The 56,194-nt window shown below is 68.4% G+C and carries 52 protein-coding genes and 1 tRNA gene (2 of these 53 cut by a window edge); 29 read left to right on the plus strand and 24 right to left on the minus strand.

What is annotated here, in order from left to right:
• Both PBN85_RS09990 and PBN85_RS09995 read right to left on the minus strand, forming a co-directional pair.
• Positions 1-145, minus strand: the start of a protein-coding gene (locus tag PBN85_RS09990; RefSeq protein WP_271298855.1) for a histidine kinase. The gene continues 314 nt to the left of window position 1, outside the view; 145 of the gene's 459 nt are visible here — the first part of the coding sequence; the start codon lies at positions 143-145; its stop codon lies beyond the left edge, outside the window.
• Positions 146-201: 56 nt separating this feature from the next.
• Positions 202-852, minus strand: a complete 651-nt coding sequence (locus tag PBN85_RS09995) for a squalene/phytoene synthase family protein (protein WP_271298856.1) — start codon at positions 850-852, stop codon at positions 202-204.
• A 111-nt stretch (positions 853-963) separates the two neighbouring features.
• Here PBN85_RS09995 and PBN85_RS10000 point away from each other — a divergent pair, with 111 nt between their 5' ends.
• Genes PBN85_RS10000 through PBN85_RS10010 form a run of 3 tightly spaced genes read left to right on the plus strand, consistent with a single transcriptional unit; the run spans position 964 to position 4,135 of the window.
• Positions 964-2,826 carry a TadE/TadG family type IV pilus assembly protein gene (locus tag PBN85_RS10000; RefSeq protein WP_271298857.1) on the plus strand — a complete coding sequence of 621 codons (1,863 nt, stop codon included), beginning with the start codon at positions 964-966 and terminating at the stop codon, positions 2,824-2,826.
• Positions 2,823-3,419, plus strand: a complete 597-nt coding sequence (locus PBN85_RS10005; RefSeq protein WP_271298858.1) for a TadE/TadG family type IV pilus assembly protein — start codon at positions 2,823-2,825, stop codon at positions 3,417-3,419. The genes PBN85_RS10000 and PBN85_RS10005 overlap by 4 nt, the downstream gene beginning before the upstream one ends.
• A complete protein-coding gene (locus tag PBN85_RS10010; RefSeq protein ID WP_271298859.1) occupies positions 3,416-4,135 on the plus strand; it encodes a TadE/TadG family type IV pilus assembly protein in 720 nt (239 codons plus the stop codon). The genes PBN85_RS10005 and PBN85_RS10010 overlap by 4 nt, the downstream gene beginning before the upstream one ends.
• 360 nt (positions 4,136-4,495) lie before the next feature.
• Here the strand turns inward: PBN85_RS10010 and PBN85_RS10015 are convergent, their stop codons facing one another.
• The 4 genes from PBN85_RS10015 to PBN85_RS10030 are packed head-to-tail and all read right to left on the minus strand — an operon-like array spanning position 4,496 to position 9,163.
• Positions 4,496-5,917 carry a pyruvate dehydrogenase complex E1 component subunit beta gene (locus PBN85_RS10015; RefSeq protein ID WP_271298860.1) on the minus strand — a complete coding sequence of 474 codons (1,422 nt, stop codon included), beginning with the start codon at positions 5,915-5,917 and terminating at the stop codon, positions 4,496-4,498.
• Between the two features lies 1 nt (position 5,918).
• Entirely contained in the window at positions 5,919-6,959 is a 1,041-nt protein-coding gene (gene pdhA / locus PBN85_RS10020; protein ID WP_037536253.1) for a pyruvate dehydrogenase (acetyl-transferring) E1 component subunit alpha, read from the minus strand.
• Positions 6,960-6,994: 35 nt separating this feature from the next.
• The gene (locus PBN85_RS10025) at positions 6,995-7,450 is read right to left on the minus strand and encodes a MerR family transcriptional regulator (RefSeq protein WP_051583669.1); all 456 of its coding nucleotides are present in this window, start codon (positions 7,448-7,450) and stop codon (positions 6,995-6,997) included.
• Between the two features lie 12 nt (positions 7,451-7,462).
• Positions 7,463-9,163: a long-chain-fatty-acid--CoA ligase gene (locus tag PBN85_RS10030; protein WP_271298861.1), complete on the minus strand. Its 1,701-nt coding sequence runs from the start codon at positions 9,161-9,163 to the stop codon at positions 7,463-7,465.
• A gap of 122 nt (positions 9,164-9,285) precedes the next feature.
• On the opposite strand from PBN85_RS10030, the gene PBN85_RS10035 reads away from it, so the two are divergent.
• The 7 genes from PBN85_RS10035 to paoC all read left to right on the plus strand — a co-directional run bounded on the left by PBN85_RS10035 (position 9,286) and on the right by paoC (position 19,004).
• Positions 9,286-10,422 (plus strand): thiolase family protein, encoded by a 1,137-nt coding sequence (locus PBN85_RS10035; protein ID WP_271298862.1) that lies wholly within the window; start codon positions 9,286-9,288, stop codon positions 10,420-10,422.
• Positions 10,422-12,740 carry a 3-hydroxyacyl-CoA dehydrogenase/enoyl-CoA hydratase family protein gene (locus PBN85_RS10040; protein ID WP_271298863.1) on the plus strand — a complete coding sequence of 773 codons (2,319 nt, stop codon included), beginning with the start codon at positions 10,422-10,424 and terminating at the stop codon, positions 12,738-12,740. Before PBN85_RS10035 ends, PBN85_RS10040 begins: the two co-directional genes overlap by 1 nt.
• 552 nt (positions 12,741-13,292) lie before the next feature.
• Positions 13,293-13,703, plus strand: a complete 411-nt coding sequence (locus PBN85_RS10045; protein ID WP_037536467.1) for a DUF2147 domain-containing protein — start codon at positions 13,293-13,295, stop codon at positions 13,701-13,703.
• A 65-nt stretch (positions 13,704-13,768) separates the two neighbouring features.
• Positions 13,769-15,064, plus strand: a complete 1,296-nt coding sequence (locus PBN85_RS10050) for an OmpP1/FadL family transporter (RefSeq protein WP_271298864.1) — start codon at positions 13,769-13,771, stop codon at positions 15,062-15,064.
• Between the two features lie 135 nt (positions 15,065-15,199).
• Complete coding sequence (gene paoA, locus PBN85_RS10055) at positions 15,200-15,835, plus strand: aldehyde dehydrogenase iron-sulfur subunit PaoA (protein WP_271298865.1); 636 nt, start codon at positions 15,200-15,202, stop codon at positions 15,833-15,835.
• Positions 15,832-16,788, plus strand: coding sequence for an FAD binding domain-containing protein (locus PBN85_RS10060; RefSeq protein ID WP_271298866.1), 957 nt, complete (start codon positions 15,832-15,834; stop codon positions 16,786-16,788). The genes paoA and PBN85_RS10060 overlap by 4 nt, the downstream gene beginning before the upstream one ends.
• Positions 16,785-19,004 carry an aldehyde oxidoreductase molybdenum-binding subunit PaoC gene (paoC, locus tag PBN85_RS10065; protein ID WP_037536242.1) on the plus strand — a complete coding sequence of 740 codons (2,220 nt, stop codon included), beginning with the start codon at positions 16,785-16,787 and terminating at the stop codon, positions 19,002-19,004. Before PBN85_RS10060 ends, paoC begins: the two co-directional genes overlap by 4 nt.
• A gap of 57 nt (positions 19,005-19,061) precedes the next feature.
• Here paoC and PBN85_RS10070 read toward each other — a convergent pair whose 3' ends face one another.
• Positions 19,062-19,481, minus strand: coding sequence for a hypothetical protein (locus tag PBN85_RS10070; RefSeq protein ID WP_271298867.1), 420 nt, complete (start codon positions 19,479-19,481; stop codon positions 19,062-19,064).
• A gap of 140 nt (positions 19,482-19,621) precedes the next feature.
• Here PBN85_RS10070 and PBN85_RS10075 point away from each other — a divergent pair, with 140 nt between their 5' ends.
• Positions 19,622-20,980: a cryptochrome/photolyase family protein gene (locus tag PBN85_RS10075; protein WP_271298868.1), complete on the plus strand. Its 1,359-nt coding sequence runs from the start codon at positions 19,622-19,624 to the stop codon at positions 20,978-20,980.
• A 194-nt stretch (positions 20,981-21,174) separates the two neighbouring features.
• On the opposite strand, the gene PBN85_RS10080 is transcribed toward PBN85_RS10075, so the two are convergent.
• Entirely contained in the window at positions 21,175-21,801 is a 627-nt protein-coding gene (locus PBN85_RS10080; RefSeq protein ID WP_037536237.1) for an SOS response-associated peptidase family protein, read from the minus strand.
• A 205-nt stretch (positions 21,802-22,006) separates the two neighbouring features.
• Between PBN85_RS10080 and PBN85_RS10085 the strand changes: the two genes are divergently transcribed.
• Positions 22,007-23,548: an MFS transporter gene (locus PBN85_RS10085; protein WP_271298869.1), complete on the plus strand. Its 1,542-nt coding sequence runs from the start codon at positions 22,007-22,009 to the stop codon at positions 23,546-23,548.
• Between the two features lie 73 nt (positions 23,549-23,621).
• Here PBN85_RS10085 and PBN85_RS10090 read toward each other — a convergent pair whose 3' ends face one another.
• Both PBN85_RS10090 and PBN85_RS10095 read right to left on the minus strand, forming a co-directional pair.
• Complete coding sequence (locus PBN85_RS10090; protein WP_037536236.1) at positions 23,622-23,837, minus strand: hypothetical protein; 216 nt, start codon at positions 23,835-23,837, stop codon at positions 23,622-23,624.
• Between the two features lie 81 nt (positions 23,838-23,918).
• Positions 23,919-24,818: a LysR family transcriptional regulator gene (locus PBN85_RS10095; RefSeq protein WP_271298870.1), complete on the minus strand. Its 900-nt coding sequence runs from the start codon at positions 24,816-24,818 to the stop codon at positions 23,919-23,921.
• Positions 24,819-24,907: 89 nt separating this feature from the next.
• Here PBN85_RS10095 and PBN85_RS10100 point away from each other — a divergent pair, with 89 nt between their 5' ends.
• Positions 24,908-26,980 carry a malate synthase G gene (locus PBN85_RS10100; protein WP_271298871.1) on the plus strand — a complete coding sequence of 691 codons (2,073 nt, stop codon included), beginning with the start codon at positions 24,908-24,910 and terminating at the stop codon, positions 26,978-26,980.
• A gap of 327 nt (positions 26,981-27,307) precedes the next feature.
• Here PBN85_RS10100 and PBN85_RS10105 read toward each other — a convergent pair whose 3' ends face one another.
• Together PBN85_RS10105 and PBN85_RS10110 are read right to left on the minus strand one after the other, a co-directional pair.
• The gene (locus PBN85_RS10105; RefSeq protein ID WP_037536228.1) at positions 27,308-28,006 is read right to left on the minus strand and encodes a pirin family protein; all 699 of its coding nucleotides are present in this window, start codon (positions 28,004-28,006) and stop codon (positions 27,308-27,310) included.
• Positions 28,007-28,124: 118 nt separating this feature from the next.
• The gene (locus tag PBN85_RS10110; RefSeq protein ID WP_271298872.1) at positions 28,125-29,126 is read right to left on the minus strand and encodes an NAD-dependent epimerase/dehydratase family protein; all 1,002 of its coding nucleotides are present in this window, start codon (positions 29,124-29,126) and stop codon (positions 28,125-28,127) included.
• A 232-nt stretch (positions 29,127-29,358) separates the two neighbouring features.
• Here PBN85_RS10110 and PBN85_RS10115 point away from each other — a divergent pair, with 232 nt between their 5' ends.
• Positions 29,359-29,934 (plus strand): alpha/beta hydrolase, encoded by a 576-nt coding sequence (locus PBN85_RS10115; RefSeq protein ID WP_051583668.1) that lies wholly within the window; start codon positions 29,359-29,361, stop codon positions 29,932-29,934.
• 68 nt (positions 29,935-30,002) lie between these two features.
• Entirely contained in the window at positions 30,003-30,341 is a 339-nt protein-coding gene (locus tag PBN85_RS10120; protein ID WP_271298873.1) for a hypothetical protein, read from the plus strand.
• A gap of 43 nt (positions 30,342-30,384) precedes the next feature.
• Here the strand turns inward: PBN85_RS10120 and PBN85_RS10125 are convergent, their stop codons facing one another.
• Positions 30,385-32,970 carry a M1 family metallopeptidase gene (locus PBN85_RS10125; RefSeq protein ID WP_271298874.1) on the minus strand — a complete coding sequence of 862 codons (2,586 nt, stop codon included), beginning with the start codon at positions 32,968-32,970 and terminating at the stop codon, positions 30,385-30,387.
• A gap of 123 nt (positions 32,971-33,093) precedes the next feature.
• On the opposite strand from PBN85_RS10125, the gene PBN85_RS10130 reads away from it, so the two are divergent.
• On the plus strand, positions 33,094-34,050 hold the full coding sequence (locus PBN85_RS10130; protein WP_037536223.1) for an NAD(P)H-dependent flavin oxidoreductase: 957 nt from the start codon (positions 33,094-33,096) through the stop codon (positions 34,048-34,050).
• Positions 34,051-34,198: 148 nt separating this feature from the next.
• On the opposite strand, the gene PBN85_RS10135 is transcribed toward PBN85_RS10130, so the two are convergent.
• Both PBN85_RS10135 and PBN85_RS10140 read right to left on the minus strand, forming a co-directional pair.
• A complete protein-coding gene (locus PBN85_RS10135; protein WP_037536221.1) occupies positions 34,199-34,657 on the minus strand; it encodes a DUF1465 family protein in 459 nt (152 codons plus the stop codon).
• Between the two features lie 90 nt (positions 34,658-34,747).
• Positions 34,748-34,945 carry a DUF465 domain-containing protein gene (locus tag PBN85_RS10140; RefSeq protein ID WP_037536220.1) on the minus strand — a complete coding sequence of 66 codons (198 nt, stop codon included), beginning with the start codon at positions 34,943-34,945 and terminating at the stop codon, positions 34,748-34,750.
• Positions 34,946-35,114: 169 nt separating this feature from the next.
• On the opposite strand from PBN85_RS10140, the gene PBN85_RS10145 reads away from it, so the two are divergent.
• Positions 35,115-35,270, plus strand: coding sequence for a DUF465 domain-containing protein (locus PBN85_RS10145; protein ID WP_081793187.1), 156 nt, complete (start codon positions 35,115-35,117; stop codon positions 35,268-35,270).
• 68 nt (positions 35,271-35,338) lie between these two features.
• On the opposite strand, the gene PBN85_RS10150 is transcribed toward PBN85_RS10145, so the two are convergent.
• Positions 35,339-35,677, minus strand: coding sequence for a PilZ domain-containing protein (locus tag PBN85_RS10150; RefSeq protein ID WP_051583666.1), 339 nt, complete (start codon positions 35,675-35,677; stop codon positions 35,339-35,341).
• 79 nt (positions 35,678-35,756) lie between these two features.
• Positions 35,757-36,185, minus strand: a complete 429-nt coding sequence (gene dksA / locus PBN85_RS10155; protein WP_373276471.1) for an RNA polymerase-binding protein DksA — start codon at positions 36,183-36,185, stop codon at positions 35,757-35,759.
• Positions 36,186-36,674: 489 nt separating this feature from the next.
• On the opposite strand from dksA, the gene PBN85_RS10160 reads away from it, so the two are divergent.
• On the plus strand, positions 36,675-37,604 hold the full coding sequence (locus PBN85_RS10160) for a hypothetical protein (protein ID WP_271298875.1): 930 nt from the start codon (positions 36,675-36,677) through the stop codon (positions 37,602-37,604).
• A gap of 74 nt (positions 37,605-37,678) precedes the next feature.
• Here PBN85_RS10160 and PBN85_RS10165 read toward each other — a convergent pair whose 3' ends face one another.
• On the minus strand, positions 37,679-38,110 hold the full coding sequence (locus tag PBN85_RS10165; RefSeq protein WP_271298876.1) for a host attachment family protein: 432 nt from the start codon (positions 38,108-38,110) through the stop codon (positions 37,679-37,681).
• Positions 38,111-38,212: 102 nt separating this feature from the next.
• On the opposite strand from PBN85_RS10165, the gene serS reads away from it, so the two are divergent.
• The 4 genes from serS to PBN85_RS10185 all read left to right on the plus strand — a co-directional run bounded on the left by serS (position 38,213) and on the right by PBN85_RS10185 (position 42,353).
• A complete protein-coding gene (gene serS, locus PBN85_RS10170; protein WP_271298877.1) occupies positions 38,213-39,493 on the plus strand; it encodes a serine--tRNA ligase in 1,281 nt (426 codons plus the stop codon).
• Between the two features lie 102 nt (positions 39,494-39,595).
• Entirely contained in the window at positions 39,596-40,720 is a 1,125-nt protein-coding gene (locus tag PBN85_RS10175; protein ID WP_271298878.1) for a LysM peptidoglycan-binding domain-containing M23 family metallopeptidase, read from the plus strand.
• A gap of 20 nt (positions 40,721-40,740) precedes the next feature.
• Positions 40,741-41,970, plus strand: coding sequence for a tyrosine--tRNA ligase (tyrS, locus tag PBN85_RS10180; RefSeq protein WP_037534289.1), 1,230 nt, complete (start codon positions 40,741-40,743; stop codon positions 41,968-41,970).
• Positions 41,971-42,041: 71 nt separating this feature from the next.
• On the plus strand, positions 42,042-42,353 hold the full coding sequence (locus PBN85_RS10185) for a PilZ domain-containing protein (protein ID WP_037534291.1): 312 nt from the start codon (positions 42,042-42,044) through the stop codon (positions 42,351-42,353).
• Between the two features lie 31 nt (positions 42,354-42,384).
• Here the strand turns inward: PBN85_RS10185 and recG are convergent, their stop codons facing one another.
• Positions 42,385-44,442 carry an ATP-dependent DNA helicase RecG gene (recG, locus tag PBN85_RS10190; protein ID WP_271298879.1) on the minus strand — a complete coding sequence of 686 codons (2,058 nt, stop codon included), beginning with the start codon at positions 44,440-44,442 and terminating at the stop codon, positions 42,385-42,387.
• Between the two features lie 72 nt (positions 44,443-44,514).
• On the opposite strand from recG, the gene PBN85_RS10195 reads away from it, so the two are divergent.
• Together PBN85_RS10195 and mfd are read left to right on the plus strand one after the other, a co-directional pair.
• On the plus strand, positions 44,515-44,781 hold the full coding sequence (locus PBN85_RS10195; RefSeq protein ID WP_271298880.1) for an FAD assembly factor SdhE: 267 nt from the start codon (positions 44,515-44,517) through the stop codon (positions 44,779-44,781).
• Between the two features lie 170 nt (positions 44,782-44,951).
• A complete protein-coding gene (gene mfd, locus PBN85_RS10200) occupies positions 44,952-48,434 on the plus strand; it encodes a transcription-repair coupling factor (protein ID WP_271298881.1) in 3,483 nt (1,160 codons plus the stop codon).
• Positions 48,435-48,554: 120 nt separating this feature from the next.
• On the opposite strand, the gene PBN85_RS10205 is transcribed toward mfd, so the two are convergent.
• Both PBN85_RS10205 and PBN85_RS10210 read right to left on the minus strand, forming a co-directional pair.
• Complete coding sequence (locus PBN85_RS10205; RefSeq protein WP_271298882.1) at positions 48,555-48,968, minus strand: YybH family protein; 414 nt, start codon at positions 48,966-48,968, stop codon at positions 48,555-48,557.
• Positions 48,965-50,599, minus strand: coding sequence for an EAL domain-containing protein (locus PBN85_RS10210; protein WP_271298883.1), 1,635 nt, complete (start codon positions 50,597-50,599; stop codon positions 48,965-48,967). Before PBN85_RS10210 ends, PBN85_RS10205 begins: the two co-directional genes overlap by 4 nt.
• Before the next feature lie 98 nt (positions 50,600-50,697).
• Here PBN85_RS10210 and moaA point away from each other — a divergent pair, with 98 nt between their 5' ends.
• The 4 genes from moaA to PBN85_RS10230 all read left to right on the plus strand — a co-directional run bounded on the left by moaA (position 50,698) and on the right by PBN85_RS10230 (position 53,375).
• Complete coding sequence (gene moaA / locus PBN85_RS10215; protein WP_443026738.1) at positions 50,698-51,708, plus strand: GTP 3',8-cyclase MoaA; 1,011 nt, start codon at positions 50,698-50,700, stop codon at positions 51,706-51,708.
• Positions 51,705-52,481 (plus strand): NAD kinase, encoded by a 777-nt coding sequence (locus tag PBN85_RS10220; protein WP_271298885.1) that lies wholly within the window; start codon positions 51,705-51,707, stop codon positions 52,479-52,481. The genes moaA and PBN85_RS10220 overlap by 4 nt, the downstream gene beginning before the upstream one ends.
• Positions 52,482-52,795: 314 nt before the next feature.
• Positions 52,796-52,870: transfer RNA gene (locus tag PBN85_RS10225), tRNA-Asn, on the plus strand.
• A gap of 307 nt (positions 52,871-53,177) precedes the next feature.
• Entirely contained in the window at positions 53,178-53,375 is a 198-nt protein-coding gene (locus tag PBN85_RS10230) for a hypothetical protein (RefSeq protein ID WP_037534301.1), read from the plus strand.
• Between the two features lie 155 nt (positions 53,376-53,530).
• Here the strand turns inward: PBN85_RS10230 and PBN85_RS10235 are convergent, their stop codons facing one another.
• The 3 genes from PBN85_RS10235 to PBN85_RS10245 form a co-directional block, all read right to left on the minus strand.
• Positions 53,531-54,553 (minus strand): YncE family protein, encoded by a 1,023-nt coding sequence (locus tag PBN85_RS10235; RefSeq protein WP_271298886.1) that lies wholly within the window; start codon positions 54,551-54,553, stop codon positions 53,531-53,533.
• A gap of 61 nt (positions 54,554-54,614) precedes the next feature.
• A complete protein-coding gene (locus PBN85_RS10240; RefSeq protein ID WP_037534302.1) occupies positions 54,615-55,046 on the minus strand; it encodes a MarR family winged helix-turn-helix transcriptional regulator in 432 nt (143 codons plus the stop codon).
• A gap of 83 nt (positions 55,047-55,129) precedes the next feature.
• Entirely contained in the window at positions 55,130-56,002 is an 873-nt protein-coding gene (locus PBN85_RS10245) for a hypothetical protein (protein ID WP_271298887.1), read from the minus strand.
• Between the two features lie 131 nt (positions 56,003-56,133).
• On the opposite strand from PBN85_RS10245, the gene PBN85_RS10250 reads away from it, so the two are divergent.
• Positions 56,134-56,194: the start of a DUF2231 domain-containing protein gene (locus PBN85_RS10250; protein WP_271298888.1), read on the plus strand. 395 nt of this gene lie beyond the right edge of the window; only the first 61 of its 456 coding nucleotides appear in the window; the start codon lies at positions 56,134-56,136; its stop codon lies beyond the right edge, outside the window.

The following is a 56,194-nucleotide window of genomic DNA, read 5'->3' on the forward strand; positions in this document are numbered from 1 at the left end:
CCGGCTCAGCCGCCGGGGCCGGCGCCTCGCTCGCCTGCGCCGTCGGGGCCGCGGGCAGAGCCGCCGGCGTATGGCGGTGGAGCAGCAACGCACCACCACCCGCCGCTGCCAGAACTGCCGCACCCGCCGCCAGATATCGCCACATCGCCGAGCCCTCCTGCGATAGGAGAGCCTAGCAGCGGCGGGGCGACGATCAAGTCTTCACCGGCCAGTCATCCGAAAAGCCCAGACCTTCAATGCTTTGACGATAGGCGCAAGATCGGAGCGATCGAGCTTGGCAATTAGGGCCGATAGACCGACCGGACGCAACGTTCTTGGCCAAGTGCCTGAGAACGCATCGGCAAGTGCTTCGCCCGCCGAGTCTGCCGCCCGCGTCGCGCTGTCGCGGTCGGACAGATGCGCCGCGAGATCGGCCAGCGCCCACCCCCGCCCCGCCGGCGCGAGCAGCGGCGAGTCGCCGCCGAGCAGCCTGCCCGCGGCGGCGAACAGCCCCTCCCCCCGCGCCCGCGCATGCGTGTCGAGCGCCGCGGCATCGATCGGGTCGGCGACGATCAGCGCCTCCCAGCCGTCGATCATCGTCGCCAGCAGGGCGCCGGATACGCCCTGGGGCAGCAACAGCCGTTGCAGCTCGCGGAGCAGCGGTTCGGCGGGTGCGGGCGCATCGTCGAGCCGGGTCAGCGCGTCGTGCCACCAGGTCAGCCGCATCTGCCCGACCAGCGGCTCCCGCGTGGTGCGGACGATATCGGCGAGCCGCGCGTCGAGCGCGAACAGCGCGGCCATCGCCGGCCGCATCGCCCTCGACACGGCGAGCAGCGCCAATGCGGTTCCATCCGGATCGGATTTGTTAACCATGCCGTTTGAGAGTGATTTCATACCAGGGGGTTAACCGGGACTATCCTAGTAAACAAACGTGAGCCGTGTTTGGCGATGCGCATCTTTCGCAATCGGTCTCGATCAGGATTTTTGTCCCGGCTGCGGCGCGACCGGGCCGGCAATACGCTGGCGATCATGGCGGCGGCGATGATTCCGCTGATCGGTTTCGCCGGCTCGGCGGTCGATATGGCACGGCTGTACGTCGTCAAGGTGCGGCTGCAACAGGCGTGTGACGCCGGCGTGCTCGCCGGGCGCAAGGCGATGACCGACACGCAGATGTCGACGCCGGTCGATGACGCCGCGAGCAAACAGGCCTCCGCCTTCTTCTACAACAATTTCCGCCCCGGCTGGTACCAGAACCGCAACATCAGCTTCACCACCAGCAAGGCATCGGTCAACACCACCCCCGGCGTCGCCAATGCGATGGGCGGCGTCGCGCAGACGACGGTGCCGATGGCGCTGATGGGATTCTTCGGCATCGGCGCGCAGACGCTGACGGTCAATTGCCAGGCGATCTTCGACGTCGGCGATGCCGACGTGATGTTCGTGCTCGACGTGACCGGGTCGATGACCTGCTATCCCTACGATTCGACGACCTGCAACAACGGCACGGAAAAACCCGCCACCACCTCCAACGGCACGACGACTTATTCGAAGATCGAATCGCTGCGCCAGTCGGTGCTGCTGTTCGACAAGACGATGCGGACGAGCGCCGATCCCTCGACGCATATCCGCTACGGGTTCGTACCTTACGCGTCGTCGGTCAACGTCGGCCGGCTGATCCCGTCGCAATATATGCAGGGCAGCTGGACCTATCAGAGCCGGCATCTGTCGCCGCTCACCGGTACCGGCGGGGTGCTGGCCGGCGACTATGCGTCCGGCGATACGAAAGCGGTCTCGCTGACTGGCGTGCCGAAGGCGATGTGCGTCGATCAACGTTATCCAAGCAGCGGCTTCAGCAAGACCGGTCCGGACTGGAGCACCAGCTATCCGCAGGCGATGAAATATTACAACACGAGCTGGTCCTCCTCCTCCGGCGGAACCTGCTCGGGTCGCGAACAACCCTTGCGCCCCTATTGGCGGTTCGAGCCGGTGCAATGGGACGTCTCCTCCTATCTGACGACGCTCACCGGCGGCACCGTCGCCGATCCGACCCGGTTCGACGGGTCGACCAGCGCCTGGTCGGGGTGTATCGAGGAACTCAACACCTCGACCGCGAGCAGCTTCGACGTCAACAATCTCCCCGACGACCTCAACCCGGACAGCATTCCCAGCCTGTCGACCAACAAGTGGCGGCCGATGTGGCCGGACGTCGAATGGTGGCGCGGGGCGAACCGGACCTACGTCGACGTCGCCGACGAGAGCATCAACGAAAACACCGTCAATTACCGCGCCGGGACCACGCTCGCCAACAACGCTTATGCCGCCTGCGTGCCGAAGGCGCAGCGTCTGGCGGTGATGACGGCGCAGCAGGTCAACGATTACGTCTACGACAGCAGCTTCAAGGCGTTCGGCGGCACCTACCACGACACCGGCATGATCTGGGGCGTGCGGCTGCTCGCGCCGAAGGGCGTCTTTGCGGCGGATACCGCGGCGTGGCCCGGGCGGCCGGCGCCGTCGCGCAACATCGTCTTCATGACCGACGGGACGATGTCGCCGAACGGCCAAATCTACGGCCAATATGGTGTCGAGGATATGGACAACCGGACCGGCTCGGCGAGCAACGACTCGCGCGATTATGCGACCCACACCGCACGTTTCCGCATCGAGTGCGATGCGGCGAAGAAGCGCGGGATCAGCATCTTCGTCGTCGCGCTCGGCACGTCGATCACCAGCGACCTGACGTATTGCGCGTCACCGGGACAGGCGTTCCAGGCGAGCAGCACCGATGCGCTGAAGAGCGCGTTCCAGACGATCGCCCAGCGGCTGGCGATGCTGCGGATCAGCCAGTGAAGTCGCCCCGCCCCACCCTCGCCGCGGATCGGCGCGGCGCGACTTTGGTCGAATTCGCCTTCGTCGTCCCGGTCATGCTGCTGCTCATCATGGGGCTCGGTGACCTCGCCTATTTCGCCTATATGCAGGCGACGCTGACCGGCGCGGTGCAGAAGGCCGGACGCGACGGCACGATCCAGACCAACGCCTCGACCGACGCGGGAACGACGCTCGACCAGCGGGTGATGAGCCAGGTCAACCGCATCGCCAAGAACGCGACCGGGACCTCGTCGCGCAAGAGCTTCAGCCAGTTCGGCTATATCGCGCCCGAACCCTTCTCCGACGACAATCAGAACGGCGTCTACGATGCCGCGACCGAATGTTTCACCGACGTCAATGGCAACGGCTTCCGCGACATCGATCCCGGTATCACCGGCCAGGGTGGTGCGAATGACGCCGTCGTCTATACGATGACGGTCCAGTTCAACCGCATCTTCCCGATCGCCAGCCTGATCGGCTGGCCGAAGCGCGCGACGATCAGCGCGTCGACGATCCTCAAGAACCAGCCTTATGCCTCGCAGGCCGGCACCACTGTGCAGCAGGTGTGCCCGTGACGCGCCGGCGGGCGCGAGACCTGCTCCGCGCGACCCGCGGCGTCGCGCTGATCGAGTTCGCGCTGACCATGCCGCTGGTGCTCGGCGTCGGCGCGTGGGGGACGGAGATGGCGTGGCTGGCGATCACGCATCTGCGCGTCAGCCAGGTCGCGCTCAACCTCGCCGATACCGCGTCGCGGGTCGGGCTGCTCGGCGCTTCGAACATCACCCAGTTGCGCGAGGCGGATATCGCCGACGTACTGACCTCGGCGCGGTTGCAGGGCGCGGCGCTCGATCTGACCAATCGCGGACGGATCACGATATCGAGCCTCGAACAGCAGACGGCGGGCTCGCAATATCTCCACTGGCAGCGCTGCCTCGGCATGCGCAGCGGCACCGGCTATGATTCGAACTACGACCGCAGCAACGGGACGATGGATCGCGGCGACGGCGTCGGCACCTCCCCCTCCAGCGCCGGCGTCGCGATGCCGAACGGCATGGGCGACACCGCCGCGACGCGGGTCAGCGCGCCGGTCGGATCGGGCGTGATGTATATCGAGGTGAGCTACGATTATAAGCCGGTGTTCAGCACCTATTGGGTGCCGGGCGGCGCCTCGGCGACGCGCATTCGCTACACTGCATCCTATGTGGTGCGCGACCGCCGCGACTTTAGCCAGATCTACAATCCGAGCCCGGCGGCGACGCAGTATTTCTGCGACCTATATACGGCGAGTTGATCGGATTTGATGGTGAGGCGTAGGTAAGACCATTGGCATCATCATCCCGCGACGCAGACCCGCAGCCGGGGTGACCCATCATTCGAAGCGGTTAGATCAGGCCGGACTTGTTCCGGCATCCACCCGTCCGCACGGGCATGAGCCGGTAATTTAGCGGTACGGTGGACATCGGAACAGGTCCGGGGTGACGGCGTGTCGGGCGACGGTGAGGCTTGAGCAACGGCTCACGCAACCGGACACGTTACCGTCCGAGTGATCCAACGGCTTTTGCCACCAACGCCCTACTTCTCAGGCGAAAGCATCGGCGAGCCGCCCCCGCCGGAAAACGCCCCCTCCCGCAAGGGAGAGGGGGCGCCTGTCTCAGACGATCTTCTTCACCGTGGCGACGACGCGCCGGGCGTCGATCAGCGCCTTTTTCTCGAGATTGGCGGCATAAGGCAGCGGCACGTCCTCGTTGGTGACGCGCAGCACCGGCGCGTCGAGATCGTCGAACGCCTCTTCCATCACGATCGCGGTGATCTCCGACGCGATCGAGCAGGTCGGCCAGCCTTCCTCGACCACCACCAGGCGATTGGTCTTGGCGAGGCTGTTCAGCACCGTCTGCTTGTCGAGCGGGCGCAGCGTGCGCAGGTCGATGACCTCCGCCTCGATCCCCTCGCCCGCCAGCGTCTCGGCGGCTTCGAGCGCGAGGCCGACGCCGATCGAATAGCTGACCAGGGTGACGTGCTTGCCCTCGCGCATGATCCGCGCCTTGCCGATCGGCAGGACGAAATCGTCGAGCTTGGGGACTTCGAACGAGCGGCCGTACATCAGCTCGTTCTCGAGGAAGACGACCGGATCTTCCGACCGGATCGCCGCCTTGAGCAGGCCCTTGGCGTCCGCCGCGTCATAGGGCGCGATGACGATCAGGCCGGGGACGCTGGCATACCAGGGCGCATAATTCTGGCTGTGCTGCGCGCCGACGCGGCTCGCCGCACCGTTGGGGCCGCGGAAGACGATCGGGCAGCGCATCTGGCCGCCCGACATATAGTTGGTCTTGGCCGCCGAATTGATGATGTGATCGATCGCCTGCATGGCGAAGTTGAACGTCATGAACTCGATGATCGGCTTGAGCCCGCCCATCGCCGCACCGGTGCCGACGCCGGCAAAGCCATATTCGGTGATCGGCGTGTCGATGACGCGGCGGTCGCCGAATTCATCGAGCAGGCCCTGCGTCACCTTGTACGCACCCTGATATTGCGCGACCTCCTCGCCCATCACGAAGACGCGGTCGTCCTTGCGCATCTCTTCCGCCATCGCGTCGCGCAGCGCTTCGCGGACGGTGGTGCGGACCATTTCGGTGCCGGCGGGGATCTCGGGATCGCGCCTGCCGTCGTTGCTCGCCGCATCGAACAGCTGGCGCGCGCCCGTCTCGACCTTCTCCTGCGCCGGGTGCGCCGAATCCTCGACCTTATCGGCCGGCTTCTGCTCGTCCGCCTGGGCGTCGCCCTTGGCGCTGTCGTCCTTGGTGGCGGGGGCGGCGACCGAATCGGCGCTCTCGCCCTCTTCGAGCAGCAAGGCGATGACGTCGCCGACCTTCACATTGTCGGTGCCTTCGGCGATGACGATCTTGCCGATCGTCCCTTCGTCGACCGCCTCGAACTCCATCGTCGCCTTGTCGGTCTCGATCTCGGCCATGATGTCGCCGGACTTGACGCTGTCACCCTCTTTCACGAGCCATTTGGCGAGCGTGCCTTCCTCCATCGTCGGAGAGAGCGCGGGCATCTTGATCTCGATCGCCATCTCAGTACGTCTCCACCAGCACGTCGGTATAGAGTTCGGCCTCATCGGGCTCGGGCGTGCTCTCGGCGAAATCGGCGGCTTCGTTCACGGTCTTGCGAATCTCTTGTTCGATGGTCTTGAGGTCGGCCTCGCCCACCCCTTGCGCTTCGAGCAGCTTCTTGACGTGCTCGATCGGATCGGACTTGTCGCGCACCCCCTGCACCTCCTCGCGGCTGCGGTATTTGGCGGGGTCGGACATGGAATGGCCGCGATAGCGATAGGTCTTCATCTCGAGGATGACCGGCCCCTTGCCCGCGCGCACCCAGGCGAGCGCCTCCTCGGCGGCCCCGCGGCAGGCGAGCACGTCCATGCCGTCGACCTGGATGCCGGGGATGCGGAAGCTCTCGCCGCGGCGATACAGCTGGTCCTCGGCCGAGGCGCGGTTGACGCTCGTGCCCATCGCATACTGGTTGTTCTCGATCACGAAGATGATCGGCAGCTTCCACAGCTCGGCCATGTTGAAGCTCTCGTACACCTGGCCCTGGTTGGCCGCACCGTCGCCGAAATAGGCAAGGCAGACGCCGCCGTCGTTGCTGTACTTGTGGCCGAAGGCGAGGCCGGTGCCGAGGCTGACCTGCGCGCCGACGATGCCGTGGCCGCCGTAGAACTTATGTTCGGTCGAGAACATGTGCATCGAACCGCCCTTGCCGCGGCTGATGCCGGCGGCACGGCCGGTCAGCTCGGCCATGATCACCTTGGGGTCGATGCCGTAGGCGAGCATATGGCCGTGATCGCGATAGCCGGTGATCACCGAATCCTTCTCGCCGTCGAGCGCCGACTGGAGGCCGACCGCAACCGCTTCCTGGCCGATGTAGAGGTGGCAGAAACCGCCGATGAAGCCGAGACCATAAAGCTGGCCCGCCTTCTCCTCGAACCGGCGGATCAGCAGCATGTGCTTGTAGAAGTCGAGCAATTGCTCCTTCGTCGCCTCGAACGGCTTGGGATCGGCGGGGCGCTCGCGATTGGTGAGCGGTACGGCGGGAGGAGCAGGCGATTTGGCCACGGATTACCTCAACGGTCCTGGGGATGTGGCGCTGCCTATAGGCCTCCTTCCGCCCGAACATCAATTCCCTGGGTCGCGATGGTGCGTGACGAAAGCTTGCCGCCCGGATCATGGGCATGGACGCGGGCGAGCGCCTCGCCTTCCAGCTTGGCGAGATCGGCGAGCGTCTGGTCGAGCGTGTCGCGCTGCTGCTCCAGCTCGGTGATCCGCTGGCGGACGCGTTCGGCCAGCGCGCGCATCTGTTCGAGATGCTGCGGGTCGGCATCGTAGAGGTCGAGGAATTCGGCGATGTCGGTCAGCGAAAAGCCGAGCCGCTTGCCGCGCAGGATCAGCTGCATCCGCGCGACCTCGCGGCGGCGATAGACGCGCGTCGTCCCGATGCGGGACGGTTCGATCAATCCCTTGTCCTCGTAGAAGCGCAGGGTGCGCGGGGTGACGCCAAGCATGTCGGCCACCTCCTGGATCCCCTGCAGCTCGCCGCCGTCGTGCATAGACTCCCCCAATCAGCCGGCGTGCTGTGCCGCCTTGGCCTCTTCCTCGGCGACGAGCTCCTTTTTGGATAGCTTGCCGATCAAGGTCTTTGGCAGAGTGTCGCGGATTTCCACCTCGCGGGGAAGCTCGATCTTGCTGATCTTGTCGCGCAGGAAATCGCGCAAGGCCGCGCCGGTGACGGCGGGATCGCTGACCACGACGAACGCCTTGGGGCTCTGGCCGCGATGCGGATCGGCGACGCCGATCACCACCGCCTCGACCACCGCGGGATGTTCGTAGAGCGCCTCCTCGATGACTCGCGGATAGACGTTGTAGCCGCCGCACAGGATCATGTCCTTGATCCGGTCGACGATGAACAGATAGCCGTCGGCGTCGAGATAGCCGACGTCGCCGGTGCGCAGGCTGCCGTCGGCGAAGGCGGCCTGCGTCTCGGCGGGCTTGTGCCAATAGCCGCTCATCACCTGCGGGCCGCGCGCGCAGATCTCGCCCTTCTCGCCCGCCGGCATGATCCGCGTCGGATCCTCGCGGTCGCGAATCTCGATCGTCGTGCCCGGAAAGGGCAGACCGGCCGAGCCTTCCTTGTTGACGCCCACGAACGGATTGCAGGTTATGATCGGCGAGGCTTCGGACAGGCCATATCCCTCGACCAGCTTGGCGCCGGTATGCGCCTCGAACGCATGGCGCACCTCGACCGGCAGCGGCGCACCGCCCGAGATGCAGACCTTGATCGCCGACAGATCGGGCCGCTCGCCGGCGGGCAGGTTGGCGAGTGCGTTGTAGATCGTCGGCACCGCCGGAAAATAGGTCGGCCGGGTACGCTTGAGCGTCGCCAGCAGCTGCTTGAGCTCGAAGCGCGGCAACAGGATCATCTCCGCCGCGACCAGCGTCGAGAAGGTCAGCACGTTGGTCAGCGCGAAGACGTGGAACAGCGGCAGCACGCCGAGCACGCGGTCCTGCTCGGGCACCTCGCCGCCGCAATGGACCAGCATTGCGTCGGTGTTGGCGACGATATTGGCGTGGCTGAGCATCGCCGCCTTGGGCACGCCGGTGGTGCCGCCGGTATATTGCAGCACCGCCACCTCATGCGGATCGACCGCGACGGCGCGTGGCCTACCGCCCTTCGCCATGAAGGCGCGGTAATAGAGATGCTGCGCGCTCGCCGGGGCGTGGCCGATCTCCTTGCGCTTGACCAGTCTGTAGCCGAACCGCTTGAGCCCGGGCAGCACGTCGGCGATCGGGCAGGTGATGACGTGGCGGAGGCCGGTCTCGCCGGCGACCTTGAGGACGCGCGCCTGGATTTCGGCGATGTCGCAGGTGACGATGATCTCCGCGCCGGAATCCTCGATCAGATGGGTGAGCTCGCGCTCGACGTAGAGCGGGTTGACGTTGACGACGATGCCGCCCGCCTTGAGCGTCGCGAAGAAGAACACCGGATAATAGGGCGTGTTGGGCAGGCACAGCGCGACCCGCGTCCCCTTGACGACGCCGAGCGCCTGCAGCGCCGCCGCGGCCCGCTCGACATCGGCGCCGAGCGCGCCCCAGCTGGTGATCCGCCCCATGAAGTCGACCGCGGGCCGACCGGGGAAGCGCTGCACTGACCGGTCGAGCAGGTCGCCGAGCAGGCGGGGTTGGGCGGTGAGCGGCGCGCCATGGCGGATCGCCAGCGAAGGGGTCTGCGATGCGCTCGACTCTCGGCTCGCGGTGTCGCTCATCCGTCTATCCTCTCATCTTCTGTCCCGAGCATATTGTCCGCTCGCGTCACTTGACGTAATGGGAAGGTATCGCACCTATACGGCATCCCGCAAGTCTCGGATGCCTGCAAAGAGAGGATTCCATGACCAACGTCGTCATCGCCGGTTATGCGCGCTCGCCCTTCCACCTCGCCGGCAAGGGCGCGCTCGCCCGCGTCCGCCCCGACGATCTCGCCGCGCAGACGATTCGCGGGCTGATCGAGAAGACCGGCGTCGATGCGGCGGCGATCGAGGACATCATCCTCGGCTGCGCCTTTCCGGAGGGCGAACAGGGCCTCAACGTCGCGCGGCTGATCGGCCTGCTCGCCGATCTGCCGCTGTCGGTCGGCGGCATGACGGTCAACCGCTTTTGCGGATCGTCGATGAGCGCGATCCATATCGCCATGGGCCAGATCCAGATCGGCGCGGGCGAGGCGTTCATCTGCGCCGGCCTCGAATCGATGAGCCGCATTCCGATGGGCGGCTACAACCCCCTGCCCAACCCGGCGCTCGCCAAGGCCAAGCCCGGCGCGTATATGGGTATGGGCGAGACCGCGGAGAACGTCGCGACCAAATATCAGATCACCCGCGGCGAGCAGGATGCCTTTGCGGTGAAGAGCCAGCAGAAGGCCGCCGCGGCGCGCACCGACGGCCGCCTTGCCGACGAGATCGTGCCGATCACCACCAAGGCGGGCACGGTCAGCGAGGACGGCACGATCCGCCCCGACACCAATGTCGCGGCGCTCGGCGCGCTCAAGCCCGCGTTCAGCCAGGATGGATCGGTGACCGCCGGCACCTCGTCGCCGCTGACCGACGGCGCCTCGGCCGTGCTCGTCACGTCGGAGGACTTTGCGGTCAAGCACGGCCTCAAGATCCTCGCCCGGATCAAGGCGGTCGGCGTATCGGGGATCGAGCCCGAGACGATGGGCCTCGGCCCGATCAGCGCCTCGCGCAAGGCGCTGGAGCGGGCGGGCGTCACCGTCGCCGACCTTGACGTGGTCGAGATCAACGAGGCCTTCGCCAGCCAGGCGATCGCCTGCATCCGCGACCTCGGCCTCAAGGACGAGACGATCAACAAGGACGGCGGGGCGATTGCGATCGGCCATCCGCTCGGCGCGACCGGTGCGCGCATCGTCGGCAAGGCGGCGGCGCTGCTCGAGCGCGAGGGCGGCCGCTATGCGCTCGCCACCCAATGTATCGGTGGCGGCCAGGGCATCGCCACGGTGCTGGAGCGCGCATGATGACTGACGCCATTCGCAAAGTGTGCGTAATCGGCGCCGGCGTGATGGGCGCCGGCATCGCCGCGCAGGTCGCCAATGCCGGCGTGCCGGTGCTGCTGCTCGACATTCCGGCCAGGGACGGCGACGATCGCGACGCGGTCGCCAAGGGCGCGGTGGCGAAGATGCTCAAGACCGACCCCGCGCCGTTCATGTCGAATGCCGCGGCGAAGCTGGTCGAGACGGGCAATATCGACGACCACCTCGCCCGCGTCGCCGAATGCGACTGGATCGTCGAGGCGATCGTCGAGCGGCTCGACATCAAGCAGTCGCTCTACGCCAAGCTGGAAACGCTCAAGCGCCCCGGCACCGCCGTCTCGTCGAACACCTCGACCATTCCGCTCGGCGCGCTGGTCGACGGGCGCTCGGACCAGTTCAAGGCCGATTTCCTCATCACCCACTTCTTCAATCCGCCGCGCTACATGCGGCTGATCGAGATCGTCCGCGGCGCGCAGACCGATGCGACGGTGGCGGGACGGGTTGAGGATTTCGTCGATCGCTTCATGGGCAAGCGCATCGTCCGCGCCAAGGACACGCCGGGCTTCATCGCCAACCGCATCGGCACCTATTGGCTCGCCGTCGCGATCAATGCGGCGATGGATCAGGGCCTGACCGTCGAAGAGGCCGACCAGATCGGCGGCCGGCCGATGGGCGTACCCAAGACCGGCATCTTCGGGCTGGTCGATCTGGTCGGCGTCGACCTGATGCCGTTGCTGTCGAAGAGCCTGTCGTCGACGCTGCCGCAGGGCGACCCCTATTTCGAGACGGTGCGACCGATGCCGCTGGTCGACAGGATGATCGCCGAGGGCTTCACCGGCCGCAAGGGCAAGGGCGGCTTCTACCGCTTCGACAAGGCGACGCGCACCAAGCTCGCGCTCGACCTTGCCACCGGTGACTATCGCGAGGGGATCAAGCCCGCCGCCTTGCCGCCCAAGGCCGAGAAGGATCTCGCCGCGCTGATCGCGACGCCCGGCAAGGTCGGCGACTATGCCTGGGAGGTGCTCGGCAAGACGCTCGCTTATGCGGCGATGCTCGTCGGGGAGGCTGCCGACGATATCGTCGCGATCGATGATGCGATGAAACTCGGCTACAATTGGAAGTTCGGGCCGTTCGAGCTGATCGACCGGATCGGCGCCGCGCCCTTTGCCGCGCGGCTGCGCGACGCGGGCCGCGACGTGCCGGCGATCCTCGACGTCGCGGGCGAGCGCAGCTTCTACCGCGTCGTCGACGGCAAGCGCCAGTTCCTCACCCGCGACGGCGACTATGCCGATGTGGTGCGCGGCGACGGCGTGATGCTGCTCGAGGATATCAAGCTCGGCGCCGAACCGGTGCTGCGCAATGCCTCGGCCGCGCTGTGGGATATCGGCGACGGCGTCGCGGCGCTCGAATTCACCACCAAGATGAACGCGCTCGACGGCGAGATCATGGCGCTGATCCAGCAGGCGATTCCGATCGTCGCAGAGCGGTTCAAGGCGCTGGTGATCTACAACGAAGGCTCGAACTTCTCGGCGGGCGCCAATCTCGGCATGGCGATGTTTGCGGTCGCCGCCGGCATGTGGGGCGAGATCGAAAAGCTCGTCGCCGGCGGTCAGCAGGCGATGAAGGCGCTGAAATACGCGCCCTTCCCCGTCGTCGCCGCGCCCGCGGGTATGGCGCTCGGCGGCGGCTGCGAGGTGGTGCTCCACGCCGATGCGGTGCAGGCGCATGCCGAAAGCTATATCGGCCTGGTCGAATGCGGCGTCGGCCTGTTGCCCGGCTGGGGCGGCAATGGCGAATTGCTCGATCGGCTCGCGCATGCGCCGATGCTGCCCAAGGGGCCGATGCCCGCGGTCGCCAAGGCGTTCGAGACGATCTCGACCGCGCAGGTCTCCAAATCGGCGGCGCTCGCCAAGGAGATGCTGCTGCTGCGGCCGAACGACGGCATCACGATGAACCGCGACCGGCTCCTCGCCGACGCCAAGGCCAAGGCGCTGTCGCTGGTCGCGGGCTATGCGCCGCCCGAGCAGCCGACCTTCCGCCTGCCCGGCGAAAGCGGTCAGGTCGGCATCGCCGGCGTGGTCGACGGCTTCCACAAGAAGGGCGTGGCGACCGACTATGACGTCGTCGTCTCGGCCCGGCTGGCGCGCGTCCTGACCGGCGGCGACGCCGATCTGGTCGATGTCGTTGGCGAGGATGACCTGCTCGCGCTCGAGCGCGAGGGGTTCATGGAGGCGGTGCGCGATCCCCGGACGCAGGCGCGCATCCAGCAGATGCTGACGACGGGGAAGCCGCTGCGCAACTGAGCCGTCGCGCTGTCGTGGTTCGGCGGTCCTGATGATCGGTCGGGGCTTCCGCAAACCAACCGACCGTCCTGCTGGGGACGGTCGGGCGACCGCGTCGTCGCGAGGCTTGCTCCAGCCGGCTCCTGGCCTGCGTGAATCGGTGCGCCAGCCCCACGGTGCCCCGGCGCAGGCGGCGCCCGGTTTTCTCGTCGCAACCGGCCGCCGGCCTGCTTGGCCGCTGGGTTCGAGCCCGCGCGGGAAGACTGGCGTCTCGCGGATGGCCCCCTTTGCGGACGCCCCATCACCCCCGAGTCGCAGGCCGCGACGCCGCGATTCGGCCATTCGTGGCACCGCTGCCGCACCCGCCGGACAATCGGCGTGGCGGCGCTTGACTTGCCCCGGCAGCGGGTTAACCGGGCCGCAGCTTGCCGTATACGGCATCTGCTTAGCCATTAGGTCATCGTTCATCTTTACGCGGTGATGATGACGGGGCGACCGTACGGATACGGCGTCCGACCAGTGCAAGACCGATGTGCGCGGTGGACCGCGGGCATCATGGAGAGGAGAATGACCATGTCCCTGCTGTTGCTCGGTGCCCTGCTCGCCGCGGCGCCAGACCCCGGCGCGGAGGCCGCGATCGGCCGCTGGAAGACCGAGACGCGCGGCGGCATCGTCGAGATCCAGCGCTGCGGCGCATCGATCTGCGGCCGCATCGTCACGTCGGAGCTGCTGCGTACCCAGCCCGACCTCAAGGACAGCAAGAACCCCGATCCGGCGCAGCGTAACCGCCCGCTCAAGGGCCTGCTGATCCTCAGCGGCTTCACCGCCAGCGGCAACGCCTGGACCGGCGGATCGATCTACAAGGCCGACGACGGCAAGACCTATAAGGCGACGGTGACGCCGCTCACCGCCGACACGCTCAAGGTGCGCGGCTGCGTCTTCGTGCCGCTCTGCAAGACGCAGACCTGGACGCGCATCCGCTGATCCGGCGCCGCCCGCCGCATCCCTCGCACCAGCCCCCTTCCCATCCCTTTCAGAGGAACCCCGCCATGACCTTCCGCAAAACCTCCCTGCTCGCCACCGCGGTGCTCGGCTCGTTCGGCTTCGCTACCGTCGCCCACGCGCAGGCCTTCTACCTTCAGGAACAGTCGGCACGCGGCGCCGGCCGCGCCTTCTCGGGCGAGGTCGCCGACACCGGGCCGCAGTCGCTGTGGTGGAACCCCGCCGCGATCGCCGGGATGGATCATGGCGAGGCGGCGATCAACGCGTCGGGCATCCTGCCGCGCGGCAAGGTCGTCAACAACGGCACGCTGGTGCAGCGCACGCCGGCGGGTCAGTTCGCCGCGGTCGGCGGCGACCAAGTCGCGCGCAACCCGATTGACAACGGCCTGCTGCCGTCGGGCGCCGTCGCCGTGCCGTTCGGACCGGTGGCGATCGGCCTTGCCGTGACCTCGCCGTACAGCTTCACCACCGATTATGATTCGACGAGCTGGACGCGCTACAGCGCCACCCGCACCAAGCTCCAGACGATCGACATCCAGCCATCGATCGCGGTCGCGCTGACCGACTGGCTGCGGGTCGGCGGCGGCGCCAATGTCGAACATGTCTATGCCAGCCTCGGCAACGCGCTGCCCAACCTCACCACGACGACGGACGGCCGCCAGAAGCTCGAAGGCGACGGCTGGGATGTGGGCTGGACCGCCGGCGCGCAGATGCACAACGACTGGGCGACGGTCGGCGTCAGCTACAAGTCGCGGATCGAGCATACGCTGAAGGGCGACCTGCTGGTTGAAGGCCTGACCGGGCCGCTCGCCACCCGCAACACGACGATCTCGGGGGTCGAGGCGCGCTTCTACACCCCCGCGCAGGTGATCATCGGCGCCCGCATCCGCGCCACGCCGGCGCTGACGCTCAACGGCCAGGCGGTGCGCTACAATTGGAGCAAGTTCGACGCGATCCGCCTCGGCGCGCCGCTCAATACCGCGCTGCCGGAGAATTATCGCGACAGCTACAGCCTCGCCGGTGGTGTCGATTATGAGATCTCGCCGCGGGTGACGCTGCGCGCCGGTGTCCAGCACGCCACCACGCCGACGCAGAACGGTCTGCGCGACGCGCGCGTACCCGATGCCAACCGCTGGAATTATGGCGCCGGCGGCACCTTCCAGCTGACCCCCAAGTTCGGCATCGATCTCGCCGCCAATTACGTCGACTTCAAGAATGCGTCGATCGATCGCGCGACGCAGGCCTATTCCGGCACGATCGCGCAGACCACCGTACTGACCAACGGCACGTTGCAGGATGCGCATGCCGTCGTCCTGTCGGCCGGAGCCCATATCGGCTTCTGATGGGAATTCAGGGGTTTCGCCGTCCCGGCGGCGGAACCCCGGCCCTCTTCCGGCGTAGTGAGTCCACGCGATTTTCCGTAGCTAGGCAGGGCCGTCCGGCCCTATGACGATCTGCGACAGCATCCGGGGGCCTCGATGAGCCAGAACGAAATTACCATGTCCCGCCGCGGCGTGATCGCGGGCGGGGCCGTCGGCGTCGCCGCGTCCGCGCTGCCGGCCGAAGCACAGACGCCGCCGCTCGACCAGCGCGCCGCGCCGCCGACGATGCCGGTGACGCTCAAGGTCAATGGATCGACCCACCGGCTCGATCTCGACACGCGCACCACCCTGCTCGATGCGCTGCGCGAGCATTGGAAGCTGACCGGCACCAAGAAGGGTTGCGACCACGGCCAGTGCGGCGCGTGCACGGTGCTGGTCGACGGCCGCCGGATCAACTCCTGCCTCAGCCTCGCGGTGATGCACGACGGCGATTCGATCACGACGATCGAGGGCTTGGGCAAGCCCGACGATCTCCATCCGATGCAGGCCGCCTTCATCAAGCATGACGGCTATCAGTGCGGCTATTGCACGCCCGGCCAGATCTGTTCGGCGGTGGCGGTGCTCGACGAGATCAAACGCGGCGTGCCGAGCCACGTCCAGGCCGATATCGCCACCGCGCCGGCCGTGACCGAGATGGAGATCCGCGAGCGGATGAGCGGCAACATCTGCCGCTGCGGCGCCTATTCCAACATCATCGAAGCGATGCGCGACTTCGCGGGAGCCAAGGCATGAAGGCCTTCACCTATGAGCGCGCGACCAGCCCCGCCGCCGCCGCCGCCGCGGTCGCGGCGCGTCCCGGCGCCAAGTTCATCGCCGGCGGCACCAACCTGCTCGACCTGATGAAGCTGGAGATCGAGGCGCCGGTCCATCTGGTCGACGTCAACACGCTGTCGCTCGACAAGATCGAACCGACTGACAGCGGCGGACTGCGCATCGGCGCCCTGGTCCGTAACACCGACCTCGCCGCCGACCCGCGCGTGCGCCGCGATTACGGCGTGCTGACCCGGGCGATCGTCGCGGGGGCGAGCGGCCAGTTGCGCAACAAGGCGACCACCGCGGGCAATCTGCTCCAGCGCACCCGCTGCCCCTATTTCTACGACACCAACCAGCCGTGCAACAAGCGCAAGCCCGGATCGGGCTGCGCGGCGATCGGCGGCTACAGCCGTCAGCTCGGCATCATCGGCACCAGCGACGCCTGTATCGCCACCTATCCCGGCGACATGGCGGTGGCGATGCGCGTGCTCGACGCGACAGTCGAGACGGTGCAGCCGTCGGGCGCGACACGGCGCATCCCGATCGCCGATTTCCATCGGCTGTGGGGCGATACGCCGCATATCGACACCAACCTGCAACCGGGCGAGCTGATCACCGCGGTGACCCTTCCCAAGCCGGTCGGCGGCACGCACATCTACCACAAGGTGCGCGACCGTGCCTCCTACGCCTATGCGCTCGTCTCGGTCGCCGCGATCGTCCAGCGCGACGGCAGCGGCCATGTCGCGATCGGCGGTATCGCGCCCAAGCCGTGGCGGGTCGAGGCGGCGGAAGCAGCGCTGCCGCAGGGAGCCAAGGCGGTGACGCCGCGACTGCTCGCCGGCGCACGGCCGACCAAGGACAATAGCTTCAAGGTGCCGCTGGTCGAGCGGACGCTCGCCGCGGTGCTGGCGCAAGCGAAGGACGCAGCATGAAGTTCGATACGCCCGCCGGGCAGAATCCGATCGATCAGCTCAAGGTGGTCGGCAAGCCGACCGACCGGATCGACGGCAAGTTCAAGACGACCGGCACCGCCCCCTATGCCTATGAACGCCACGACGTCGCCCCCGATGCGGCCTATGGCTATGTCGTCGGCGCCGGCATCGCCAAGGGCCGGATCGCCGGCATGGACCTCGCCGCCGCCAAGGCCGCGCCGGGCGTGCTGACGATCGTCACCGCGGACACCGCCGGCACGCTCGGCAAGGGTGACATGAACACCGCGAAGCTGCTCGGCGGCCCGGCGGTCGATCATTACCACCAGGCGATCGCTCTCGTCGTCGCCGAGACGTTCGAACAGGCGCGCGCCGCCGCGGCGCTGATCCGCGTCGATTATGCGCGCGGACAAGGCCGGTTCGACCTCGACGAGGCGCTCAAGACCGCGCCGCTCAAGGGAGACAGCAGCGGCGAGGGCAGCTCCGCCCCGCCGGTCGACCGCGTCGGCAAGTTCGAACAGGCGTTCGCCGCCGCGCCGGTGCAACTCGACGCGGTCTATGAAACGCCCGACCAGAGCCATGCGATGATGGAACCGCATGCCAGCATCGCCCGCTGGCAGGGCGACGAGCTGACGCTGTGGACCTCGAACCAGATGATCAATTGGGGCAAGGGCGACGTCGCCAAGACGCTCGGCATCCCCAAGGAGAAGGTGCGGCTGATCTCGCCCTATATCGGTGGCGGTTTCGGTGGAAAGCTGTTCGTGCGCGCCGATGCGGTGCTCGCGGCGCTCGGCGCGCGGCAGGCGGGCCGGCCGGTCAAGGTGACGCTGCAACGCCCGCTGATGATCAATAACACCACGCACCGTCCGGCGACGCGCCAGCGCATCCGGCTCGGCGCGGGGAAGGACGGCAAGCTCGTCGCCATCGCGCATGAGAGCGGTTCGGGCGATCTGCCCGGCGGCGGGCCGGAGACGGCGGTGTCGCAGACCAAATTGCTCTACGCCGGCGCCAACCGGCTGACCTCAATGCGGCTCGCCGTGCTGGACCTGCCCGAGGGCAATGCGATGCGCGCACCGGGCGAGGCGCCCGGGTTGATGGCGCTCGAAGTCGCGATGGACGAGATGGCGGAGAAGCTGGGCATGGACCCGGTGCAGTTCCGCATCATCAACGACACGCAGGTCGATCCCGAGAAGCCCAACCGCAAATTCTCGCAGCGGCAGCTGGTCGAGTGTCTGCGCCTGGGCGCCGACAAATTCGGCTGGGCGCAGCGCAGCGCGACGCCGCGGGCGAAGCGCGACGGCGCGTGGCTGGTCGGCATGGGTGTCGCCTCCGGCTTCCGCAACAACATCACGATGAAATCGGGCGCGCGGGTCGGCATCGACCGCAAGGGCCAGGTCACCGTGGCCACCGACATGACCGACATTGGCACCGGCAGCTATACGATCATCGCGCAGACCGCCGCCGAGATGATGGGCGTGCCGCTCGACAAGGTGACGGTGCTGCTTGGCGACAGCAGCTTCCCGACTGCCGCCGGATCGGGCGGCCAATGGGGCGCCAACAGCTCGACCGCCGGCGTCTATGCTGCGTGCATGAAGCTGCGCGAGGCGGTGGCGCAAAAGCTCGGCTTCAACTCGAACGACGTCAGCTTCGCCGACGGCAAGGTCCGCTCAGGGAATCGCAGCGTGCCACTGGCGCAGGCGGCGGGCACGTCGGGCCTGTCGGCGGAAGACAGTATCGAGTTCGGTGACCTGGCGAAGAAGGAACAGCAATCCACCTTCGCCGGCCATTTCGTCGAGGTCGGCGTCCACGCCTATACCGGCGAGATCCGCATCCGCCGCATGCTCGCGGTCTGCGCGGCCGGACGCATCCTCAATCCGAAGTCGGCGCGCAGCCAGGTGATCGGGGCGATGACGATGGGCGTCGGTGCGGCGCTGATGGAGGAGCTGGCGGTCGACAAGCGCTTCGGCTTCTTCGTAAACCACGATCTGGCAAGCTATGAGGTGCCGGTTCATGCCGACATCCCGCATCAGGAGGTGATCTTCCTCGACGAGGTCGATCCGATGTCGTCGCCGATGAAGGCCAAGGGTGTCGGCGAACTCGGCCTGTGCGGCGTCGGCGCGGCGATCGCCAATGCGGTGTACAATGCCAGCGGCGTGCGCGTGCGTGAATATCCGGTCACGCTCGACAAGGTGATCGCCGGCAGCGCGATGATCGCCTGAATCCGGTTCGGGGGCGGACGGCGACTGATCGCCGCCGCTCCCGACGCCGGCGGGCCCTTATCGGTCGCCGTGCGTCACCCGCACCCCGGCGACGTGCAGGGGATAGTCGCGATCGTCCTCCGCCATCCAGGTCTTGCCGGCGCGATCGGTGAGATAGAAGCGGCAATAGATGCTGCGATCGTCGGCGAAGCGCAGGCAGACGCGGTCGGGGGTGATCCGATAGCGGCCGGCGGAATCGGGCTTGTCGTTATAGCGCAACTCATAGCCATCGCCGGTCGCGGCGAAATGCTCGACCGGCGGCACCGCGCCGTCTCGCGTCTGGACGCTGCCGCGCACCAGCCGTTCGAGCGCCGCGCCGCGCACCAGCGTCATCTGTTCGGCGCCACGGATCGGCACCGGCAGCCGCGGCGGCGCCGGGTCGGGCGCGGACGGGGCGCAGGCGGCGAGCAGCAGCGCGAGGATCGATATCCGCTTCATCCCTCCCCTGTGCCCGACCGCCTGCCCGAGCACAATCGGGCCGCTGCCCCGCTCTTCGGCTCGTGCTTACCCATGATAGAGTTGCCCATCAGGCCGATGCGGCGCGGAACCCGTCTCGCCGCTAAAACGCTTGACCGCCGATGACCGATATCTCCCTGCTCTGGCTGCGCCAGGACCTGCGCCTGCACGATCAACCCGCGCTCGTCGCCGCGACGCAGGCGGGGGCGGTGATCCCGGTCTATATCCTCGATGACGATGCCGCGGGTGAATGGGCGATCGGTGGGGCGCAACGCTGGTGGCTGCACCACAGCCTTGCCGCGCTCGGCGATGCGCTGGACGCCAAGCACAGCCGGCTGATCCTGCGTCGCGGGGATTCGGTGACGATCCTGCGCGACCTGATGCAGGAGACGGGCGCGGCGCGCATCCATGCGCTGCGCCACTATGAGCCGTGGTGGCGCAAGGCGGAGGCGGCGCTGGGCGACGCGATCACCTTGTACGACGGCAATCACCTCGCGCGGATCGAGGACATCACCACCGGCAGCGGCGCGCCGTTCCGCATCTTCTCGTCCTTCTGGAAGGCCTTGCAGACGCAATTGCCCCCCGATGCGCCGGTCGCCGCGCCACGCACGTGTCCTGCGCCCGATCACTGGCCGAAAAGCGACGCGCTTGCCGACTGGGCGTTGCTGCCGAGCAAGCCCGACTGGTCGGGCGGTTTCGCCGACTGGAAACCGGGCGAGACCGAGGCGCTGGCCAAGGCGAAGCGCTTCGCCAAACAGGCCGACGATTATGAAACGCAGCGCAACCTGCCCGCGGCGGACGGCACGTCCCGGTTGTCGCCGCACCTCCATCACGGCGAGATCTCGCCGCGGCAGGTGATCCACGCGCTCGGGGACCATGCCGACGACGGCTTCGTGCGGGAGATCGCCTGGCGCGACTTCACCTCGGGCGTGCTGCTCGCCTTGCCGGATTACGGCACGGTCAATGGCCGCGCCAAGTTCGACGCCTTGCCGTGGCGCGACGATGCCGCCGCCAAGCGCGACCTCAAGGCGTGGCAGCGCGGGCGGACCGGCTATCCGATCGTCGACGCCGGCATGCGGCAATTGTGGCAATCGGGTTGGATGCACAATCGGGTGCGGATGATCACCGCGAGCTTCCTCGTCAAACATCTGCTGATCGACTGGCGTGCGGGCGAGCGCTGGTTCTGGGATTGTCTGGTCGACGCCGATTACGGCAACAACTCGGTCAATTGGCAATGGATCGCCGGCACCGGCGTCGATGCCAACATGTTCAGCCGGATCATGGCGCCGCTCGGCCAGTCGGAGAAGTTCGACGCCGGCGACTATATCCGCCGCTGGGTGCCCGAGCTCGCCGACGTTCCCGACGACGCCATCCACGATCCCGACGAGCATGGCGTCCGCCCCGAATCCTATCCGGCGAAGATCATCGGCCATCGCGAAGCACGTGAGCGCGCCTTGGCCGCGCAGAAGGCGATGGAGTGAGTCCGACGCGCCAGTATTGATGAACAACGGCGCCGTAACCTGAGGCCGATCGAGCCGGGATCAGGAAATCCTGGACGGATTATACCGCATCACTGCCCGATGATAGTGCTACGCCGGCGATGTCGATGCCGCGCAGCTGCGCGCGTGGCGGCAGGCCAATTGATTGATCGATGCCGGGCGCGCGCCGCCCGGCATCACCCCTGCCGGGTCGGGAACAGCGGCCCACGCACCGTCATGCGCGCGGCATCATAGGGGCGTTGCAGCGCGACGATCTCCGCATAGCTGCCGCGCAGCCAGAGATCGACGTCATCGGCGGCGAGGATGGTGATCATCGCCTTGGGGTGGATCGGCGCGACCAGCGCATTGGGGTCGCAGGTGACCATCGCAAAGCCCTTGCCGGCCGCGGTCTGCTGCCAGAAACCGGCGACGGCGAAGCGCGGCTGGTCGGTGACCGCGAACCACATCTCGCCTTTGAGCGGCGGCTTGCCGTCGCCGAGATCGTGCCGCTCGGGGGTGAACTCACAGAATTCGGTGAGCGGCACGACGCAGCGGTTGGCGGGCCGTTCCGCCAGCCGCCGCCACTGCGCGAGCCCGAGGTTGCGCACGTTGGTCATCGGATAGGCCGCCTGCCCGCCGAGCACGTCCCAGCCCATCACGTCCCAGCCGCGCGTGCCGTCCGCCTCGCGGATGACATAGCTGCGGTTGCGCGGGCGCAGTTCCTGCGGGTCGAAGCGATTGTCGCGCGGGCGCTCGTCGAACAGCGCCGCGCTCGCGCCCCATAAGGTTTCGGGTTCGCTCGACAGGCGGGCGCGGTTACACATCAGGCGGCGGTCCGGATCATCCGCGCGATCATGCCCGCGACCCTCGGCAGCGGCAATAACCATGGCGCTGCCGGGGGATCGGCGTAGACGGCAACTTCAATCCCGGCGTCACCGTTCCTATATTGTCGGCAGCGCGAGCCGAGCCGTCCGAGCCGGTCGCGACCGTCGGAGAGGTCCGTTCCAGCGAGAAAGCTTCGTCCGTCGCATGCACCTCCACCTTCCCGCCAAGCTCGATCCGCGTCTCTATCTGAGGCCGCGTCGGCGCGGGATCGCCTCGGTCAATGCCGAGGTGCGCGACGGTATAGTGCCGGCGGGCGACGGCATCGCGCAGACCGCGGATCATCACGGCGGCGCCGAGCCGACGCGCAATTACCGCACCGTCGCGCTGATCATCGCCACCGCGATGTTCATGGAGAATCTCGACGCGACCGTGCTCGCCACCGCGCTGCCGACGATGGCCCGCGATTTCGCGGTGCGCGCGCCCGAGATGAGCATTGCGCTCACCTCCTACCTGCTTGCGCTGGCGATGTTCATCCCTGCCTCGGGAACGATGGCCGACCGGTTCGGCGCGCGCCGCGTGTTCCGCGCCGCGATCGGCCTGTTCGTCGCGGGCAGCCTTGCCTGCGGCCTCGCCCCGAACCTGGAGGCGATGGTCGCGGCGCGGTTCGTCCAGGGGATCGGCGGCGCGATGATGATGCCGGTCGGGCGGCTGGTGCTGCTCCGCTCGGTCGCCAAGCGCGACATGGTGTCGGCGATGTCGTGGCTGATCATGCCGGCGCTGATCGGGCCGATCGTCGGGCCGCCGGTCGGCGGTCTGATCGTCACCTATCTCGACTGGCGGTGGATCTTCTGGCTCAACCTGCCGATCGGCATCGCCGGCATCGTGCTGGTCGGCCATTTCATCGCCGACGTGCGCGAGGACCATCCGGCGCGCTTCGATCCGGCCGGCTTCCTGCTGTCGGGTGCGGCGCTCGGCTGCCTCCTGTTCGGCTTCGAAATGGCGAGCCGCCCCGGCGAGGGAGGGCTGGCGGCGACGCTGATCGCGATCGGCGCGGCGTTCGGCCTCGGCTATTGGCGGCATACGCGGCGGACCGAGCATCCGATCCTCGACCTGTCGCTGATGCGTGTGCCGACCTTCCGCCTGTCGGTGCTCGGCGGATCGCTGGCCCGGATCACGCAGGGTGCGCAGCCCTTCCTGCTGCCGCTGATGATGCAGCTCGCCTTCGGCCTGTCAGCGGCGCAGAGCGGCGCGATGACGGTCGCCTCGGCGATCGGCTCGTTCGGGATGAAGGGCGTGGCGCGGCGCATCCTCAAGCGCTTCGGCTTCCGCAACGCTTTGGTGGTAATGGGACTGGCCGGGACCGCGGGCTATGCCTGCTGCGGGCTGTTCGGGCCGGCCTGGCCGCTGCCGGCGGTGTTCGCGGTGCTGGTCGTGTCGGGCTTCCTGATGTCGTTCCAGTTCACCGCCTATAACACCATCGCCTATGACGAGATCGCCAAGGACCGGATGAGCGCGGCGACGAGCTTCTATTCGACCTTCCAGCAATTGATGCTGTCGCTCGGCATCTGCATCGGCGCGACCGCGCTGCATGTCTCGATGCTGTGGCGGGGCAGCGTGAACACCGGCTTCGCCGACTTCCGCTTCGCCTTCTGGACGGTGACGGCGATCTCGCTGACCGCGGTATTCGTCAATGCACGCTTCGACCCGAAGGCGGGCGAGGAGCTCAGCGGCCGCGCGACGGGCTGACCGCCATATAACAAGACCCGGAGACGGCGACGGCCGCTCCGGGTCTCCACCCTGATACGCCGGGTGATCGGGGTCAGCGCTTCGCGGCGGCCTTTTGCGCGCGCGCCTGCTTGGCATAATGGTGGTGCATCGCGATGCAGCCCGCCGCCGCGCCCATCACGGCATGGCCCTTGCCGACATAATGACCGGCGACGCCGCCCGCGGCGGCACCGCGGATGCAGCCCTTCGCCAGCGCCGGCTGCGCGCCGATCACGGCGGTGGCGGCGGCGAGGATCATGAGCGTCTTCATGGCATTCTCCTGTATCGAACCGTTCCCGACCAAAGCCGTGACGCCAGCGTCATGTTCCATGAATTCGGTGTCATCCCGCGGTCAGGCCTCCGCCTCCCAGACGGCGGGGTCGATCGTTTCGCGCAGGAAGTCGACGAAGGCGGCGACCGCGGCGGGGGTCGCCGGGCGGCGCAGATGCACCGCGTGGATCGCCACCGCCGCCGATCCGTGCCAGTCCGGCAGCACCCGCACCAATTCCCCGCTGCGGATCGCCGCACCGACATCCCACCAGGATCGCAGCGCGACTCCCACACCGGCGACCGCCAGCTCGCGCACCATTTCGCTCGAATTGGTGCGAACGTGGCTCGGCCGCTCGATCGTCACCGCCCTGCCCGCCGTCGCGAGCTGCCACGGCATCTGCCCATCGGCAGCGATCAGGCGATGCGCGTCGAGTGCCTCGATCGTCGCCGGCGTGCCATGCTCGGCGAGATAGCCGGGCGCGGCGCAGAGGATACGGCGGCTCGGCGCCAGCCGATGCCCGACGAGCGGCGGCGGAATATCGCGGGCGATGCGGATCGCGCAGTCGACGCGGGCCGTGAGCAAATCCACATAGGCGTCGCTCAGATCGAAGGCGAGATCGATCCGCGGATGGCGCGCCAGGAAACGGCCAAGGTACGGGGCGACGTGGAGCCGCCCGAACGAGGTCGGCGCCGATACGTGCAGCCGTCCGACCGGCGCGCCCTGCCCGCCCGTCACCCGCGCCTCCGCCGTGCCGAGCGTATCGAGGATTGCGCGCAGATCGTCGCGAAAGCGGCTGCCGGCTTCGGTCAGCACCAGCCGCCGTGTCGTCCGCTGGACGAGCGTGACGCCGAGGCGATGTTCGAGCCGTTGCAACCGCTTCGACACCATCGCCGGCGAGCTGCCGAGGCTGCGTGCCGCCGCCGACAGGCTGCCCGCATCGGCGATGGCGACGAACAGCGCATAATCCGGATCGAAGCCCATTCGTTCGCTTTCGGAAAAGGTGATTGGTGATTGTCATGGCTAGCGATGGGATCGCTGCGGGTCTAGCGATCGGGTGAGGAGATGATGCCATGATCCAGCGTGCCGGCCTGTCGATCGCCCCCGCACTCGCCACCTTCATCGACGAGGCGGTGCTGCCCGGGCTCGACCTCGACGCCGACCGCTTCTGGCACGGCGTCGCGGCGCTGTTCGCCAAGCTGGTGCCTGAGAATCGCGCCTTGCTCGCCGAGCGCGACCGATTGCAGACGGCGATCGACGACTGGCACCGCGGCAACGCCTATGCGCCGCAGGCGTATCGCACGATGCTCTCCGACATCGGCTATCTGGTCCCCGAGCCGGCGCCGTTCGCGATCGATCCCGGCGCGATCGACGTCGAGATCGCCGAGCGCGCCGGGCCGCAGCTGGTCGTGCCGATCCTCAACGCGCGCTTCCTGCTCAACGCCGCCAATGCGCGCTGGGGCAGCCTGTACGACGCGCTCTACGGCAGCGATGCGATCCCCGAGAGGGGGCCGGCGACGACCGGCTATGATGCGGTGCGCGGCGCGGCGGTGATCGCCTGGGCCAAGGCGCTGCTCGACGAGGCGGTGCCGCTGACGGAGGGACGATGGGCGGACTGGCACGGCGGCACGCCGACGCTCGCCGACCCCGCGCAGTTGATCGGGCGGGCGGGCGACACGTGGCTGCTGCGGCATCATGGCCTGCATATCGAGATCGTCGTCGATCGCGCGCATCCGATCGGCGCGACCGATCCTGGCGGCATCGCCGACATCATCCTCGAATCGGCGCTGACGACGATCTGCGACCTCGAGGATTCGGTCGCCGCGATCGATGCCGAGGACAAGGTCGCGGCCTATGCCAATTGGCTCGGGCTGATCCGCGGCGACCTCACCGCCAGCTTCACCAAGGACGGGCGGACGGTCGAGCGGCGGCTCGCGAAGGATCGCACCTACGTCACCACGGACGGCGACAGGCTGACCTTGCCCGGGCGCAGCCTGGTGTTCGTGCGCAACGTCGGCCATCTGATGACGACGCCGGCGGTGCGGCTGCCCGACGGCAGCGAGGCGCCCGAAGGCATGGTCGATGCGATCGTCACCGCCCTGATCGCGCGGCATGATCGCGGCCGCAACAGCCGCACCGGCGCGATCTATATCGTCAAACCCAAGATGCACGGCCCCGCCGAGGCGGCCTTCGCCGACCGGCTGTTCGACGCGGTCGAGGATCTGATCGGCGTGCCGCGGCATACGATCAGGCTCGGCCTGATGGACGAAGAGCGGCGGACCAGCGCCAATCTCGCCGCCTGTATCGCCGCGGTGCGCCACCGGCTGATGTTCATCAACACCGGCTTCCTCGACCGCACCGGTGACGAGATCCATACCGCGATGCACGCCGGCGCGATGATCCCCAAGGCGGAGATGAAGAGCGCGCGCTGGATCGCCGCCTATGAGGACCGCAACGTCCAGATCGGCCTCGCCTGCGGGCTCGCCGGCAAGGCGCAGATCGGCAAGGGGATGTGGGCGGCGCCCGACCGGATGGCCGATATGCTCGCGCAGAAGATCGCGCATCCGCAGACCGGCGCGACCACCGCCTGGGTCCCCTCCCCCACCGCGGCGACGCTGCATGCGACGCACTATCATCGCGTCGACGTCGCGGCGTGCCAACGCGAGCGGTCGGGCGAGACACCGGCGCCGCTCGACGCGCTGCTCACCCTGCCGCTCGCCGATCCCGAGCGCCACTGGCCGCCCGCGGCGGTCGCGGCGGAGCTCGACAACAACGCGCAGGGGATCCTCGGCTATGTCGTGCGCTGGATCGATCAGGGGATCGGCTGTTCGAAGGTGCCCGACATCCACGACATCGGCCTGATGGAGGATCGCGCCACCCTGCGCATCGCCTCGCAGCATATCGCCAACTGGCTGCTCCACGGCATCGCGACGCGCGAGGCGGTCGAGGCGGCGTTCACGCGCATGGCGGCGAAGGTCGATGCGCAGAATGCCGGCGATCCCCTCTACCGGCCTTTAAGCGGCGACAGCCTCGCGCTGCGTGCCGCCCGCGCGCTGGTGTTCGAAGGCGTGACCCAGCCGAACGGCTATACCGAGCCGCTGCTCCACCGCTTTCGCGCGGAGCGGAAGGCGGCGGATCGGGGGTGAGCGGGTTGCTTTCGCGACGAGCGACGCTGACGAGGCAAGGGTATGCGGGCAATGCGCGGTCGTTGCTTGCACCGCCCCCTCTTAAGTGCTCCCGCGCAGGCGGGAGCCTAGTGATCTTTTCGCCACCAGCCGTTGCTCTGCTTGGCCACTGGATTCCCGCCTGCGCGGGAATACTGGCTTCTCGTGGCCGACTGGAAATTTCCTATCGAGGTTTCGCCACTAGGCGGTCGTATCGCCTGCACGACTGTTCGACGGCATAGGCAGAGCACCACCGCCTCCCGCGCCGGTGGCTACGCCAGAAGCGCCCCACCGGCGCGGCCCCGAAGCTCAGGCCGCATCGACCAGCACGATCTCGGCATCCTCCAGCGCGGTGACGCGGATCACCGCCTCGTCGCGGATCGCCGCGCCGTCGCGCGCGTCGAGTGCGACGCCGTTGACCTCGATGCGCCCGGTGGCGGGGACGAGATAGGCATGATGGCCCGCGCCGAGCGCATAGTCCGCGCTCTCGCCGGCGCGGATCGTCGCGCCGACGACGCGCGCGTCGGTGCGGATCGGCAGCGCGTCGGCGTCGCCGTCGATGCCGCTCGCCAGCGTGACGAACCGGCCGGACCGCTCGCCGCGCGGAAAGGGCTTGGCGCCCCAGGCCGGCGCTCCACCACGCGCGCGCGGCTCGATCCAGATCTGGAAGATCGTCGTCGTGCCGGCTTCGCGATTATATTCCGAATGGCGGACGCCGGAGCCGGCGCTCATCACCTGGACGTCGCCCGCTTCGGTGCGGCCGGTGTTGCCGAGGCTGTCCTGATGCGTGATCGCGCCGTCGCGGACATAGGTGATGATCTCCATGTCGGCATGCGGGTGCGGCGGAAAGCCGGTGCCGGCAGCGATCGCATCGTCGTTCCAGACGCGGATCGGGCCCCAGCCCATCCGCTTGGGATCATAGTAACTGGCGAAGGAGAAATGGTGCTTGGCGTCGAGCCAGCCGTGGTTGGCACCGCCGAGGCTGCTGAAGGGACGACGTTCGATCATGTAAGTCACTCCGACCGGAAGCGCTGGCTTCCTCATTGCGCCTCAAATGGGGGGCGACGACGCGCGGCGAAACAGCAGGATCGGCACCGCTGCGTTGCCGGATTTCACCCGCCCGCGCTTACACTCCGTGATAGCGGCGATACCAGTCGACGAAGCGCGGCACGCCGACATCGATCGTCGTCGTCGGCTGATAGCCGAGGTCGCCGGCGATCGCGCTGATGTCCGCGGCGGTGCGGACGACGTCGCCGGGCTGGATCGGCAGGTCGCGGCGGATCGCCTGGCGCCCGGTCGCCTGTTCCAGGATGCCGATGACCCGGCCGAGCGGTTCGGAGCGGTTGTTGCCGATATTGTAGAGCCGATGCGGCGCGACGCTGCCGCCCGCCTTGACCGCGCCGTCGTCGGGCGGCGGCTGGTCGTGCGCGGCGATCACCCCGGCGATGATATCGTCGATATAAGTGAAGTCGCGCTCCATCAGGCCGTTGTTGAACACCGGGATCGGCTCGCCGGCGAACATCGCGCGGGTGAAGATCCACAGCATCATGTCCGGCCGGCCCCACGGTCCATAGACGGTGAAGAAACGCAGCCCGGTCTGCGGCAGGCGGTAGAGATGCGCATAGCTTTCGCTCATCACCTCATTGGCGCGCTTGGTCGCGGCGTAGAGCGACACCGGCCGGTCGACGCGATCCTCGACCCGGAACGGCACCGACGTGTTGCCGCCATAGACCGATGAGGAGGAGGCATAGACGAGATGCGCGACGCCGCGCGACCGCGCCAGTTCGAGCATGTTGAGGTGGCCGATCAGGTTGGACTGGCCATAGACTTCGGGATGATCGATCGAATAGCGCACCCCGGCCTGCGCGCCGAGGTGAACGATGCGATCAACGTCATGCCCCGCCAGCGCCTCGCGCAGCGCGGCGGCATCGGCGAAATCGACCGCATGGAAGGTGAAGCGGTCGCCATGGTCGCGGGTCAGTTCGGCGAGGCGCGCATGCTTCAGCGCCGGATCGTAATAATCGTTGAGCGAGTCGATCCCGACCACCTCGCCGCCGCGGGCGAGCAGCGCCTGCGCGCAATACATGCCGATAAAGCCCGCCACCCCGGTCACCAACGTCTTCGGCATCGCCGCATCGCTCCCTGATTGCCGCCGTCACGGCCGCCCTGCCGGCTCGCTAGCCGACTGCGAAGCAATTGACGATGCTTGACGATGTCTCGACCTTGGACGTCGGCATGACCCGTTCCCGGCGCGCTTCGCCGCGCCATGGCCGAAAGGCACTGGTCAGCGATCAGCCGTCGTTCATACTTCCCGCCACGATGCGAGTCGCCCACGGGCGCTTTGCACAGAGGAGAGACGGATGACCGCGATCCCGCTGCCCTTCGCCGACCAGAGACTGTCGATCGTCACGATCGGCGATGGCGCGCCGACCCCCGCGTGGCAGCGGATGTTCGGCTGGGCGGACGATGGCGCGGGTGCGGTCCCGGTCGACGCGCGCTCGCCGGCGGCGCGGACGATCTGGGCGGCGAAGCTCGACCGTGCGGTGCGCGAGGCCGATGCGCGCGTGCTGCTCGTCGCCGAGGGGATCGGCTGCGCGGCGAGCGCCTGGTGGGCGCGGCTGTCGCCGGCGCACGACGTGCGCAAGATCGCCGGCGCCCTGCTGTTCGCGCCGCCCGCCGCGGCGCAGTCGCTCTATGCCTCGCCGAAGGTACGGCTGCCGTTCCCGTCGCTGGTGATCCGTCCGGGTGAGATGGCCGACGATCTCGCCGCGACGGTGGAGGATTGGGGCAGCCGGCTGGTCGTCGGCGACCGGCTGCGCAACCGCGACGCGGGCGGCGTCGCCTGGCGACAGGCGCAGCGGCTGTTCCTGCGCCTGACCCGGCAGATGGTCGATCACGAGGTCGACCGCGGTCGTGCGATCACCGGCTGGCGCTGATCCGCATTGCGACTTGCCGCCGACCGGGCGGCACCCCTATCTCTCCCCGTCATCTGAGGGAGACCGCTATGCGTAATGGACTGATGCTGGTGCTGGCCGCGGCGCTGACCGCATGCGGATCGCAGCCGTCGCCGCAACCGACGCCGACCGCCACCGCCCCGCGCGAGACCGGCTATATCGCCAAGGTGCTGGCGCTGCCGCCGCGGCAGATCAACGGCGTTCTGTATCGCGCGATCGATGACGCCAAGCAGAAATGCCAGGGCATCGCCGGGGTCGAGCGGCAGAAGCCGCGCAACGGCAAGCCGGTCTGGGCGGTGCGATGCCTGGAGGGCAGCGCGTGGCTGGTCGCGCTGGGCGACGACGGCATGGCCGAGGTGACGGGTATCCCGGCCCAGCCCGGCGGCTGATCGATGCGGTACGGGGCGGCATCCGGCCGCCCCGCCCTGCCCCTTACTTACCGGTGCCGAGCCAGGTCTGCACCGCCGGACGCAGCCGCTCCGCCGCCGCAGTGCGGACCGCGATCCCAGATACGGTACGCCGCGCCGGGCCGCGCGAGGTCTCCGGCAACGTCTCCGCGAAGGCGTTTATCTTGGCCGGCATGCCGGGATCGACCGAACCGCCGCCGAGGCCGACGATGAAGCCGGCCTTGCTGCTGTCCTCGATGAAGCTCTCCACCAGCGCGCGGTTCGCCACCGCCCAGTCGAACGCCATATCGGGATGCTCGCCCGATATGGCGCGGAGCAGCGCCGCCCGCTGCGGCGCGGTGAAGGTATCGGTCTTGAGCAGCGCCAGCGCCCGCGTCGCGAGCGCATCGTCCTTGGCATAGCCGAGCAGCGAGACGAACCGGTTCTTGGCGACCGGATTGGTCTCCGCCTGGGTCAGGCGCAGCAGCGTCTCCCAGTCGGCGGCGGTCGCATTGGTCGCGAAGGTCGCGAGGATCGGCTGGCGGATCGACGGCGGGATCGCGGTCGGATCGCTGGCGAGCTTGGCGACATAGCCGCGCGCGAGGCGCAGCACCTCGGGGTCGCCGAGATCGCCGAGTTCGCCGACCAGGGCCTCGCGCAGATTGCCGACCAGCGGCGATTCGTCGGCACGGGCGGTAGCACCGATGCGCTGCAGCACCGGGCTCAGCGTCGCCAGCGTGCGCGCGCGCAGCGGCGCACTGAGCGGCGTGCCGTCGAACAGGCCGTTGAGCCGGCTGAGCCGCGCCGAGACGAGCGACCATTCGAGCGGATCGGCGTTGGCGCCGACCTGTCCCATCACCGCGAAATAGCGCGACAGGTCCTGATAGCCACCGGCGGCGAGCGCATAATCATCCGCGAGCGTGCCGAGCCGGTCGTCGAGCGGCAGGCGGGTGTAATCGCGGACGATGCCGTCATGCCCCGCCTGATCGTAGAGCACGCGCGTATAGCTGCCCTTGCCCTTGTTGAGCAGCAACGTGCCGCAGCCCTTGACGGTGACGTTGGTCGACGGGCCGGAGACGACGGCGCGCGTCTCGCCGCCGCCGACGGTGGCGACGACCAGCGGCACCTGCCACGTCTGCGGCGCCTTCGATGCCTCGTCGAGCCCGAACCGTCCCTGCGCCAGCGTCGCGACGGTAGTGCCGCCGGTGCAGCGCGCGGAGGTCATCGTCACCAGCGGCACGCCGCCCTGCAGCGTATAGCCATGTGCGATCTCGGCGACCGGCTTGCCTGCCGCCGCCGACAGTTCGGCCCAGAGCTGATCGGTGACGGTGTTGCCGAACTTGTACTTGGCCATGTAGCGGCGGATGCCGTCGCGGAAGACATCGGGGCCGAGCGTCGATTCGAGCATGCCGATCACCGCCTGCCCCTTCGAATAGGTGATGCCGTCGAACGCCTCGCCGATCTGGTCGACGGTCTCGATCTTGCGGATGATCGGGTGGGTGGCGGCGGTCGCGTCGATGCCCATCGCCGCCTCACGGTCGGTCGACACCGCGGCGGCCTCCGCCTTCCAGCTCGGGTTGAGATCGGCGGCCGACTTGTTCTCCATCCACGAGGCGAAGCCCTCGTTGAGCCAGAGGTCGTCCCACCAGCGCATCGTCACCAGATCGCCGAACCATTGATGCGCCATCTCATGCGCGACGACGGTGAAGATGCGCTGGCGCCCGCTTTCGGTGGCGCGCTTGGGGTCGAACAGCAACTCGGGTTCGAAATAGAAGATCGCGCCCCAATTCTCCATCGCGCCGAAGAACTGGCTGGAGCCGGGGCCGGCGACCATGTCGAGCTTGGGCAGCGGATAGGGCTGACCGAAATAGCTGTTGTAATAGGGCAGCAGCCGCTTCGCCTCGGCGAGCGCGTAATCGCCCTGGTTGACGACGCCGCGGCGGGTGATGACGCCGATCTCGACGTTGCCGGCCTGCACCGTCTTGCGCTCGAGATCGCCCATGCCGAGATAGAGCAGATAGCTCGACATCACCGGCGTTTCCGCGAAGGTATAGAGCTGCGTGCCGTCCGCCTGTTTGGCCACCGATGCGGCGGGCATGTTGGAGAAAGCGAGCTGGCCGCCCGGCGCGATCGCGCGCAGGCGGAACTTCGCCTTGAACGCGGGCTCGTCCCACATCGGCGCGAAGCGGCGGGCATCGGGCGCCTCGAACTGCGTCGCGAGCATCCGCGCCTTCGACCCATCCTGATTGGTATAGTCGATCGCGAACAGGCCGGCGGCCGACTGGTTGATCTTGCCAGTCCAGCTGAAGGCGACGCTATGCCGCCCGACGGCCGCCGCGGCGGGGAGCGTCAGCACGAGCTGCTGCTTGTCCTTGTCGAGCGCGAACGGCACCGCCTTGCCGTCGAACCGGGCCGAGGCGATGGCGAGATCGGCGGCGTTGAGCGTGATCGTCGGCGTCGTCGCCTTGACGTCGATCTGCACCGTCTCGCTGCCGGAGAAGGTCATCGCCTGCGCATTGGGGGTGACCGCGATATCGTAGAGGATGGGCACCACGGTCGCGGGCAGGCTGCCGGCGGCGAGCGCGGGGGTGGAGACGGTGAGCGCCAGAGCGGCGGCAGCGGCAAGCTTCATCAATGTTACACTCCGGAAACACGGGATGCGCCGGCCATACGCCTTTGCGGGGCGCGGGCAAGCCGCGTCGCTGGACAGGTCAATCAGTTGCGCTAAACAACCGATCTCATGGAGGAGCCCCGCATGAACCCGCCGCTGTTCGATCGCCTGCGCCTGCCCGTCATCGGCTCGCCGCTGTTCATCATCTCCGGGCCGGAGCTGGTGATCGCGCAATGCAAGGCGGGGATCGTCGGCTCGTTTCCGGCGCTCAATGCGCGGCCGCAGGCGCTGCTCGACGAGTGGCTGCACCGCATCACCGAAGAGCTTGCCGCGCACGATCGCGACCACCCGGAATCCCCTGCCGCGCCGTTCGCGGTCAATCAGATCGTCCACAAGTCGAACGACCGTCTCGAACAGGACCTTTCCACCTGCGCCAAGTGGAAGGTGCCGATCGTCATTACCTCGCTCGGCGCGCGCGAGGATCTCAACACCGCGGTGCACGGCTGGGGCGGGATCACGCTGCACGACGTGATCGACGACCGGTTCGCGCGCAAGGCGATCGACAAGGGCGCCGACGGTCTGATCGCGGTCGCCGCCGGTGCCGGCGGCCATGCCGGCACGCTGTCGCCATTCGCCATCGTGCAGGAGATCCGGCAATGGTTCGACGGGCCGCTGGCGCTGTCGGGGTCGATCGCCACCGGCGGCGCGATCCTCGCCGCGCAGGCGATGGGCGCCGACTTCGCCTATATCGGATCGCCGTTCATCGCGACGCGCGAAGCCAATGCGACGCCGGACTATAAGGACTCGATCGTCGCCAGCCGGGCGTCGGACATCGTCTATTCCAACCTGTTCACCGGCGTGCACGGCAATTACCTGCGCAGCTCGATCGTCGCCTCCGGGCTCGATCCCGACGCGCTGCCGGACGGCGATCTCAAGACGATGAACTTCGGCGGCGGCGACGGCAGCAAGGCCAAGGCGTGGCGCGACATCTGGGGATCGGGCCAGGGGATCGGCGTGATCGATGCGGTCGAGAGCGTCGCCGATCGCGTCGAGCGCTTCGCCTCGCAATATGCCGCGGCACGGGCGCGGCTGCTGCGCTGATCCGCGCATTCACGCGGAGGCGCGGAGATGTCGCACCTGCCGCGGTAACGCCCCTCACCCCTCGATCGATCGTTCGGGCTACGCCCCTCCCAGTCACAGCATCCTCCGCGTGATCGATGTCCGGTCGATGCAGACGCCGCCGGACGATCTAGAACGCCAGCGCGAGCCGGTCGTGCAGATGGTGGACCGGGCTGATCGTCCGCACCTCTTCCTGCGCATCGTCGAGCAGGCCGACGCGGCGGTGCAGATTGGCGCTGGCCACCACCAGCCGCTGCGCGCGCACCGGCAAGGCATGGACGAGGTCGACGTCGAATTGCGGCGCCTTGCCGAGCCGGTAGGTCGGATCGAGCGCATCGCGCGGCTTCATCTCGCCCGCGTCGACCGCCCGCTGGGTGAGCAGCCAGGCGATGACGTGCATCAGCCGCGTCGTCACCTTGAGCGATTCGCACGAAAAGCCGACGCGGATCAGCGGATCGAGCGCCTCACGCTCGCTGCGCCCGGCGGCGTCGAAATAGGCGCGCGCCTCGTCGGCGAGCAGCATGGCCTCGGTATAGAGCGAGTCGATCAGACGATCGTGGAGGCGTGATTCGCGGCGGCCGGCGGTCATGAAAGGCTGGGTGACACAGGCCTTGCCCCTTGCACAGATGCCGTGTCGGCCCGGGTCGTCCCGTTTGGATTCACCCGTCCCGAAACAGGATCAGGCGATGATATCGGGAATGAGCTGATCTTCGCAGGTGGCGATCTCGTCGCGCAGCCGCAGCTTGCGCTTCTTCAGCCGCGCGAGCTGGAGCTGGTCGGGATTGCCGGCGCCGGCCAGCGCGGCGATCGCCGCGTCGAGGTCGCGATGCTCTGTGCGCAGCGCGTCGAGGCGGGCGCTGATCTGTGCTTCGTCCATGCCTGACATCCCCATCGGTGCGCCGCCTTTTACCCGAGCCGCCATGCGGCACCAAGTCGTCGCGCGCAATCGCTCGGCACGTCGCGTTCGGTGATTTTTGGGGAGGACTTTCGGGCGCTTCGGTGGTTTACTCAGTCCCCCACAACGCATGCATCAGGAGGACACCGAAATGCAGACGACGCACCAACAGGCTCTGGAGACCAAGCATGCCGCGCTCGACCGCCGCATCGCCGACGAAATTCATCGCCCGTTGCCCGACGCCGCGCTCCTTTCCGACCTGAAACGCAAGAAGCTGAAACTCAAGGAAGAGCTTTCCGGCCTCTAGGCTTAGCCAGCCCCTCCCGTCGCGGAGGGGCTTTTCATATCCGGCCGCGCGGCACAGCGCAGTCGCGGTCAGGCCTTGGTGCCGCCGACCGGCTTGCGCGCCTTCATCGGATCGATCGGCGAGTCGAGCGCGATGCCGATCCGCCCCTCGGTGCACCAGGCGACCTTGCCGGTGACTTCGCCGATGCCGCGCAGATCGAGCGTCACGGGGGTGCCAGGCTCCTTGACCCGCGCGCAATCGACCATCAGCCCGCCTTCGGACAGGTTGCGGACCCTGACGTCGCGGACCCCCGTCTCTTCGGCGAAGCGCAGCCGCGCCATCAGGAACAGGCTGTCCCGCGCCACGCTGCGCTGCGATCCGCCGGCGCCCATCGCATGATCTGCCGGGTCGTGGGAAAAGCTGTCCATAAACCAAGCCTGTATAGCCGCTACCAGTCAGGCGCGCGCGCCTGTCCGGCGGAGACCAAAGCCCGAACCGCAGGCCGGGTCAATCCTCGCGCGAGATCTTCTCGTTGCGTTCGTGCCGCTCCTGCGCCTCCAGCGTCATCGTCGCGATCGGTCGTGCTTCGAGACGGCCGAGGCTGATCGGCTCGCCGGTCACTTCGCAATAGCCATATTCGCCCTCGTCGATGCGGCGGATCGCCGCCTCGATCTTCGAGACGAGCTTGCGCTGACGGTCACGGGTACGCAGCTCGATCGACCAGTCGGTCTCGCTCGAGGCACGGTCGGTGAGGTCGGACTCGCGCAGGGAATCGAGCTGGAGCTGGTTGAGCGTGCCGGCCGCGTCGAGCAGGATCGCATCTTTCCAGCGGAGCAGTTTCTTACGGAAATAGGCCTGTTGCCGCAGGCTCATGAACGGTTCGTCGGCGCTCGGCCGATAGCCATCGTCGGCATCATTGGCCGGCGGAGGCGTCATTACATCGTCAACCTGACTCACTAGCGTTGCCATACCACTCTCCCTCCGGCCCGGTCTAGACCGCGGGGCCGCCCCCAAATGGTTGAAGCGCCTATAATCGCGCTCAACCCGAACCACAAGCGATCAGAGTTGCCGAATCGTACGTCCAAGCGTTATTTTATTGCACCATAACGGACTTAGGATGACGCGAGGATGAACCGCGCCGGGATCGGTTAACGGCACGGCAGGCATGTGTTCCACTCTGGCACGTTAACGCCGATCGGCGCGGCGCGAGCATGGCGGAATCGCGATATGGGACGCCGCCGGTGCCGAACGCGCTTGCACTTAATCCTTTGTTCGGCGCTTGATCCTATGGCAGCACCGCCCTGTTGCGAGCGAATGTCCGGCCCGTCGCGCCGGCAACGAGAAAGAGACGTTATGTCCGTAAGGATGGCCCTGGCAAAATTATGCGCCTGTGCATGCGGCGGTGCGTTGATCGGCGGCGGGGCCGTGCACGTCGCCGAGCGGCCGAACCGCCCCGTCTACGTCAAGCAGGTCAAGCGCGTCGTCGCCAAGCGGCAGGTCGCATCGGTGCAGCGTCGCGGCGTGCGCCGCCGCGTCGTCACCACGACGACGACGAGCTGCGCGCCGACGGTGGTGACGCTCGCCAGTCAGGCCGCACCGGTCCCGGTGCCGCTGCCCGCCGCGCAGGGCTTCGTCGGCGGGGGCGGCGGCGGTGTGCCGGTCGTGGTCGGCGGCAGCGGCGGTTTTGGCGGCGGGTTCGGCGGTGGCTTTGGCGGCGGCTTCTTCGGCGGCGGCTCGTCGGGATCGAGCGGCAGCGTCGTCATCTCCTCGACGTCGAGCGGCGGATCGACGAGCAGCTCGTCGTCGGGCAGCTCCTCGTCCTCGGGCAACGTCTCCTCGTCGTCCTCCTCCTCGTCCTCGTCCTCGGGGAACGTCTCGTCCTCCTCGTCGGGCAATGTTTCGAGCTCGTCGTCGACCGGCGGCGCGACCGTCGACATCGACAACAGCAATTCGAGCAACAACACCAACAACAACTCGAGCAACAATACGAACAATAACAACAATTCGAGCAACAACACGAACACCAACAACAACAATAACAACCAGAGCCAGAACCAGGGTCAAAACCAGGGCCAGAACCAGAACCAAGGTCAGGGCCAAAACCAGGGCCAGGGCCAGGGCCAGGGTCAGGTCAACTATGGGTCGAGCTCGAAGGGATGGAGCAGCAGCGGCGGTTGGTCGTCGAACGGCGGCTGGACGTCGAGCGGCCATCACGGCGGCCCGCCGCCGGGGCCGCCGGGATCGTCGGGCGGTCCGCCCGCGCCGGTGCCCGCCCCGCCGATGGTGCTGCTGTTCGGTGCCGCCGCACTGGCGCTGGTCGCCCGCAAGCGCTTCGCCAAACCGCAAGCGGCCTGAGCATTCGCGCGAGCACGAAAAAAAGGGGTGCCGGACGGTGATCCGGCACCCCTTTTTCTAATTCGATCCGACGATCAGGCGGCGCCGAGCGCCTTTTCGATCTCCGGCACCGGATGACCCGTCAGATCCTTGGCGAGCTCCCCGGCAAGGCGGCTGCTCACCTCCTTGTGATAATGTTTGCGCAATTCGCCGAGCGTCTTCGGCGGCGCGACGATGATCAGCGCCTCGAAATCATTGGCGAGCGCACGGCGCTTGAGCATGTCGGCGGTGTCGGCGGCGAAGCGGTCTTCCTCCTGCTGATGGAAATCGACCTCTTCCATCGTGCCCATCTGCGTCGAGCTGGCGCTGCCGGCCGCGTCCGTCTTCTGGTCGCGGTCGGCCGGATTGATCTTTTCCTCAGCGTGCTCGACGCGGAGGTTGGGATAATCGGCATCGCCCTCGTTGCGGAAGAACAACGCCTTGCGGCCGTCGGCGACGAGCACGAACGCATTGTGGGGAACCTGCATGACCTATCTCCTGTATCGTGGCGATCGGCATGACAACGCCGCCGGGGGCGCCGGGGTTGCCGACTTGCGCGGGCGCGGGCGTCTCGGCATAGCCGCCGCACCATGCACGACATCCGCCTGATCCGCGACGATCCCGCCGCCTTCGATGCCGCCCTCGCCCGCCGCGGCGTCGCTCCGCAGGCCGCCGCGCTGCTGTCGCTCGACGATGCGCGGCGGGCGGCGATCGCCGCGGCGCAGGCGGCGCAGACCCGCCGCAACGACCTGTCGAAACAGATCGGCCACGCCAAGGCGCAGAAGGACGAGGCGCGCGCACAGGCGCTGATGGCGGAGGTCGCCGCGCTCAAGGACGCGCTGCCGCAGCAGGAAGCGGCGGAGGCGGAGGCGGAGGCCGCGCTTGCCACCGCGCTCGCCGCCCTGCCCAATTTGCCCGCCGCCGACGTGCCCGAGGGCGAGGATGAGAGCGGCAACGTCCTCGTCCACCGGCGCGGCGAGCCGCCGGCCTTCGCCTTCCCGCCGCGCGAACATGACGCGATCGGCCCGGCGCTCGGCCTCGATTTCGAGACCGGCGTGGCGATCGCCGGCGCGCGCTTCACCCTGGTGCGCGGTCAGGCGGCGCGGCTGCAACGCGCGCTCGGCCAGTTCATGCTCGATACGCTGACCCGCGACCACGGCTATGAGGAAGTGGCGCCGCCGCTTCTCGTCAAGGACGAGGCGGTGTTCGGCACCGGCCAGCTGCCCAAGTTCGCCGAGGATCTGTTCCGCACCACCGACGGCCGCTGGCTGATCCCCACCGCCGAGGTGTCGCTGACCAACATCGTCCGCGAGAGCATCCTGCCGGCGGGCGAGCTGCCGCTGCGCTTCGCGGCGCTGACCCCGTGCTTCCGTTCGGAAGCGGGCGCGGCGGGGCGCGACACGCGCGGCTATATCCGCCAGCATCAGTTCGACAAGGTCGAGATGGTGTCGATCGTCCCCGACGACGCATCGGAGGCGGAGCATGAGCGGATGACCGCCTGCGCCGAACATATCCTCGACGCGCTCGGCCTGCCCTATCGGCGGATGCTGCTGTGCGCGGGCGACATGGGCTTCACCGCGCGAAGGACCTACGATCTCGAAGTGTGGCTGCCCGGGCAGGATACGTATCGCGAGATTTCGAGCTGCTCGACCTGCGGCGACTTCCAGGCGCGACGCATGAACGCACGCTATCGCGTCGAGGGCGAAAAGGCGCCGCGGTTCGCGCATACGCTCAACGGATCGGGGCTCGCGGTCGGGCGGACGCTGGTCGCGGTGCTGGAGAATTACCAGCAGGACGACGGCGCGGTCGCGGTGCCGACGGTGTTGCAGCCGTATCTCGGCGGGCTCGACCGGCTCGTCGCCCGGCGCTGAGCGATGCCGGGGGGCGAGGCACCGTCTGACGATCGCACGGGGCGCGGGGCGCGGGGCGATCGCGGTCTGAGCCGGCGGCGCCCGTCAGCGGGTCGGCTGGCCATGGCCGGGCGATGGCCGCGACGGACCGGCGGCGTGGCGCTTGCCGCCCTTGCGCTGGGCGGCTGTATCCCCAGCGTCGAAGGCTATGCCCCGGCCGACCCGCCGCCGCCGGTCGCACAGCGGGACGCACCCGCGCCTGCGCCGCTGCCGCGCGACGACCGCCCCGCCCCGCGCCCCCTGCTTCGCCCGCTGCCTCGCCCCCTGCCCGTCGCGACGCCACGACCGACGCGCCCGGCGTGGGAGGCGCGGCCGGTTATAGCCGACGCCCCCGCCGTTGCCGAGCAGGTCCATATCGTCGCGCCCGGCGAAAGCCTCGCCCAGATCGCACAGACCACCGGTGCCGCGGTCGGGCCGATCGCGCAGGCAAACGGGCTCGTCGCCCCCTATGATCTGCGTCCCGGCCAGCGGCTGGTCATTCCGGGCGGCCGCTATCATCGCGTCCAGTCGGGCGAGACGGGCATCGCGATCGCACGCGCCTATGGCGTCGCCTGGTCACGGATCGTCACCGCCAACCAGCTCGCCGAACCCTATATCCTGCGCGCCGGGCAGCGCGTGCTGATCCCCGGCGATCCGGGCCGGCCGCCGAGCGTCGCCGAGCGCGCCGCGGCGTTCCGGCTCGACATCGACGATATCCTCACCGGCGGCGAGCCCGCCACCGCACCGCGGCAGGCCCCGGTGCGGCCGATCACCAAACCCGGCCGAGAGCTGCCGCCGACCGCGGTGGTCGCGGCGCCGGCGCGCTTGCAGGGCGGCTTTGCCTGGCCGGTCGACGGGCAGATCGTCCGCCGCTTCGGCCCCGGCCGCAGCGGCGAGCGCAACGACGGCATCAAGATCGCCGTACCGGTCTCCACCCCGATTCATGCCACCGCCGATGGCGTCGTCGCTTATGCGGGTGACGGCATCGCCGCGCTCGGCGGGCTGATCATCATCCGCCACGGCAATGGCTGGACCAGCGTCTACGGCCATGCCGCCAAATTGCTCGTCGCGCGCGGGCAGAGCGTCAAGCGTGGCCAGACGATCGCGCTGTCCGGCGACACCGGCTTCGCCGACCAGCCCGAGCTGCATTTCGAACTGCGAAAAGGCCGCACCCCGGTCGATCCGCTCAGCCAGTTGCCGCGGCGCTGACGGGGCGGTAACCGGCGCGGATGACCTACCAGTCCGATCTGCTCCGCACGCTGGATAGCCGCGGCTATCTTCACCAGCTCACCGACGCGACCGCGCTCGATACGCTCGCCACGCGGCAGGTGGTGCCGGGCTATATCGGCTTCGATCCGACCGCGCCGTCGCTCCACGTCGGCAGCCTGGTGCAGATCATGCTGCTCCGTCGCCTCCAGCAGACCGGCCACAAGCCGATCGTGCTGATGGGCGGCGGCACCGGCAAGATCGGTGATCCGAGCTTCAAGGACGAGGCGCGCAAATTGTCGAGCGACGAGACGATCGCCGCCAATATCGCCGGCATCCAGCGCATCTTCGAACGCTTCCTCAGCTTTGGCGACGGGCCGAGCGACGCGGTGATGGTCAACAATGCCGAGTGGCTCGACCGGCTCGAATATATCCCCTTCCTGCGCGAGGTCGGGCAGCATTTCAGCGTCAACCGCATGCTCAGCTTCGATTCGGTCAAGCTGCGCCTCGACCGCGAACAGTCGCTCAGCTTCCTCGAATTCAACTACATGATCCTGCAGGGCTATGACTTCCGCGAACTGGCGCGGCGGCAGGGCGTGCGGCTGCAGATGGGCGGCAGCGATCAATGGGGCAATATCGTCAACGGCGTCGAGCTGGCGCGGCGGATGGACGGCAGCGAGGTCTATGGCGTCACCACGCCGCTGCTCACCACCGCCGACGGGCAGAAGATGGGCAAGACGGTCGCGGGCGCGGTCTGGCTGCACGAGGACCAGCTGCCGCACTTCGATTACTGGCAGTTCTGGCGCAACACCGACGATCGCGACGTCGGCCGCTTCCTGCGCCTGTTCACCGATCTGCCGCTCGACGAGATCGCGCGGCTCGAGGCTCTGCCCGGCGCCGAGATCAACGAGGCGAAGAAGGTGCTCGCCAACGAAGCCACCGCGATGTGCCGCGGCCGCGCCGCCGCCGAGGAAGCCGCGGAGACCGCCCGCCGCACCTTCGAAGAGGGTACGAGCGGCGCGGCGCTGCCGCGGGTCGCGGTGGCGGGCGGATCGATCGCCCTGGTCGACGCGCTGGTCGCGCTCGGCTTCGCCAAGTCGAAGGGCGAGGCGCGGCGCCTGATCGCCGGCGGCGGTGCGCGCGTCGACGGCGAGAAGGTCACCGACGAGGCGGCGTCGATCGCGCTGGGCACCGACGACGTCCGTATCTCGTCCGGCAAGAAGCTGCACGGATTGCTCACCCCGGATCGGTAAGCAATCGTCAACACCTTCGCCGCTAAGGTTATGTCCGAAATGGTTGTTTTTCGGATGTATCGGGGACGACAGTGACGATTGCCAGAACCGACCCGATCGACGACCGCGCCGAGCCGCGCGACGAGGTGCATTTCCGCAGCAGCGTGGTGCTGGCCGACCAGCGCCGCCTGCCTGCGCTGGTGGTCAATCTGTCGCCATCGGGTCTGATGATCCGCTGCGACGCGCCGGTCGCCGCCGGCGAATGGCTCTGGATCCGGCTGCCCGCGATCGGTGACGTCCGCGTCGCCGTCCGCTGGGCGCTGGGCGGACGGATCGGCTGCCTGATGGAGCGGCCGATCCCCGCGAACCGCTACCATGCCGTGCTGGGGGCCATGGCAGGGTAGCGGTTCTGCGGCGCCGGAACGCGGCGGCGTCTTACCCGGACCGCAGCAGCGCGACGCCCGCGTCGCGATCGAACAGATAGAGCGCAACGCGCGCCGCCTGCCCGCGCACGCCCTCGAGCCCGCCGTCGCGGTCGATCAGCAGGCGGGCATCGTCCTGCGCGCAGTGCAGCAGGTCGCTCAGCATCTCGGGCAACGCTAGCCGGAACATCACCTCGCCCGACTGGCGCGTGCCGAGCAATTCACCGCCGCCGCGCAGCCGCAAATCCTCCTCGGCGATGCGGAAGCCGTCGTTGCTCTCCCGCATCAGGGCGAGCCGGGCGCGCGACGTCTCGCTCAGCGCCGATCCGCGCAGCAACAGGCAGCGCGACAGGCCGCCGCCGCGCCCGACGCGACCGCGCAGCTGGTGCAGCTGGGCAAGGCCGAAGCGATCGGCATGTTCGATGACGATCAGCGTCGCATTGGGCACGTCGACGCCGACCTCGATCACCGTCGTCGCGACCAGCACGCTAAGCCGGTTGCCGGCGAAGGCCTCCATCACCGCGTCCTTCTCGGCGGGTTTCATCCGGCCGTGGACGACGCCGATCCGCTCGCCGAACCGCTGGCGCAGCGTTTCGGCGCGCATCTCGGCGGCGGCAAGGTCGCTCTTCTCGCTTTCCTCGACCAGCGGGCAGACCCAATAGGCCTGGCCGCCGTCCGCCATATGGCGGCCGATCGCGTTGATCACCTCGTCGAGCCGGTCTTCGGAGACGACGCGTGTCTCGATCGGTTCGCGCCCCGGCGGCATCTCGTCGAGCCGGCTGACGTCCATCTCGCCATATTGCGCCAGCGTCAGCGTGCGCGGGATCGGCGTCGCGGTCATCGCGAGCAGGTGCGGCGGCGCCTTGCCCTTGGCCTGCAACAGCATCCGCTGCGCGACGCCGAAGCGATGCTGTTCGTCGACGACGACGAGGCCGAGGTCCTTGTAGCCGACCGCATCCTGGAAGATTGCATGCGTGCCCACGAGGATGTCGATCTCGCCGCTGGCGAGCGCCATCAGCGTCGCCTCGCGCGCGCGGCCCTTGTCGCGCCCGGTGAGCACGGCGATTTCGATCGGCAGGCCGGCGAGCAATTTGCGCAGGCTCTCATAATGCTGGCGCGCGAGGATCTCGGTCGGCGCGAGCATCGCCCCCTGCGCCCCCGCCTCGACCGCGATCAGCAATGCCATCGCCGCGACCAGCGTCTTGCCCGAGCCGACATCGCCTTGCAGCAGCCGCAGCATCGGCGCGGTCTGCGCTAGATCGCCCTCGATCTCCGCCACCGCGCGGCTCTGCGCGCCGGTCGGCGTATACGGGAGGCGCAGCAGATCGCGCAGCCGGCCGTCACCGACCAGCGCCCTGCCCTTGCGCTTGCGCGTATCGGCGCGCACCAGCGTCAGCGCGAGCTGGTTGGCGAAGATCTCGTCATAGGCGAGCCGTTCGCGCGCGGGCTTGTCGGCCGGATCGGCGTGGATGCGCTGCAACGCCTCGCGCCAGTCGGGCCAGCCGCGCTTCGCCTTGAGTCCCGGTTCGATCCATTCGCCGAGATCGGGCGCGCGCGCGATCGCCTGCGCCGCGAAGCCGGCGAGGCGGCGCGAGGTGAGGCCTTCCGACAAAGGATAGATCGCCTCGCGTTCGCGGAACGCCTCGTCCCCCTCGCCGCCGACGATCTCCGGATGGATGATCTGCAGCGTCTCGCCATAGCTTTCGAGCTTGCCCGAGACGCGGCGCGGCTCGCCGATCGGCAGCAGCTTCTTCACCCAGCCCGACGATCCGCCGAAATAGACGAGGCTGACGATATTGCCCGCCGCGTCGCTCGCCTGCACGCGCGTCGGTCCGCGGCCGGTGCTGGTGCGATAATCGCGCGGCGTCAGCGTGATCGCGATGATGCGGCCGGCGTCCGCGACGTCGAGTTCCTCGCGCGGCAGGCGATCGATCCAGCCGCTCGGCAGGTGGAAGGCGACATCGACGACGCGGGCGAGGCCGAGCCGGTCGAGCGGCTTGGCGAGCCCGGGCCCGACCCCCTTGAGCGCGGTGACTTCGGCGAACAGCGGATTGAGGATATCGGGGCGCATGACTACATGACCGCTATACCGCACCCGACCGGCGCTACCAGCGCCTGCCGGGCAATTCGTATGGGATATTCGATGGATCACGCCACCCGGCTGAAGCGCCTCAAGTTCCGCAGCTGGCATCGCGGCACCAAGGAGGCCGATCTGATGATCGGCGGCTTCTTCGACCGCTTCGGGGCGGACTGGACGCCCGCCGAGCTCGACTGGTTCGAAGCGCTGCTCGAAGAGCAGGATGTCGACATCATGGGCTGGGCGATCGGCTCGCTGCCCTGCCCGCCTGCCTGGGACGGGCCGATGATGGCGCGGATGCGGACGCTGAGCTACGTGCCGGTCGCGGAATAGCTCGGCAAAGTCCCTGCCACGCGGCGTTGGTATTCCCGCGAACGCGGGAATTCAGAGCCACGTAGAACAACAGGCGTGGTGATCCAAACCCTAGGCTCCCGCGTTCGCGGGAGCGATCAACACGGTACCATAGCTCGCCCGTTCGTACGCGCCCCCTGACCGGAATTCTGATGCCCGATCTGAAGACGATCCTTTCCGCCACCTCGCCCCTGACGCTCGCCGGCGTGCCGGTCGGCTTCCAGCCCGCGCTGCTCGCCGATCTGGCGCGCGCCGCGGCGCATAACGGCAAGGGCGGGCGCGCGGTGTTCGTCGCGCCGGACGATGCGGCGATGCGCGCGGTCGCGGCGACCGCCGCCTTCTTCGCGCCGGAGCTGGAGGTGATCAGCTTCCCGGCCTGGGACTGCCTGCCCTATGATCGTGCCAGCCCGACGCTGCGCATCATGGCGGAGCGGATCGCGGCGCTGTGGCGGTTGCAGCAGCCCGCGAAGACGCCGCAACTCGTGCTCACCACCGCGAATGCGGCGACGCAGCGCGTGCTCACCCCGTTCCGCATCCGCCAGCTCGTCGCGACGCTGGAGCCGGGCGCGCGCATCGACCGCGACGATCTCGCGACGCTGTTGCAGGCGAACGGCTATGTCCGCACCGAGACGGTGCACGACCAAGGCGAATATGCGGTACGCGGCGGCATCGTCGACCTGTTCCCGAGCGGCGAGGAGCAGGCGCTGCGGCTCGACTTCTTCGGCGACGAGATCGAGACGGTGCGCACCTTCAGCCCGGAGGACCAGCGCACCACCGGGCGGATCGACGGTTTCACCTTGCTGCCCGCCTCCGAAGCCCTGCTCGACGAGGAGTCGATCAAGCGCTTCCGCACCCGCTATCGCGAAAAGTTCGGCGCGACCGCGACCGGCGATCCTCTGTATCAGGCGATCAGCGACGGGCGGCGGCTCGCCGGCATGGAACATTGGCTGCCGCTGTTCGAGGACAAGCTCGCGACGCTGTTCGACCATCTCTCGCCCGGCGACGTGATGGTGCGCGATTTCGGCGTCACCGGCGCCGCCGAGGCGCGGATGGAGGCGATCGCCGATTATTTCGAGAACCGCCGCCGTGCCGAGGCGGCGCAGCCGGGCAGCTATCGCCCCCTCGCCGCCAGGACGCTCTACCTCGACGCCAAGGAATGGGCGACGGGGCTGGAGGCGGCGCGCGCGCATCTGACCTCGCCGTTCCACGAGCCGGAAAGCCCGCGCGTGCTCGACTTCAACGTCGACGGCCCGCGCGATTTCGCGCCCGAGCGCGCCGCCAACGCCAACGTCTACGAAGCGGTGGTCGATCACCTCAAGGCGCTGCGCAAGGCGGGCAAGAAGCCGGTGCTGGCGAGCTATTCGGCGGGCGCGCGCGAACGGCTTGGCCATCTGCTGAAAGATCACGGCCTCGCTGGCGGCAAGGTGGCCGACAGCTGGCAGGACGCGCTCGGCATTGCCGATACCGGCAAGTCGGCGGGCGTCGCGCTCGTCGTGCTGCCGCTCGATCACGGCTTCACCGCGCCCGACGTGGCGGTGCTGACCGAGCAGGACATGCTCGGCGACCGGCTGGTCCGGCGCGCCAAGCGCAAGAAGTCGGCGGACGCCTTCCTTGCCGAACTCGCCGCGCTGACGCCGGGCGACCTCGTCGTCCACAGCGATCACGGCATCGGCAAATATCTCGGCCTGACCTCGATCCCCGTCGGCAAGAGCCCGCACGATTGCGTCGCGGTCGAATATGCCGGCGGCGACAAGCTCTTCGTCCCGGTCGAGAATCTCGAAGTACTGTCGCGCTACGGCTCGAACGAGGAGGGCGCGAGCCTCGACCGGCTCGGCGGCGAGGCGTGGCAGCGGCGCAAGTCGCGGATGAAGGAGCGGATCCGCGAGATCGCCGGCGAACTCATCAAGACCGCCGCCGAACGTGCGCTCCATCCCGGCGACGTACTCGAACCCGACGCGAGCGGCTATCCGAGCTTCGTCGACCGCTTCCCTTATGCCGAGACGGACGATCAGGACCGCGCCATCGACGACGTGCTCGGCGATCTGTCGGCGGGCAAGCCGATGGACCGGCTGATCGTCGGCGACGTCGGCTTCGGCAAGACCGAGATCGCGCTGCGCGCCGCCTTCGTCGCGGCGATGGCGGGCAAGCAGGTCGCGGTGGTCTGCCCGACGACCCTGCTCGCGCGCCAGCATTACAACAATTTCAGCGCGCGCTTCGAAGGCTTTCCGATGAACATGGGGCGGCTGTCGCGGCTCGTCCCCGCCGGCGAGGCGAAGGCGGTCAAGGAAGGGCTCGCCGCCGGGACGATCGACGTGGTGATCGGCACGCACGCGCTGCTCGCCAAAAACATCGATTTCAAGCGACTTGGCCTCGTCATCGTCGACGAGGAGCAAAGGTTCGGCGTCACCCACAAGGAGCGGCTGAAGGCCCTGCGCGCCGACGTCCATATGCTGACGCTGACCGCGACGCCGATCCCGCGCACCTTGCAGATGGCGATGAGCGGCATCCGCGAATTGTCGGTGATCCAGACGCCGCCGGTCGACCGGCTCGCGGTGCGCACCTATGTCATACCCTGGGACCCGGTGGTGCTGCGCGAGGCGTTGCTGCGCGAACATTATCGCGGCGGGCAAAGCTTCCTCGTCACCCCGCGTGTCGCCGACCTGCCCGATATCGAGGACTATCTCCGCAACGAGGTGCCCGAGATCCGCTACGTCATCGCGCACGGCCAGATGACACCGACCGAGGTCGAGGAACGGATGAGCGCCTTCTACGACAAGAAGTTCGAGGTGCTCGTCTCGACGACGATCATCGAGAGCGGTATCGACATCGCCTCCGCCAATACGATCATCGTCAACCGTGCCGACCGCTTCGGCCTCGCCCAGCTCTATCAGCTGCGCGGACGCGTCGGCCGGTCGAAGACCCGCGCCTATGCCTATCTGGTGACACCGCCCGAGCGGCAGATGACCGAGACGGCGGAAAAGCGGCTCAAGGTGCTGTCCGATCTTGATTCGCTCGGCGCGGGCTTCCAGCTTGCCAGCCACGACCTCGACATTCGCGGCGCGGGCAATCTGCTCGGCGACGAGCAATCGGGGCATATCAAGGAGGTCGGCTACGAACTTTACCAGTCGATGCTGGAAGAAGCGATCATGGACGCCAAGGCGGGCGGGCTCGCGACGCGTCCGCGCGACTTCTCGCCGCAGATCACGGTGGATGCGCCGATCCTCATCCCCGACGATTACGTACCCGACCTCGACCTGCGCATGGGCCTCTACCGCCGCCTCAACGAACTGGAGGACAAGGCCGAGATCGAGGCCTTCGCCGCGGAGATGATCGACCGGTTCGGGCCGCTCCCCGATCCGACCGACAATCTGATCCGGGTGATCGAGATCAAGTTGAACGCGCGGCGGGCGTGCATCGCCAAGATGGACGTCGGCCCGCGCGGCGTGCTGGTCGGCTTCCACGACGATACCCCGCCCAATGTCGCGGGGTTGCTCGCCTATGTCGAGCGGCTCGGCGGCGTCGCCAAGCTGCGCCCCGACAGCAAGCTGGTGCTGCAACGCGCCTGGCCCGACGCCAAGTCGCGGCTGCACGGCGCGCTGCAATTGTCGAAGGGGCTGGCGAAGGCGGCGGGTTAAGGTCGGGGCGCCGTTGGGGGATTTCGCGGCGCGTCGACCAGCTCAGCGGAGATGGAGGCAGGAGGACATCACGGTTGCCGTCAGTCTGACCTTGTCGAAGGGCGTGTGGGCCCCCGCCGCTCAGCTGCTATGGTCGGACACGATACGCCAACCGGCCGGCTGCCGTTCGAACAGCAAGGAGGTGACGCCCGCATCCTGCCGCCCGCCGGGATAATCAAGCCGCCATTGCGCCCACAACATCCGGTGCGTCGCGTCGATCCCGCGCGAGCCGAGGATGCGGAACGACAGCCGGCCGCGCTTCGCCGCATCCTTGCCATAGCTGCGGTCGTAGCGGGCGGCGATCGCCGCCTTGCCGCGGACCAGCCCCGCCTTGGTGACGAACACCGCATCCTCTGCATAGATGGCGAGGAAGCGTCGCATATTGCCCGCGCTCCAGCCGGCGGCGCTGTCGGTCAAGGCGGCAGCGATCGCCGTCTCCGCATCGGCGGGCACCGCCGGACTGGTCACCACCGCCAGCATCATCGTCGCGATCATTCGCCTTCCTCCACCCGTGCGACCAGCGCCGCCTCGTCGAGCGGTTCGGCGAGCCAATAGCCTTGCAGATAGGTACAGCCTTCGGCGGCCAGCAAGCCATGCTGCACATCGCTCTCGACGCCCTCGGCGATCACCGGCAGGTCCAATGAGCGCGCCAGCGTCATCACCGCGCGCACCACGCCGCGATGCCGCGCATTGCCGTCGATCGCACAGGCGAGCGCCTTGTCGAGCTTGAGATAATCGAGCGGCAGCGCGGTGAGATAGGCGAGGCTCGAATAGCCGGTGCCGAAATCGTCGAGTGCGACGCGCACGCCGGCGTCGCGCAGCGTCGCGAGGACCGCCGCCGCCGCCTCGAGATTGCGGATCGCGCCGGTCTCGGTGATCTCGACGGTGAGCCGGTCGAAGGGCACGCCGCTCGCCTGCACGCGGGCGAGGAACAAGGCGGCGAAGCCCGGCCGGCCGAGATCGCCCGCGGTGAGGTTGAGCGAGACGCGCAAATGGTCGAGCGCGGCGGGCCAGGCGGCGACGCGGGCGAGCACCAGCCGCTGGATATGATCGGACAAGGCGATGCCGAGATCGGCACGGTCGGCGGCGGCGAACAGCGCGTCGGCGCCAAGCGGGCCGAGCCGGCCGTGCGTCCAGCGCGCCAGTGCCTCGACGCCGGTGATCCGCGGCGAATCGAACCGCGCCTGCGGCTGGAACAGCACGTCGATCTCACCGCGCTCGATCGCGAGGTGCAGGTCGATCGCCAGCGAATCGAGCGGCGCCGCGCCTTCCGGACCGGCGATGCGGATCATCGCGCCGTCGCTCGCCTTGGCGTCGCGCAACGCCTCGCCGGCGCGGCGGAGCAGGCGCACGGCATCGTCGGCGGGGCCGCTCACCGCCATGCCCCAGCGACTGCCGAGCACCGCCTGCCGCTGACCGATCGGCAGCGGCTGCGCCAGCGCGGCGTCGAGCGCGGCGGCGAGCGTCGTCATCACCTCGGGCGACGCGGCGGCGGCGACGACGATCTCGCCACCCGCCGGCGCCGCGACGAAGCCGGCGGGGCCGAGCAGCGCGCGGGTGATCGCGGTGACGCGCGCGCGCGCCGCGGCGATCGAGGCATCGCCCACCGCCCGCCCGCGCGCGGCGTTGAGGATGTCGAGCCGCGACAGCGCGATCCGCAGCACGCCGACCGCATCCCCCGCCGCGCGCCGCGCGGACAGCCAGACCGCCGCATCGGGCGCCTCGGCCGGCTCGCCGATGCCGTGATTGCGCCGGTCGATCGGCGCGCGGGCGGCGAACCGGGCGACCTGCAAGCGTTCGTCCGCATCGTCGCGGTCGATCAGGAAATGCGTCGCACCGGCCGCGTGCAGTGCCTCGAGCGGCCCGAGATCGTCGACCCAGGCGAGCAGCGCACCACCGGTCGCCGCGGCCAGGCCGCCGAGCGCGCGCACGCCGACGAGCCCGCCGTCCGGATCCTCGCGCCCATCGACGACGAGCAACGCCGCCGCGCTGGCGAGCGCGCGTGCCGCGATGCCGTCGCCGCCGTCGTCGGGCACGACGCGCCAGCCCGGCCAATCGGCCGCTGCCGCCGCGCCGCGGGCGCCCGATACGATGAACAGCGTCGCGCGCTCCGCCTCTGTAACCATTGCCGCCTGCCTAAGCTGCTGACAGCGCAGCGGCAATGCCGCCGCATAGGAAACGGAACGGACTTGTCCGCTAACGGTTGACCGCTTAGCTCCTGATGATGACCAGCCTTCCCCAATCCGCTCAGCCGCTGGTCGATCCGCAGGGTCGCACCATCCGCTATCTGCGCATCTCGGTTACCGACCGGTGCGACCTGCGCTGCCGTTATTGCATGGCCGAGCAGATGACCTTCCTGCCGCGCGCCGCGCTGCTCAGTCTCGACGAGATCGCGATCATCGCCGAGCGCTTCATCGCGCGCGGCGTCACCAAGATCCGCCTGTCGGGCGGCGAGCCGCTGGTCCGGCGTGACGTCGGCGATCTCGTCCGCCGGCTCGGCCGCCATGTCGGCACCGGGCTCGACGAGCTGACGATGACCACCAATGCGACGCGGCTGGAGAGCTATGCCGGCGCGATGGTCGACGCGGGCATCCGCCGGATCAACGTCAGCCTCGACAGCCTCGACGCCGACCGTTTCCGCTACATCACCCGCCACGGCGATCTCGACCAGGTTCTGCGCGGCATCGCCGCGGCACGCGCCGCGGGGCTGGCGGTGAAGATCAACATGGTCGCGCTGGCGGGGCTCAACGAGGACGAGATACCGGCGATGCTGCGCTGGTGTGTCGACGAGGGCCACGACCTGTCGCTGATCGAGACGATGCCGCTCGGCGCGATCGACGAGGATCGCACCGACCGTTTCGTGCCGCTGACCCGCGTGCTCGCCGATCTTCAGGCGCAGTTCGCGATGGCCCGCGATTCGCACCGCACCGGCGGCCCGGCGCGCTATTGGCGCGTCGGCGACAGCAAGACGCGGCTCGGGCTGATCTCTCCGCTCACCGCCAATTTCTGCGACGGCTGCAACCGCGTGCGGTTGACCACCGAGGGCAAATTGTATCTCTGTCTCGGCCATGACGATCAGGTCGACCTCAAGGCTGCGTTGCGCGACGGCGGGATCGAAGGACTCGACGCCGCAATCGACATCGGCCTGTCGCGCAAGCCGGCGCGGCATGATTTCCGCATCGCCAGCGGCGCGGCGCCGGCCGTCGCGCGGCATATGAGCGTCACCGGCGGATGAGCTACGAGCGGCGGGCGCTGGTCGCCTCTCCGACCGCGCCGGCCCAGGCCGCCGCGGCGGAGATCGCCGACGCGCTCGACTGGGTCGATCCTGCCAACGCCGACGTGCTGATCGCGCTCGGCGGAGACGGTTTCATGTTGCAGACGCTGCATGGCCTGCTCGATCGCCGCGGCCCGCCGGTGCCGGTGTTCGGCATGAACCTCGGCACGGTCGGCTTTCTGATGAACGAATGGCGGCGGCACGGCATCGCCGAACGGCTGAACCGCGCCAAGTCGTTCAAGGTGACGCCGCTCGCCGCGACGATCACCGGCATCGACGGCCGCGTCCATCAGGCACCCGCGATCAACGAGGTGTCGCTGCTCCGCGAGACGCGGCAGACCGCCAAGTTGGAGGTGACGGTCAACGACCGGATCGTCATGCCCGAACTCGCCTGCGACGGCATATTGGTGGCGACGCCGGCCGGGTCGACGGCCTATAATCTGTCGGCGCAGGGGCCGATCCTGCCGCTCGGCTCCAACATGCTCGCGCTGACCCCGATCAGCCCGTTCCGCCCGCGGCGCTGGCGCGGCGCGATCCTGCCCGACAAGGCGCGGATCACGCTGCGCGTGCTCGACCCCGCCAAGCGCCCGGTCTCCGCCGTCGCCGACCAGCGCGAATTCCGCGACGTCGCTGAGGTGTCGATCTGCATGGACCGGGCGCGCGAGCTGACACTCCTGTTCGATCCCGAACACGCGCTCGACGACCGGATCACGATGGAGCAATTCGTCGCCTGACGCCCCGGCGCGCGTGCAGGCCCACCGGCGCTCCAACCCGTCAAGTGATCCCGCTCCCGGCCAATGCCGTGTCAGACACCTGCGAAGGCGCGAAGATCGAACGCGGCAGCGCCCCGCTCTGCTGATCCGCCGAAGCGAGACGGGTCCTGCCTGATCCGAAAGCCTCCGTACCTCGACACGCGCGCCCTCTTCTCCGCGTCTCCGCCCGAATTCTCGATCGCCCACCCCGGCAGCGCACGAAGCTGTGGAAAAACGTGACAACGGGGTTGCACTGCAATTTTTGGCGGCTATAGACCCCCTCCACGACGCAGCGTTCCCTGATAGCTCAGCGGTAGAGCTCTCGACTGTTAATCGAGCGGCCGTAGGTTCGAATCCTACTCAGGGAGCCATTTTCCACCGATCGCGTGTGAAAACCGGCTTGCGTTCGTTCCCCACCCCCGACATCATCCCCGCAGACGAGGGGCGTAGACGCTCCCGCTGGAGAGCGATGATGATGGTCTTCCTGGAAGTGGCAATCGGTGCGACCGCCGTGGCCCTGCTCAGCATCCCCGTGGTGATCGCGCTGGTCGACCGGCGCAAGCTCACCAGACCGGAATAAGCGCCGTCCCGCGCGCGGGACCAGCCAGCGTTAGTGCACGCGACACGAATTGCGTCTAGAGCGGCGGCGTCACCGTCTCTCTGGAACAGGATTTCATCGTGGAATCGCCGGCCCCCATCACCGCGCAACTCGTCGCCTCGATCCATCAGCCGTGGCGGGCGTCAGTGCGCGAATGCCTTGACCGCTGGCAGCGGCTCGACGCGGCAGCGCGCGCATCGGCCTATCTGGTCCTCGAAGGGCCGGAGCCGAACCTGCGCCGCACGCTCAATGCGGTGGAGATCGCCAAGCTCGCCTGAGACCCCGGCGCGCGGCTAGTTGCCGAGCGCGAACCACGCGAGGATCGCCAGCGTGATCAGCGTGATCACGCCGACGAACATCATCATGCGGGGCAGTGCGTCGCGCTGGGGTCGTTCGTCGCTGTCGGTCATCGTCGATCCTTGTCTGTCGGAAGTCAGGCGAGCACCGCCGCATCGGGTGACTTACCGGTGGCGAAGCCGCCGGTGATCGCCCAGCGCCGCAGGTCGATGATCGCCACCCGGTCGCTGTCGAGCGAGGCGAACAGCGTATCGCCGAACAGGTTGAGCCCGTTGGCGGCGGCGTCGAGCGGCAGCCGGTCCTGCTCGGCGAGCGTCACCGGATCGAGCCGCGTCAGGCTCCGGTCGGCGGTATTGGCGACGATCAGCCGGCCGTCCGCCGCCGTGACGATCCGCACCGCCTCGCCGCGCATCGTCCGGCGATTGCGCTCGGCCAGCGTCTCCGCATCGAGCGCGTGGAGCGTGCCGGCGGGGCGATCGATGACATAGAGCGTGCGCTCGTCGAGGCTGAGCGTCATGCCCTCCGGCGCGGTGCCGACAGCGCGACGCAGCGGCGCGGTGCCGATGTCCTCGGGATCGATGGCGATGACGCCGCCGCTCAACGTATCGGCGACATAGGCGCGCGATCCGTCGCGCCGGAGCACGAGATAGTGGCTGCGCGCGCCGCCGACCGGGATCAGCCGCGAGGGCGCGTCATCGGTCGCCGGGTGGTCGAAGCGCGCGAGGACGCTGTCCGCCTCGGCGAGCACGTAGAGACGCCCCTGCCGGTCGAGTCGCACCGCGTGGAGCCGACCCAGCGGCGACAGGTCGATCGTCCGCGCCAGCGCCCGGCGGTGGAGGTCGATCACCCAGATCGCACTGCCCCCCGCCCCCGGCGCCTTCCAGCTCTCGACGCCATAATGGCCGACATAGGCGAAGCGGCCGGCGGCATCGGCGGCAATCTCGTGTGGCTGCGTGCCGAGGTGCAGCGTCGCGACCGGCGATCCGCCCGGCACCTCGTAAAAGCCGATGCCTCCCGCCCCCTTCTCGATCAGGGCGAGCGTCTGACGGCTGGCTTCGGAGGTCGCGGGTTGCGCGGCGGCGCGGACGCCGAGCGCCATCGCCGCGACACCGCCGCCGGCCAGCATCCACAATCCCTGCCGTCGATCGATCAATGCCATAGCTCCTTCATCATGGGGTGAAGGATCGAACCACCGCCGGAGTTCCCGTCGGCGGCGCAGTCTATTCGGCGAGCGCGCGGCGCAAGGCGGCGACTTCGCGGTTGAGCGCGGCGAGCCGTTCCGGCGCCATGCCGCTGCGCGCGACGATCAGCGGGGCGAGGCAGCCGGTCTCCGCCCAGCAGGCCTCGCCCGCGTCGGTCAGGCGCACGCGCACCTGCCGCTCGTCGGCGGGGTTGCGCAGCCGCGTCACCAGTCCCGCCGCCTCGAGCCGCTTGGCGAGCGGGGTGATCGTGCTCGGCTCGAGCGCCAACCGCTCGGCGATCTCGCCGATCGCGCGGCCGTCCGCGGCGCCGTGCAGCACCTGCAGGACGAGGAATTGCGGATAGGTGATGCCGAGCCGGTCGAGCACCGGCTTATAGGCGCGGTTGATCGCGATGGTCGCCGCGTAGAGCGAGAAACACAATTGTTCGTCGAGCGGTAGCGGATCGGCCATCGGATCTCCTCACCGGCGGGCGATAGCGCAGCAGGCGCATGCCGGGCAACGCGCGCGGTCGGGTGACCCGCCGCGCCGCGCCGTCAATAGGCGAGCGACACGGACCAGGTGACGAGCGGGACGATCCGCGCCGTCTCGCCATCCGGACCGCTCAGCCGGGCGAGGCGGCGGTCACGATGCAAGGCGAGCGCCTCCCAGCGGATCGTCCCCGGCGTCGCACCAAGCCGGAACGGCTTGACCAGCGCGGCGCCGGCGCTGGCGAACACCCGGTCGCCGCTGCCCGCGCCATAGAAGCCGTGCCAGCCGATGCCGAGCGCGAGCGGCAGGCTGAGCTTCGCCGCCCCATCGCCCTCACCGAGCGTGACCGCCGGTTCCGCCCCCGCCTGCGTATAGACGCCACCGTCGCCCTTCGGCCGCATCGTCACGACGAAGGTCGGCGACAGCGCGTCATCGTGCGCGAGCGACAGGCTCGCCTCATGCGTCGTCGCGGCGATGCCGTTGGGACTGGCCTTGACCGTATAGATGACGGCGGTGCGCAGCGCCTTGCTCGGCGCGAGCACCAAAGCGGCGAGCGTGTTGCTCTCATACCAGCCGCGTGGCGCCGTTCGCTCCGCGAGGCGGGGGGTGTGGAAGCCGTTGCTGGTGCGCAGGAGGAACCAGCCGCCCGGATCGCCACCGTCCCGCCGCCATAGGTCGAGCGCCACGCCGAGCTGTAGATGGACGGGCAGCCTGTCGAGATCGGCGCGGTCGTCGTCATAGCTGCCGCGGGCGAAATCGCCGTTGCGCGCATCGAGCCCCGCGCTGAGATGAAAGCGCCCCGCGCCGGCTGTGTCGCTGCCGATCGTCGCATCTTCGGTATCGATGGTCGGCACCTGCGCGCCGGCCGCGGCAGCGACGAACACCGCCGCCACGATCGCGCCGCCGCACCGGGTCCAAAATATCCTGTCGTCGATCATCCTCTCCGGCCATGGCAACAACTTCGGCAAAGCAATATAGCGAAAATCACTGATCGATGTTATGCCGGAGCTTTACTTACCTCCGTTCCGGCCCGTCTGGAACATTACAACGGCGGTGACGCTATGCGAGAATGAACCATCCTTCCGGCAATCCGCGATCGACCGTATCGCTGTTCGGCCATCCGCTGCACC

This window comes from Sphingomonas sp. CV7422 (assembly GCF_027945725.1).
Taxonomy (GTDB): domain Bacteria; phylum Pseudomonadota; class Alphaproteobacteria; order Sphingomonadales; family Sphingomonadaceae; genus Sphingomonas; species Sphingomonas kyungheensis.

What these genes read in the sequence shown, in the direction of transcription:
- PBN85_RS09995 (WP_271298856.1), bottom strand. Translation starts at nt 852, where the DNA reads ATGGTTAACAAATCCGATCCGGATGGAACCGCATTGGCGCTGCTCGCC.
- PBN85_RS10220 (WP_271298885.1), top strand. Translation starts at nt 51,705, where the DNA reads ATGAGCTACGAGCGGCGGGCGCTGGTCGCCTCTCCGACCGCGCCGGCC.
- PBN85_RS10175 (WP_271298878.1), top strand. Translation starts at nt 39,596, where the DNA reads ATGGCCGGGCGATGGCCGCGACGGACCGGCGGCGTGGCGCTTGCCGCC.
- PBN85_RS10245 (WP_271298887.1), bottom strand. Translation starts at nt 56,002, where the DNA reads ATGATCGACGACAGGATATTTTGGACCCGGTGCGGCGGCGCGATCGTG.
- PBN85_RS10045 (WP_037536467.1), top strand. Translation starts at nt 13,293, where the DNA reads ATGTCCCTGCTGTTGCTCGGTGCCCTGCTCGCCGCGGCGCCAGACCCC.
- PBN85_RS10140 (WP_037536220.1), bottom strand. Translation starts at nt 34,945, where the DNA reads ATGGACGAAGCACAGATCAGCGCCCGCCTCGACGCGCTGCGCACAGAG.
- PBN85_RS10240 (WP_037534302.1), bottom strand. Translation starts at nt 55,046, where the DNA reads ATGGCCGATCCGCTACCGCTCGACGAACAATTGTGTTTCTCGCTCTAC.
- PBN85_RS10105 (WP_037536228.1), bottom strand. Translation starts at nt 28,006, where the DNA reads ATGATCGAACGTCGTCCCTTCAGCAGCCTCGGCGGTGCCAACCACGGC.
- PBN85_RS10050 (WP_271298864.1), top strand. Translation starts at nt 13,769, where the DNA reads ATGACCTTCCGCAAAACCTCCCTGCTCGCCACCGCGGTGCTCGGCTCG.
- PBN85_RS10060 (WP_271298866.1), top strand. Translation starts at nt 15,832, where the DNA reads ATGAAGGCCTTCACCTATGAGCGCGCGACCAGCCCCGCCGCCGCCGCC.
- PBN85_RS10080 (WP_037536237.1), bottom strand. Translation starts at nt 21,801, where the DNA reads ATGTGTAACCGCGCCCGCCTGTCGAGCGAACCCGAAACCTTATGGGGC.
- PBN85_RS10195 (WP_271298880.1), top strand. Translation starts at nt 44,515, where the DNA reads ATGGATCACGCCACCCGGCTGAAGCGCCTCAAGTTCCGCAGCTGGCAT.
- PBN85_RS10090 (WP_037536236.1), bottom strand. Translation starts at nt 23,837, where the DNA reads ATGAAGACGCTCATGATCCTCGCCGCCGCCACCGCCGTGATCGGCGCG.
- PBN85_RS10135 (WP_037536221.1), bottom strand. Translation starts at nt 34,657, where the DNA reads ATGACCGCCGGCCGCCGCGAATCACGCCTCCACGATCGTCTGATCGAC.
- dksA (WP_373276471.1), bottom strand. Translation starts at nt 36,185, where the DNA reads ATGACGCCTCCGCCGGCCAATGATGCCGACGATGGCTATCGGCCGAGC.
- PBN85_RS10110 (WP_271298872.1), bottom strand. Translation starts at nt 29,126, where the DNA reads ATGCCGAAGACGTTGGTGACCGGGGTGGCGGGCTTTATCGGCATGTAT.
- PBN85_RS10235 (WP_271298886.1), bottom strand. Translation starts at nt 54,553, where the DNA reads ATGGCATTGATCGATCGACGGCAGGGATTGTGGATGCTGGCCGGCGGC.
- PBN85_RS10145 (WP_081793187.1), top strand. Translation starts at nt 35,115, where the DNA reads ATGCAGACGACGCACCAACAGGCTCTGGAGACCAAGCATGCCGCGCTC.
- moaA (WP_443026738.1), top strand. Translation starts at nt 50,698, where the DNA reads ATGACCAGCCTTCCCCAATCCGCTCAGCCGCTGGTCGATCCGCAGGGT.
- PBN85_RS10150 (WP_051583666.1), bottom strand. Translation starts at nt 35,677, where the DNA reads ATGGACAGCTTTTCCCACGACCCGGCAGATCATGCGATGGGCGCCGGC.
- PBN85_RS10025 (WP_051583669.1), bottom strand. Translation starts at nt 7,450, where the DNA reads ATGCACGACGGCGGCGAGCTGCAGGGGATCCAGGAGGTGGCCGACATG.
- PBN85_RS10130 (WP_037536223.1), top strand. Translation starts at nt 33,094, where the DNA reads ATGAACCCGCCGCTGTTCGATCGCCTGCGCCTGCCCGTCATCGGCTCG.
- PBN85_RS10120 (WP_271298873.1), top strand. Translation starts at nt 30,003, where the DNA reads ATGCGTAATGGACTGATGCTGGTGCTGGCCGCGGCGCTGACCGCATGC.
- PBN85_RS10040 (WP_271298863.1), top strand. Translation starts at nt 10,422, where the DNA reads ATGACTGACGCCATTCGCAAAGTGTGCGTAATCGGCGCCGGCGTGATG.
- PBN85_RS10125 (WP_271298874.1), bottom strand. Translation starts at nt 32,970, where the DNA reads ATGAAGCTTGCCGCTGCCGCCGCTCTGGCGCTCACCGTCTCCACCCCC.
- PBN85_RS10015 (WP_271298860.1), bottom strand. Translation starts at nt 5,917, where the DNA reads ATGGCGATCGAGATCAAGATGCCCGCGCTCTCTCCGACGATGGAGGAA.
- paoA (WP_271298865.1), top strand. Translation starts at nt 15,200, where the DNA reads ATGAGCCAGAACGAAATTACCATGTCCCGCCGCGGCGTGATCGCGGGC.
- PBN85_RS10070 (WP_271298867.1), bottom strand. Translation starts at nt 19,481, where the DNA reads ATGAAGCGGATATCGATCCTCGCGCTGCTGCTCGCCGCCTGCGCCCCG.
- recG (WP_271298879.1), bottom strand. Translation starts at nt 44,442, where the DNA reads ATGCGCCCCGATATCCTCAATCCGCTGTTCGCCGAAGTCACCGCGCTC.
- PBN85_RS10035 (WP_271298862.1), top strand. Translation starts at nt 9,286, where the DNA reads ATGACCAACGTCGTCATCGCCGGTTATGCGCGCTCGCCCTTCCACCTC.
- paoC (WP_037536242.1), top strand. Translation starts at nt 16,785, where the DNA reads ATGAAGTTCGATACGCCCGCCGGGCAGAATCCGATCGATCAGCTCAAG.
- PBN85_RS10205 (WP_271298882.1), bottom strand. Translation starts at nt 48,968, where the DNA reads ATGATCGCGACGATGATGCTGGCGGTGGTGACCAGTCCGGCGGTGCCC.
- mfd (WP_271298881.1), top strand. Translation starts at nt 44,952, where the DNA reads ATGCCCGATCTGAAGACGATCCTTTCCGCCACCTCGCCCCTGACGCTC.
- PBN85_RS10085 (WP_271298869.1), top strand. Translation starts at nt 22,007, where the DNA reads ATGCACCTCCACCTTCCCGCCAAGCTCGATCCGCGTCTCTATCTGAGG.
- PBN85_RS10100 (WP_271298871.1), top strand. Translation starts at nt 24,908, where the DNA reads ATGATCCAGCGTGCCGGCCTGTCGATCGCCCCCGCACTCGCCACCTTC.
- PBN85_RS10075 (WP_271298868.1), top strand. Translation starts at nt 19,622, where the DNA reads ATGACCGATATCTCCCTGCTCTGGCTGCGCCAGGACCTGCGCCTGCAC.
- PBN85_RS10165 (WP_271298876.1), bottom strand. Translation starts at nt 38,110, where the DNA reads ATGCAGGTTCCCCACAATGCGTTCGTGCTCGTCGCCGACGGCCGCAAG.
- tyrS (WP_037534289.1), top strand. Translation starts at nt 40,741, where the DNA reads ATGACCTACCAGTCCGATCTGCTCCGCACGCTGGATAGCCGCGGCTAT.
- PBN85_RS10030 (WP_271298861.1), bottom strand. Translation starts at nt 9,163, where the DNA reads ATGAGCGACACCGCGAGCCGAGAGTCGAGCGCATCGCAGACCCCTTCG.
- PBN85_RS10115 (WP_051583668.1), top strand. Translation starts at nt 29,359, where the DNA reads ATGACCGCGATCCCGCTGCCCTTCGCCGACCAGAGACTGTCGATCGTC.
- PBN85_RS10095 (WP_271298870.1), bottom strand. Translation starts at nt 24,818, where the DNA reads ATGGGCTTCGATCCGGATTATGCGCTGTTCGTCGCCATCGCCGATGCG.
- serS (WP_271298877.1), top strand. Translation starts at nt 38,213, where the DNA reads ATGCACGACATCCGCCTGATCCGCGACGATCCCGCCGCCTTCGATGCC.
- PBN85_RS10210 (WP_271298883.1), bottom strand. Translation starts at nt 50,599, where the DNA reads ATGGTTACAGAGGCGGAGCGCGCGACGCTGTTCATCGTATCGGGCGCC.